Raw genomic sequence first — 57030 nt, forward strand, 5'->3', positions numbered from 1 at the left:
AGAATCGGCGGCGCCACTTGCCGACGGTGTGTTCATGGATGCCAAGTTCGGCAGCCACAGACTTGCTTGGCAGACCATCTGCACACCGCAGGATCGCGCGGCATCGCTCAGATAGCGATCGGGCTACACGATGACGACGAACTTGCCTCTCCAAGTACGCCCGCTCCTGCGAACTCAGCACCAACGGCGCGATCGGCCGGCCTTTCACACCTGCATTCGCCACGAGCGCTCTCCTCTCTAGAGATCCGAGCGATCAACTAATGTCACGAACTTCCGTTCCAGATGACTAGTTCGTGAAATATCTCGTCGGTGGCCATCTCAACGAGAGGCTTCACGTTCCCAAGAGCGACAAACATCCTCAGGAGAAGAAAAACTCTTTGACGGTCGTGATCGTTGGGTAGTGCCTTTATAAGGAGGTCGCGAATGGCCTCGCGTGCATTTTGCAGATGCTCACCCCCGGCGTCACTCAGGTAGGTGCGGCCGAGCGGTCTCATCGCATCGTGAATCTTGAAACGATCGACACCGAAAATCTGGATTGTACCGCTTGTTCGCAATCGCCTGAATGCCGTGGCCGCGATCTCCGGCTCGAGGTCGAAGGCGCGCTTCAATACGACACTGGCTTCGGATTGAGTCAGTGGGACGTCGCTGAGACTGAGCGCCGCGACAGCGCGGCGCTCAGGGTCGTTAAATCTGTCGAAGACATCTGACAGAATAAGTTCTTGCGCAGTCTCGACAATATGGGTGCGGTCCTCAAGCGCCGCGCAGACTCGGGTGACCACCCCCTCGTAGCTTTCAGCCGCAATTTTCAGCGCATTCTGGACGTAGAGCGGCAGCCCACCAGTGATTTTCAACAAGCGCTCATAGTCTGAGAAATCCCCACGGCATCCGAGCGACGCTCCCTCGGCCGCGGCCGTCTCATTGGACCAGCCGAGAAGCAACTCCGCCTTCACGCCAAGCGTTGCCTCGATTCGGGCGATCGTTGCGCTGGGCTGGGCGAGAAGCACAAACTGCAGCTGATCGGAGGCCCCGACCAGCGAAACCAAATCCGCGGCTGCAATGCGATGCGCGTTATCCAACACCACAGTCGCGGTGAGTTTGTCCTCGGCTAGGTGGCGACCGATCGCAAACAGGATTTCGGTGCCGCTTGCGCCCGGTAACAAGATCTCGCCTAGCTTGCCGCCACGCGATCCGAAGATGCGAGCTGCAAGTTCGCGTGCGACGGCATTGGCCAGCGCAGGGCCGGATATCTCGGCAATATCGTAATATGCCAGACGGTCAGAAGTATGCAGAGCTGTCTGAGAAACCCAGGACGTCTTTCCTGCACCGGAGAGGCCGACGACGAGCCGCACGCGTTGGCCATTTGCCAGATTTGGTTCATGTTCCTGCGGACGATATCGAAGCGGCGGAGCAGGAAAATCTTGGAGTTGGACAACAAGCTGCTCGAAGAGTGCCGGTAATTCCTCAACCGTGAACGTGTGATTGGAGCTTGGCTCAATCCCACCCGCTGCTGCCATCATCCGGCCAGCGATTTTCCAGACGAGGGTTTCTGGAGCCAATACGGAAAAAGGAAGCGTTTCGGCAGCCGCTCGGCACGCCTCGAAACCATCCGCGATGGTCCTCCACGGCAAGGGAAGGGCTTCGTCTACCGCCGGTGATTGCGGCCAATGGAGCCTGGTGTCGGACGGCCATTCTTTACCTGTGATAAGCTTGGCAAATTCCGGCCCAGGCGCACTATTCGATACTATGACGAACTGGCATGAACCGCTCCGTCGACCTTCCTCGTGCTCCTGTCTAATAGCCGCGAACCTTGAGAGTGCGCCATCAATGTCGCTTAGAATAAGGTTAGATGCCCGAGTTTTGACTTGTAGGTAGATTCGTCTGTCAGGCTGGACGAGTTCGACGTCTTCATCATTCTCGACGATGACATGGGTCACACCGGCCCGGGCAGCATCAAACAGACACGCGGCGGCATAGAGGTGCTGATAGAGGAACCCGCGATGAACGGCTTCGATCCGGGCAAGTTGACGGGGATCAAGGTTGAACGTTTCCATATCTGGCGGTCTCGTTATGGCTCAATAAAAGCGTGCGATGGCCGCTCGCGTTCGGCGATGGGTATCCGCTCTGTCGCACCTGTCGTTGAACTGCATCATGCCTTCAATTTCTCCTGGATTAGGCGCGTCGCAGCATTCGCGGGATGTGGACACGGTGAAAACCGTGGGTCTGCACTTGTCGGCGAAGTTTGGGGGTGTCATTGACGCCGAACGCAACCGCCGCCTTCAAGGGGCTGGCAAAGGTTGCGTAGAAGGTCCAGCGAGCGTCTTTCGGCAGAGGCGCGTTCTGCCGACGGTCGGTGATGACGACGTCGCGCGGGTCTTTGGTATTGCGGAAGGCATGGAAGGTGATCCAATCGGGCCGCCTGTAACGTGCCGCCTTGCTGAAGGGCACCGACTGAACCTTCACGTCGCTTTGGTCGAGAACCCAATCGCGCTGTTCCAATATCTGCCTGACCATGTGGCCGACCATCTGCTTGACGCGGTCAACCAGAACATCTTCGCGAAACTCCTCCAGAAGCTGCTCCTCGATGCCCTCGACGGCAGGCTTTCCGAGCTCCGAGGCCGTCTCCAAGCGAGCGATAGTGGCGGGCTTCGTAAGAAACGACCAAATCCGCTGACCGATGTCGGACTCCGAGAGCGAGGCGAATTTCTCCGGATTGTAACGAAGCATGATAAAGGTCTCCTTGACCGGTCATAAATGGCCGGTCATAAATGCCTAGTCAAGGGTACTGCACGTTGAATTGCCCAGTTTGCTGGTTTGCCGCCAGTGTGCCGCTCCGATTCCGGTCGGCTGCCTCACGCTGCCAGGCTCCCTCATGTAAATTTTGAGTCATCGAATACACGGGATGAGGTTGAGATGAGGAAGGTCGTGCCGAACGGGAAGGCGGTGAAAGCCCTGAGGGAGCAGCTTGAAAGGCTGTCGACCCAAAAGGAAATGGCGAGTGAAATCGGTGTCAGCATTCGCATGCTTCGTATGATCGAGAATGAGAATGCGCCAATTGCAGTGACAACGGCTGAACGGTTGGCAAAAGCGCTGCAAGTTCATCGTGAACGCATTATCCTTGGCTCCGAGCTTTCGGAAATGACGCCGACCGTAAGTGCGCCGGAAGTCCTTTCCGCGCTGATGGAAGATGAGGACCGGCTCATCCCCCGCAACGACTATGACATCGCCAGTGCGACAGCGGACGAGGGCGCGCTCTATACGGAGGCGGCCCGCTCGCACGACGTGGCCTGCATTATCGAGACAACGCTCGATGAGGAAACTGGAGCCTATGCGCAGGAGCTTTTCGATATCCTCGTTGGCTTGTCCTGGTCGCAGCGAGATATTCTCGTCGACATTCCCCCCGCGACGGAGATCGCGGTTCGCCGGCGCCTGCGACAGCTCATCGTCCTTCTCAAGGGCAACGACATCTGGATTTATCGAACCTCGGTTCTGAGGCGATTGCCGGAGCGCTACACGGTCGCACCGCCGGACGAGCCGTTCTCCTATCAAAGCCGTCAGGTCGTAGCACTAGGGCCGCCGGGTGAATATGGCGAGACCACCATGCGCGTGCCGATCGATCATGGGCAGCCGTTCATCCTTCCGGCATGGCGGAAGCTTCGCAAGAGCGACAACGAAACAGAGACAGCCTGATGATGAGACGCAATCGCTTGATCGTCGCAGAATTGCACGCGCGCACTGAAATCAAATAGAAGTGCATTGGGCGGAAGTCGGGGGAGCGTATGAAGTTTAAGCTGGAAAATACTTTCGAGGACAATCTCGCTTTGTTTAGGGCCGAGGCTGTACAGATCGATCCCGAATGCGCGAAGATCCTCTTCGACAATTTGCATCTGCTGGATTCGGGAGGTGACACCGCGCCAAGCCGGGCAACAATCGGCGAGTTTCATAAGGCGGTACTGGATGCGCTTGATGGCATGTCCATCCCTCTGGGCGAGGACAAGGCATGACGCGGTATTTCCTGGGCAGCCTGTCCATCGAGGGTTTTCGTGGGATCAATAATGACGGTGACCCGCTCGTCCTCAAGTTCAAATCTGACGCCGTCAACTCGGTGCATGCGCCGAACGGCGTCGGTAAAAGCTCCATATTCGAAGCCGTTTGCTTCGCGATCCACGGCATTGTCCCGCGCCTGAAGGCGCTCCAGGAAGCCGAGCAGGGCGACAGCTATATCGTGAATCGCTTCCATCCCGGGCAGCAAGCGACGGTTGATCTGATATTCGCCAGCGATGACGCCTCGCCAGATGTGGCGATCAAGGTGGTGCGGGCTGCCAACGGTGCGCGCCTAGTGACTTCGCCGAGCGGTCATGCCGACCCGCAGCAGTTCCTCGCGAGCCTGCAGGAGGATTTCGTCCTCGTCGACTATAATCGGTTCGCAAAGCTCATCGATATCTCCGCCTTGGAGCGGGGACGTTCTTTCGCATCGCTCGTGGGACTGAGCCGATACTCCCGGCTACGTCAGGCTCTGGACGGCGCCAAGCGAACGCAGAACGTCAACAGTGATCTGGGCCTCTCCGCGCTTGATGCCGAGGTGACCACAGGCGCGCGCGCGTTGAGTGCGATCGAGCGGCGTGTCATTGCGGCGCATGACGAGGTCGCCGGAGCGGGAAGCGCCGCCGTCGATAAACTCTCCGATCTGAAGGCGGCGGTAACCGCCGCCTTATCCGCCATCGCCTTGCTCAAGCCATTGATCGGCGAGGCCTCGGTAATGGATCTCGATTTCGAAGCGGCAGAGTTGGCGATCGAGAAACAGGAAGGCGGCGAAGCGCGAAAGACGCTGGACACGCTAACGACCTCCGCCACGTCGCTGGCGGGGCTTGAGGTCACGGTAGAGGAATTGGCCGACGTTGATCGGCTGCTCGAGTTGGCCGGAAGAAGAGACGAGGCCGTGCGCAGCGTCGGCGCGGAAGCATTGCACGCCCTTTTGCGCGATGCGCTGGCTGTGGTGTCCGGCTCCGATTGGCACGACCCGAATCAATGCCCAGTTTGCGAGGCGAAAGGTAGTGATGCTCTAAAGCCGCGGCTGGAAGGCAAGATCGCTAAATACGATGTAGCCGCTCAGCTCGGGGCCGAACTCATCAACGATGTCGCCACAGCGCCTGGGATCGCGAAGCTACGCAAGCTTGAAGAGGCGCCGGCCATGGCGATCGCGACGGGTGATCGCTTGCACGTAGCGTTCGATTTGGCCGCCAAGAAGGGGGATTTGGCGACCTCCGACCTGGAGATCATCAAGGCGCGCCTCGGGGTTCTTGAAACGCAGCGTGGCGAAACTCTTGCTCGGGTGCGAGGTGAGGCCGACGCGTTGCAGGCGCGCTTGCCTCCCTCATTGGTGCAGGTAACCCGCATCCTCAGCTTCGCAAAGCAGTTCCGCGATGCCGTGCTGGAATACGAGAGCGGCGAGCCGGTGCTCAAGGTGAAACAGGACAAGCTCAAGGTTCTGAATCGCTGGAAGACATTCATCACGCGCGCCGGCCAAAGCTTTGCTGATGCCGAAGCCGAACTGGCCAACGAGCGGATTGGCGAGATTCAGACCGCTTGTCAGGATCTGTTCGGCCGGTTCGTGCGAGGCGGTCCCGATGTGAAGCCGACCCTGAGCCGCGCGCAGAACAGCGAAAACGTTGATCTAAAGCTCGCGGACTTCTTCGGCCTACAGGACCTCAGTGCCCGGGCTCTACTCTCGGAAAGCTATCGGAACGCTGTGGCGGCTGCGATTTTCTTCGCGGCCGCGACCAAGCACAGCGGTGTTCCGCGCTTCATGGTGCTCGACGACGTGACATCGAGCTTTGACGCTGGTCACCAGTTCGCGTTGATGGACGCCGTGCGGACGTTGCTACGCTATGGCGCTGTGCCGGACGGGCTGCAGTTCATTTTCCTGAGCCATGACACCAGCCTGGAGAAGTACTTCGACAAGCTCAATGGCACTGCGGATTGGCATCACCAGAAGCTCCAAGGCATGCCTCCAAAGGGGCGGCTCATGGTATCGGCCCAGGAGGCGGATCGTCTCAAGGCGCAGGCGTTGCAGCACCTGAATGCTGGCCAGATCGATATTGGTGCGCCGATCCTGCGGCAATATCTCGAATACAAGCTGGGACAGATTATCGCCAAGTTGGAGATCCCTGTTCCACCGGACTATGCCACCCGTGGTGACAAGCGGACGCTTTCGACCTACATCGACGCAATCGGCGAGGCCGTGAAGCTTTATCATGCGGCCAATCGGTGTGTGCTGACGCCTCAGCAGATCGCCGATCTCCAAAACCATCATGTGCCATCGATCGTTGGGAATTTCGTCAGCCACTACGAGACCGGCGCGGGGACGCCTTTCAACGCCTACGCCTTGCTGGGGGTGTTGCAGAGCATTGATAGTCTCGCGGACTGCTTTACCTACGTTGATCCGAGTAACGGACAGAAGCGATACTATCGCCGGTTAGATCGCCGTTAAGCGACTCACGGAGGCTACGCGACAATCTCGCGATCAAGCAACAACAGGGCCGAAGGCCCTGGCGTTGCGCGTGCAGGGAGTTGCCGCAAGCTAGTCGAAGTGTGGGTCGGGATAGCGCTCTTCGATGACGTAGCGCATGACATTCCACCAGACGTTCTCGATCGTGTAGTCCATCGGTTTGATTTTGCGTGGGACCCACTCGCCGAGCGAGCTTGCCATGCGGACATGCCCGGGGGTCTTGATTTCCGGTTCCCTCTCGGCGGCCGTGCCCGATTTGACCGACAGCTCAATGACGTTGAGCGTATCCCGATCATATTCAATGATCGCCTGGAGGAAGCTGCCCTTATCGGTTAGCGGATGAGCGGCTGTATGGGATACAAGAGCCACTTGCAGTTTATCGCCCATTGCGATGTAAGGCTCTAGCAGTCCGTCTGTCTGGAGGCCTTGGCGCCAGCGGTCGTGGGTGTCGAGGGCGTCTGGAAAATCGCCCCAGTTGAAGTCTCCCCGGCCGCCGAAGGTGATCTTGCCGTAACCATCGACATGGTAACGCAGCGCGTCCATCAGCTCGAGCGCTCGACGCGGGTCTTTTTCTGTAAGGACCGCGTCGATGGCTCCCAACACCTCCTCCATGTCGAAAACGATCTTTCTGAGCTCCTCTTTTTGCTCAACAAACATCTTCGGGATTTCACCGACGGGGTTCGGAAGCGGAAGTGTCCAAGGAAAGTCGATGTCGTCTTCGCTGAAGCGCCGATAGGGAATGTTGAGCTTGTCCAGGAAGGCGGCCGACTGGTAGTAGGTCTGGCTCTTCAAGCTATGCTCGATCTGATCGAGTGCGAGCTTACGGGCATTAATTCTAAAAGTGCCTTGGAGCGCAGTCGTGCCGACGACGTAGCTTTCCGGTGAATGGGTGCTGCTGATGGATAGCGTGTTGACGATTTGCCGGGCCGACAGCAGGTACATCTCGCCGTCGTCCTCCCGGCCGACGTGAAGAAGCGCGAAGAAGCCTTCGAGCGGCATTCCTTTGTCGTCAACCACGTAGCTTTTGGGAATGTAGTGCGTTGTGCGGCGATCCTGAAAATATTTTGCCTGTATCACTCCGACGCGCGGCGGGACTCTATCGGTAAATCGCTGCGTGGTGGTGCGTCGCTGTATGAGAAAATCGGCCCCGTCGGTATCTACGCTCCGCTCGAGAACCCAGAACCGGTCGATGAGAAAAGAACGCGTACGCGCTTCTCCGACGGCGCCGTTCTCCATAATTTTGAGCCACGTCGGCCAGCTGTCTTCCACGAGATTGTCCTGTGCTTTCTGGGGTTTTGTCGGTGTCGGATTTGCCGCGAAAAGCACCTTACTCGTCTGTATTCAGTTTCTGGAGTTCCCCAAGGAAGATCGTGCCGATTTCGACGGCGCGTTCAGCGGTCTCCGGGTCCACATCCATGCCATGCGTAGCTTCGTTCATGGTGTGGAGGGCGTCGAGCATCTGCTCTGTGCTACTTGGCACCGATCCATTTCGATGCAGATCACGGAGCATTTTCATGATGCCGGTCGGCCGGTCGAAAGCGACGCCTCGCTTGTCCGCGAGATCGCGTACCGCGCGCTCGATTTCGATGCGTAGCTTGACCACGGACATCAGTGGAAATTCTCGCGCGAACTCCGCGGCCGTCGGGAGGGCATCCTCGAGTTGTGGCGGCAACGCAGCCGAGAGCTGATACTGGGCGACCCCCATCGGTTTGCTGGAGTCTCGCAACGCGTATTCCACGATCACCTCGTTGCGCCCTTTGCACAAGATGATGCCGATGGTCGGTTTGTCGTCGGGATGGCGCAATTGCTCGTCCACGGCCGAGAGGTAAAAGTTCATCTTTCCCGCAAATTCGGGTTTGAAGTCTTCGATCTTCAGCTCGATCACCACGAAGCAGCGAAGACGCAGATGATAGAAAAGAAGGTCCAAGTAGTAATCCTGCCCGCCGACTTCGAGGTGATATTGGCTGCCGACGAATGCGAAGCCCTTGCCGAGCTCGAGGATGAGTGAACGCAGATGCTCGACCAAACCACGCTCGAGGTCGCGCTCCAGCATGTCTGGGCCAAGCGAGAGGAAGTCGAACGTGTAGGGGTCTTTGAGGATTTGTTGGGCAAGCTCGGACTGCTCTGCGGGCAGGGTTCGCGAGAAATTGGTGAGGGCGCTTCCTTGCCGGGCAAAAAGCTTGCTTTCGATCTGATGGACAAGAACGTTACGACTCCAGCCGTGTTCAATTGCCTGCCGCGCGTACCAGGTGCGCTCTTCCTGCGTTTTGACGGCGTCGAGCAAACGGACGTTATGCCCCCATGGCAATAGTGCAACAACCTGTTGCACAAATTCGCCGTTGGGCCAGGCCTCGGCGAACGAGCGCATGTATTTCAGATTCCGGGGCGATAAACCGGTCATTTCCGGGAAAGCCAGGCGAAGATCGCCAGCCAGACGGTCGACCACCCGGGCACCCCAACCTTCGCGCTCCTGCCGTTCCAGGATGTCGCGCCCGATCGTCCAGTAGAGCGTCACTAGCTCGCGGTTGATCGACAAGCTGGCTCGGTGGCGTGCCGCCGCGATCTTCTGCTTCAGATCCCCGACGAACGCCGTGTAGCTTTGCGCGTCCACTTCGCCAGCGGAACCGAGCGCATCGCTGCGGCGAGGGGGCTTTCGCGGCCGCGAGCTCATGCGGCCTCTTTCAGTCGCTTCTTCGCCAGCATGGCGCGCACGAATTTGTCCCATTTCGCCATGCCAGCGCGTTTCTCGATCATATAGTGCCAGCGGTCGTAGTGCTTGGAGCTGACATCCTGTAGCGCGTGGTTCTGGAGGCGATCGCGGATTTCCTTCGACACGCCTGCCTTGCCGGCGAGCGTCTTGAACGTGCGCCGGAGATCGCGGTTTGTCGCATATGGAATCACGCCGCGATCTCGCTGCCGCCAAACAAAGCTATAAAGAGTGCCGTGGCTGACAGGCTTCGAGGGGTCCTTGGCGGAGGGGAAGAACCAGCCATACTCGTTCGGCTTGATCTTTTCGATCAGCTCGGCGGCAAGCAATGGCACTGGGACAGCGTGCGGCTGGAGGTTCTTGGTCTTCGACCAGTCGATGATTCGCTCACTGGCGTCCCATTGATTGACATGAAACCGCGCGATCTCCTCGACGCGCTGCCCTGTCAGCATGATGAGTTGCACCGCGCGGGGATAGGAGGGGTGGACCGGCGTGTCGGGGCTCTCCAGCCAGCGATAGAGTTGCACAAACTCGTCTTCGTCAAGCCAGCGCGTGCCCTGGATCTTAGGCTCGGTAGGAATGCCGGTTGCCGGATTGAAAGGGAGTCGAAAGCGTCTGGAAGACTGCTGCCGATAGTCGTTGTCAGACTTCATGCCCCAGCTAAAGGCGGCATGGAGATAGGAGCGCACATGGTCGGCCATTGATTTGGCACCGCGCTCGTAGATCGGGCGGATCAGCTCGATGATTTCCTCGGCCTCGATCTCGCGAGCGAGGCGGTTGCGTCCGAGCGTGTCGGCGATCTTGTTAAGGCCTTTTTCCGTTTCCTTCCAGGACGGCTTGCTCGCATCCTTGAGCGCGGCGACATAGCCTTCGAACAGATCAGCGACGGTGCCGGGGCGCGTGTCGGTAGCGATCTTGATGCTGCGACCCTTCTGGATGACGTCGGCGAAGTCGCGTTTGAATATTTCGCGTGCCTGGGCGAGCGATATGGAGGGATAAGCCCCGAGCTTCTTCTTGGTCCGCTTCCCATCGCGCCATTGCTGCGCCATCCAGTCGGCGGTGACGCGCTTCGGCATGGGCTTGAGGACAAGCACGAGGCGGCCGGTGCCGCGCCCTTCACCGTCGGCGAGATTTTCCTGTTTCTGACTTAGCTCCACCCGCTTCAACGCATGTCGGATCGCGGTGTCGGTCAGGCTTGGCATGGCGTTTCCTCCTGTGCCGCAACTGGGATCGGTCGAGGAGAAACGGGGATCGTTTGCTGGGATCGGAAAGCCGCTTTCAACCCCTCTTACCGCTCCCAATTTGCCATAGCCGCCCCCTGTGTGCAATGAAGAAAAAATCGGATATATCGTTGATGATTCATCGGTATTGAACGTGATCCAACGTGATCATAGGGTGGGTAGTGGGGTGGTTGTGCACCAGGATCAGCGCGGTGGCGGACAATTCCAGCGCGCGCTTGATCACCTCGCGCGGATAGACCGGGGTGTGATCGACGGTGCCGGTCTGCTGCACCTCGTCGGCGATCAGCTGGTTGCGCTTGTCGAGGAACAGGAGGCGGAACTGCTCCTTGTCGGCGAACGCCATGCCGGTGCGGCAATAGTCGACGACGTCGTTCCAGGACGACAGCGCGATGTTGCGCCTGATCTCGCCCTTGGCGATCCGGCCGGCGGCGGCGGCGAGCAGCTTGAGCTGGTTGATCGAGGCATCCCTGACGCCCTCGACCTCGCGCAGCCGCGCCACCGGCGCGTGCACCACCTCGGCGAACGAGCCGAACTTCTTCAAGAGCGCCTTGGCCAACGGCTTGGTGTCGCGGCGCGGGATGGCGGCGAACAGCGCCATTTCGAGCAGCTCATAGTCGGTCAGCGCGTCGGGCCCGGCCGCATAGAAGCGCTCGCGCAGCCGCTCGCGATGGCCGTGATAATGTGGCGTCTCGTCGGGCTGATCGGGGCTGTCACTGGCTTTGGCGGGCATCGGCCACAACCATGCCGTGCTCGCGGCGATTTGCAAGAGCCGATGCAGCTACCCAGTTTGCCACGACGCGACCGGCGAATTACCGTTGGCGACAACGGTTCGAGAGCAAAAAGGGGGAGGGCGGCGTGACATCATTCAAGGTGATCCGCTCGCGCGCCGAGAAGCGCAAGGGCGGGCCGAAGGCGCTGGAGAAGCTGCTGCGGCCGCCGGCGGGCGCCAAGGCGCTGGCCAAGCTCGGCGACGACCGCGTGCTGGCCGAGATGACCAGGCGCGTGTTCTGCGCGGGATTTGCCTGGAGCGTGATCGATGCCAAATGGCCGGGCTTCGAGGAGGCCTTCCTCGGCTTTCAGCCCGCCAAGCTCGCCTTCAAGCCCGACGAATTCTGGGAGAAGCTCGTCAGCGACGCCAGGATCGTGCGCAACGGCGCCAAGATCATGTCGGTGCGCGACAACGGCCGCTTCGTGCAGGAGATCGCGCGCGAGCACGGCAGCTTCGGCAAATTCCTTAGCGCCTGGCCGTCATCGGATGAGGTCGGACTGCTGGAGCTGTTGACGAAGCGCGGCAGCCGGCTCGGCGGCAACACCGGACAGATGCTGCTGCGCTTCCTCGGTTGGGACGGCTTCGTCACCTCGCGCGACGTCGTCGCCTGCCTGCGCGATGCCGGCCTCGATATCGCCGAGGAGGTCAAGTCGAAGCGCGATCTCGCCAGGGTGCAGGCGCAGTTCAACGCCTGGGCGGAGGAGACCGGGCTGTCCTATCTGCATCTGTCGCGGATCTGCGCGATGTCGATCGGAGAGAACCACACGCCCGAGGAGATCGTCGAGCGCACGCGGAGCGACTATTGATCGCGCCAAAGTTCGATGAGGTTGGCTTGTGTAACGTCCGCGTCGGGACTGCGCTCCCTCTCCCGCTTGCGGGGGAGGGCCGGGGTGGGGGTGTCGCCACAAGCGAGATTCTTCTTAGGGGGAAAGCCCCCACCCGGATCGCATCTATCGATGCGATCCGACCTAAGAGCGAGCTTCGCTCGTCTCGCCCCCGCAAGCGGGAGAGGTAACAAGGACTACACTTGAACCCACGGCTTCTCGCCATGGCGTTCGGACAGTGTGAAGATCTCGACGCCGTCGGCGGTGACGCCGACCGAGTGCTCGAACTGTGCCGACAGCGAACGGTCGCGGGTCACCGCGGTCCAGCCGTCGGACAGGATCTTCACATGCGGCTTGCCGAGATTGATCATCGGCTCGATGGTGAAGAACATGCCGGGCTTCAGCGGCGCGCCTTCGCCGGGGCGGCCGATATGGATGATGTTCGGCTCGTCGTGGAACAGGCGGCCGAGGCCGTGGCCGCAGAAGTCGCGCACCACGCTCATGCCCTGCGGTTCGACAAAGCTCTGGATGGCATGGCCGATATCGCCGGTGGTGGCGCCGGGCTTGACCGCGGCGATGCCGCGCATCATCGCCTCATAGGTCACCTCGATCAGCCGCTCGGCCTTCCGCGCGATGGCGCCGATCGCATACATGCGGCTGGAGTCGCCGTACCAGCCGTCGACGATGAAGGTGACGTCGACATTGACGATGTCGCCTTCCTTCAGCGGCCGGTCGCCCGGCATGCCGTGGCAGACCACATGATTGATCGAGGTGCAGGTCGAGTAGCGATAGCCGCGATACATCAGCGTCGCCGGATAGGCGCCGTGATCGAAGGCGAACTTGCGGACGAACTCGTCGATGACCGAAGTCGGGATGCCCGGCTTGACGATGTCGGTGAGCGCGTCGAGGCATTTCGACACCAGGGCGCCCGCCTTGCGCATGCCGGCAAAGCCGCTCGGTCCGTGCAGCTTGATCTGGCCGGTCTTGCGAAGCGAGGTGTCGGTGGCGTCGATATAGCTCATGGGCGGGCTGTTTCTGCGGGCAAGGGGCTGATTTCAGGCCCTAATTTAATGATCGGCGCGCCCGGCGCAAGCCAAGCTTGGGCATGGGGACATGTCCAAACGGCTTGATTTCCGGGCACAATTCGGAACAGCGGCCACGGGTCCTGCAAAAAGATTGTGCTCGAGGGTCAGTTGGAGACCTCGACCACGCTCTCGACCGGCAGCGCGCCGCCGCGGATGCGGAGTTCCCGCACCGGGTAGGGCACCCGGATGCCCTGCTGCTTGAAGGCGTCCCACAGCGCCAGCATGACGTCGCTCTTCACATTGTCCATGCCGTCAGGGTCGGCAATCCAGAAGGTCAGCGAGAACTTCATGCCGAGCTCGGCGAATTCGGTGAGGATGCAGTTCGGCGGCTTGCCCTTGAGCGCGCGGGCGTGGGCCGCGGCGGTATCGATCGCGAGCTTGCAGACCAGCCTTGGATCGGCGTCGTAGTTGACGGCGAAAGCGATCTTCACCAGCGTATTCTTGTCGGTGTAGGTCCAGTTGGTGACCTTCTGCGTCACCAGGTCCTCGTTCGGGATCAGGAACTCGCGGCCGTCGCCGGCGGCGACCGAGATGTAGCGGGTCTTCATCGCGCTGATGCGGCCCTGGCTGTCGCCGATGGTGACGAGGTCGCCCGGCTTCACCGACTTGTCGACCAGCAGGATGATACCCGAGATGAAGTTGGCGACGATCTTCTGCAGGCCGAAACCGATGCCGACGCCGACGGCGCCGGACAGCACCGCCAGCGCCGACAGATTGATCCCGACCGCGCTCAAGGCAATGGCGACCGCGACCACCATCAGGCCGATGCGAATGATCTTGACCAACAACACCTGGATCGACGGGGTCAGGTCGGTCGAGCGGGTGATCTGGCCGTCGATGAAATTGCTGGCGATATTGCTCAGCCACAGCGCCACGATCAGCAGCGCGCCGGCCTTGATCAGCAGCAGCGGCGTCAGCCGCAGACCGCCCACCACGACGGCGAACGAATCCAGCGTCTCGGCGGCCCAGTCAAGCTGGCCGATGATGCTGAGGGCGGCGACCACCCAGGCCGCGATCGAGACCAGTTTGACGATGAAGGCGTTGTCGATCACCGAGGTGACGAGGCGGATCACCAGCCAGGCCAGCGCCAGCTTGGCGGAGACCGCGATCAGATAGCTGCGGCTCGGCCAGGTCGCGTGCCACATCACGATGCGCGAGATGATCATCAGGACCGCGAACACGGCGGTGGAGGCGCTCTTCACCATCACGCGGGCGAAGTGCCGGAGCGGCAGCGGCCAGCGCATCGCCAGCGACGCCATGTCGACCCGCGCATGAATGGCGGTATCGGCGGCGTAGGCGAGGCCTGCGGCGGCGAGGATGATGCCGAACTGCAGATAGAACCAGGGCGAGGCGACCTCGGCGCCGACCGAGCGCGCCGCCATTTGGATCGATTCCAGGACGTCCTTCAGGCTCATGTCCATCGGCAAATTCTCAACTTGCAGTGCGGGTCAGCCAAATGTGATTCGAATGCCCAGCGAGAATCCCACAAAGGCGCTCACGCGACCATCGATACAACACAGTGTGGAGGCGACCTAGGGCTGATGAGACCGGGCACATTGCCGCTCATGTCAGAAATCGGTTGGCGTCCCAGTGTGGCGACGATAAGGATGCAATTGCAAGTATTTGAGACCTCCCAAGTCCTTGAGACCTCCGAAGGCGCATGGCATCCCTCGACTCCGTCAGTATAGCGATCCTGCTCGGTGCGGTGCTGGTGATGGCCGGCATCCTGTCGAGCCTGCTGGCCTTGCGGTTCGGCGCCCCCTTGCTGCTGGTGTTCTTGCTGGTCGGCATGCTGGCGGGCGATTCCGGTCCAGGCCGGCTGCAGTTCGACGACGTCCGCACCACCTATCTGGTCGGCTCGGTGGCGCTGGCGCTGATCCTGTTCGACGGCGGATTGAAGACGCGGTTTGCCAGCATCCGCACCGTGCTGGTGCCCTCGATGGTGCTGGCGACCGCCGGCGTGCTGCTGACTGCGCTGATCACGGCGCCGGTCGCCCGTTTTGTGCTCGACCTCAACTGGACCGAGTCATTGCTGGTCGGCGCCGTCGTGGCCTCGACCGACGCGGCTGCCGTGTTCCTGCTGGTGCACACCCAGGGCCTGCGCCTGCGCCCGCGCGTCGGCGCGACGCTGGAAGCGGAATCCGGCACCAACGATCCGTTCGCGATCTTCCTCACTTTGATGCTGGTCGAGTTCATCTCGATCGGCCAGAGCTCGGCCTCGCACATCGCGCTGGAGTTCATCCAGGAGGCCGTGTTCGGCGCCATCATCGGGGTGATCGGCGGCCGGCTGGTGGTGATCGCGCTGAACTATGTGGCGCTGCCGCAGGGCCTGCATGCGCCGTTCGTCACCACCGCGGCATTGGTGATCTTCGGCGGCTCGCAGATCGTGCATGCCTCGGGATTCCTCGCGGTCTATCTCGCCGGTATCATCATCGGCAACCGGCCGACCCGCGCGCATAATTCGGTGGTGACGTTCCTCGACGCCGCGACCTGGCTGGCGCAGATCGTGATGTTCGTGCTGCTCGGCCTCTTGGTCTCGCCGCATCGCCTGCTCTCCAGCGCCGGCGGCGCCGTGCTGGTGGCGTTCGCGCTGATGCTGGTGGCGCGGCCGCTGGCGGTCCTGATCTGCCTCGCACCGTTCAAGTTCAACTGGCGCGAGAAGGTCTTCATCGCCTGGACCGGGCTGCGCGGCGCGGTCGCGATCTTCCTCGCCTCGATCCCGATGCTGGTCGGGCTGTCGAAGGCCTATCTCTATTTTGACGTCGCCTTCGTCGTCGTCATCATCTCGCTGCTGTTGCAGGGCTGGACGCTGGCGCCGGCGGCGCGGCGGCTGCATGTCGCGCTGCCGCGCGCCGAACGCGGCCCGCGCCGTGTCGAGCTCGATCTGCCGGGCCAGCTCGAGCAGCAGCTGGTCGGTTATCCGGTGCGGCCGAAGAGCCTGTACTTCCGCCGCGGGCTGATCCCCTCCTGGTCGAAGCCGACGCTGGTGATCCGCGACGAGCGGATCCTGACGCCGACCGAGGCCGATCCGGTCGCGCCCGGCGACTACATCTACCTGCTGGCGCCGCCGAAGCGCGCCGAGGCGCTCGATCGCTTCTTCGTCGACATGGCGCCGTCGAGCGCGCCCGATCCGCATCTGCTCGGCGACTTCATGGTGTCGGCGGAGCATACGCTCGGCGAGCTCGCCGAGATCTACGGCGTCAAGGTCGACGAGCACCAGGCCAAGCTGACGCTCGCCGACTATTTCGACGTCAATCTCGACCGCGCGCCGAAGGAAGGGGCCGAACTGGCGCTCGACGAGATCGTGCTGGTGGCGCGCAGCATCAGCGGCGGCCGCGTCAACGTGGTCGGCCTGCGCCTGCCGGAGGAAGAGGAAAAGGTCGCGCCGCAAACGCGGATGCAGATCGTCAAGCGCAAGCTCGCCGATATCTGGGCGTCGGTGGCGGGGGTCTGAGCCGCGCCGTTACGTCTTGCGCAGGAAGTTCGAATCCGGGGCGAACTTCTTGATCATGTCGGACAGCCCGTCGTCCGGCGGACCGGATGGGCCCTTGGACGCTGAGTCCGGCTTGGGCTCGCCTTTGATTTTCTGACCGGAAATCTCGGCCAGCGCCGCGAGCAGCGTCTCGTCGAGATTGTCGGCAGGTGTCTTCGCAGGTGGTGTCTTCGCAGGTGGTGCCGGTGGAGAGGCAGGCGCGACGCTACCAATCTCGGGCTCGCGTTTCGCCGGCGACGGCGCGGGCTCCAGCGCCGGTTTGGGGGTGTCCTTGGCGTCCGCCCGCCGGACGGCGGCCTCGCTGACGGCGGCGATCAGCGATGCTTCGAGATCGGCGGGCGTGTCGGCCGGCATCGGCGGCGGTGCCGCTGGCATTGGCGGCGGCGAGGCTGGCACTGGCGGCGGCTCGGCGGGTTTGGCGTCCCGGGGGGCGCGACCGAATAGCGGTTGCCGCTGGCCCGCCGCCTGCGGCCGGCTGTCGGTTGCCTCGCCGGGCTCCTTGTTAAGCTCCTTGTTAATCTCCTTGGCAGGCTTGAAGAGACCCGCACGTTCGGCGGCGATCCTGGCGGAAGCCTCCTCGACCGTGGCGAGCAGGGACGCTTCCAGCGCATCGGCGGAATTGCTCGGCGAAGTCGCCGGCTTGGCGGCAGGGGCGGTCACCGGCTTCGGCGCTGGCCGGGGCGGCAACGGCGGTGGCCGCGATGCTTCGGCTGGCACGGGCGGCAGCGGGACCGCCTGACCGTCGCGGGCGCGCGCGACGATGCCGTCGACGATCGCCGCCAAACGGCCCTTGTCGGGGGCGGCCAGATAGCTCGCCGCCAGCTCATCGACATATTGCGGGCCGTAATCGGCGAGCACATTGGCGATTTGGGCGAGGTCGGGATCGCTCTCGACCAGCCGCCGCCACGCCTCGCGATCGTAGGGCGCGTCGTTGTTCTTGTCGGGCCAGGCCACCCGGCGCGGCTGACGCTGCCCGGTATCCTGGCCTGCGACCGGGTCGAGGGTCGGCGGCTGCAGCCCGTCGCTGAGGTGAGGCGGGGTAAATCCCGAGACGCCGGCCGGCACGGCAGCATCGGCCGGACGCCGGCCCCGCTCGGCGACCTGCAGCGCGATCAGGCCGACGCCCATCAGCAGGAAGCCGAGCGCGGCCCACGAAATCGTGGCGCACAGCAGCCCGCCGATCAGCAGCAACACCCAGCCAGTCAGTCGCACAATTCACCCTTCCCCATGCCCGATCGGACGTCCCGATGCGGGCCTAGCAGACAAGATAGGCTATCTTATGCCGACTTTCGGAAAAACGGCCAGCTACGCGCCCGCCGTCAGCACCTTGACACCGCCGAACGCGGTCACCTGGCCGCGGCGCAGCATCACGATCTGGGTGGCGAGCTGGCGCAGCTCGGCCGCGTCGTGGCTGACATAGACCATCGGGACGCCGGCTTCGTCGCGCAGCCGGACCAGATAGGGCAGGATCTCGAGCTTGCGGCTTTCGTCGAGCGCGCCCAGCGGCTCGTCGAGCAGCAGCAGCCGCGGCTTGGACAGCAGCGCCCGGCCGAGCGCGACGCGCTGGCGCTCGCCGCCGGAGAGCTTTCCGGGACGGCGGTCGAGCAGGGCGCCGATGTCGAGCAGGTCGACGACGCGCCGGTGTTGCGCGGGATCCTCGGTGAGGCCGTTCATGCGGCGGCCGTAGTCGAGGTTCTGCCCGACGTCGAGATGCGGAAACAGCCGCGCGTCCTGGAACACGTAACCGATGCGGCGGCGCCAGGTCGGGACGTGGATGCCGGTCGCGGTATCGTCGACAGTCTCGCCGTCGATCACGATGGTGCCGCGGTCAGGACGCAACAGCCCCGCGATGGTGTTGATCAGCGAGGTCTTGCCGGAGCCGGACGCGCCGAACAGGCCGGTGACGCGGCCCTCGCTGGTGAACGAGGCCGCAAGCGAGAACTCGCCGAGCTGCTTGGTGATGTCGACGCGCAGCATGGCTATTGCCCATGCAGGCGCGCGGTGGCGCGGCGCGCGAACACTTCAGCCGCGACCAGTGCGCCGACCGCGAGCACGATCGAGATGATCACGAGCCGCGCGGCGGCGGTGTCGCCATCCGGCGTCTGGATCAGCGAATAGATCGCCGACGAAATGGTCTGGGTCTCGCCGGGAATGTTGGAGACGAAGGTGATGGTCGCGCCGAACTCGCCGATCGCCTTGGCAAAACCGAGCACCATGCCGGCCAGCACGCCGGGCAGCGCCAGCGGCAGCGTCACGGTTGCGAACACCCGCCAGGGCGCGGCGCCGAGTGTCTCGGCCGCCTGCTCAAGGCGGCGGTCGACCGCCTCGATCGAGAGACGGATCGGCCGCACCAGAAGCGGAAACGACATCACGCCGCAGGCGAGCGCAGCGCCGGTCCAGCGGAACGCGAACACGATGCCGAGATGGTCGGCCAGCCAGCCGCCGACCAGGCCGCGCCTGCCGAAGGTCAGCAGCAGCAGATAGCCGGTAACGACGGGCGGCAGCACCAGCGGCAGATGCACGGCGGCATCGAGCAGCGACTTGCCCCAGAAATCGCGCCGCGCCAGCAGCCAGGCGAGCGCGATGCCGAACGGGGTCGCCACCAGTGTTGCGATGACGGCGACCCGCAGCGACAGCAGGATCGCCGTCCATTCGGCCGGCGAGATCTCAAACACGCGCTTAGGTCGTCGGGCTGATCAGGAACTTGAAGCCGTACTTCTCGAGGATCGTCTTCGCCGTCGAGGAGCGCAGGAAGGCGAGATACTCGGCGGTCTCGCCCTTCGCGGTCGTGGTCGCCGCGACCGGATAGATGATGGCCGGATGGGTGTCGGCCGGGAAGGTGCCGACGATCTTGACGCCCGGCTCGACCTTGGCGTCGGTCGAGTAGACGATGCCGAGCACGGCTTCGCCGCGCGCCACCAGCGTCAATGCGGCGCGGACGCTCTCGGCCATCGCGAATTTTGGCTCGGCCGCCTGCCAGGCGCCGAGCTTCTCCAGCGCGGCCTTGGCGTATTTGCCGACCGGCACCGCCTTGACGTCGCCGGTTGCGATCCTGCCGTCGCCGGCGAGCTTGGCGAGATCGAAGCCGGGTCCGATGTTGACGTTGTCGATCTTGGAATCCTTCGGCGCGATCAGCACGATCGAGTTGCCGAGCAGGTTCACCCGCGTCTGCTCATTGATGTTCTTCTGCTTGATCGCATAGTCCATCCAGTCGGTGTCGGCGGAGACGAACACGTCGGCCGGCGCGCCCTGCTCGATCTGTTTTGCCAGTGCCGAACTCGCGGCATAGCTGGCGGTGACCTTGACGCCGGTCTTGGCGGTGTAGGCTGCATCGATGTCGTCGAGCGCATTCTTCATCGAGGCGGCGGCAAAGACGGTGAGCGTCTTGTCCTCGGCGCTCGCGGGCGAATGCATCGCGCCGAGCAGGATGACGAAGGCAGTGAAAAGTCCGGCAAGCCTTGAAATTGAAAGTCGTGACATGGAAAGCGCTCCGTGCGAGTTCACGCGCGAACCGGCGCGCAAATCAGGCGTTGGGTGAGGTCTGGCCTGCGACGGACGGAAGCGCTGTTCCGCTGGTCCCCGACGGACTTACGGTCCTCAGGGATATCGCACTGCAAACATAGCAGGCTGAGGCTTACGGTAAAGGCGACCCTTTGTCTAACGCGTCCTATTCGTCCGACGGCTGGATCGCGATCGACAGCGAATTCTCTTTTGAGCCGCTGACCTGCAGCACGAAGGGGCTGGCGGCGAGGTCATATTTCACGGTCTTGCGGATACCGTCGCAATCGGTCGCGCCGCTGAACGCCTTGGGCTTCAGGAAATGCCCGTCCTGCACCAGGTCGACCCAGGCCCCGGCCGACAGGCTGACGGTATAGATCCCGGCCTTCGGCGCGGCCTTGAAGCTGGTGAAGCCGGCGAAGGTGCCTTCCTTCGGCGCGCGCTCCGGCGGGATCGGCAATTTGGCGTCGCCGGGGGCCACCAGCGCCAGCGTGATCGCGGTCGCCGGCAGCGCGGTCTGCTCGCTTCCCGATACGACCTTGGCATGATCGGGCGCGGTCAGCGCGGCGCGTGCGCGCTCGATCGACCATTTGAACTTGTCGCAGCCGCTCGGCTCCTCCGCCGCGAAAGCGGGAGCCGAGACGAGCAGCAGCGATGCCGCGAGGAGCGATTTGCGCATGTCTGGTCCATTCATGATGACGGATAAATAGATCAGCCGCCCCGATCCATCGCCCGAACGCGCTTACGGCGCAACGGCACGAGATCATATCGCAGTTCGAAGCGGCCGGCATAGCCGCCTGACGAAGATGTTATTGCCCTGGCAGCTGCTGTTTGGCGTCGGGGGCGTTCAGCACCGTCCTGCAGTCAGCCGGCATCTGCGCCAGCGTCATCGGCGGGCGGGGTTTCGGCGGCTTCGGCGGAGGCTTCGGGTGCAGCACCGAATCCTTGAACCAGAAGGCGAGATCGGACGGCTTGCAGCCTTCGCCCTCCGCTTGCGGCTTCTGTCCCTCGCAGCCAGGGCTGCCGGGCGGACATCGCATGCGAATGTGGAAGTGGTAGTCGTGGCCCCACCACGGCCGGATCTTCGACAGCCAGCCGCGATCGCCCTTGGCCTCGCGGCACAGCGCCTTCTTGATCGCGGGATTGACGAAGATGCGCTGCACCGCCGGCTCCCGCGCCGCGTCGCGGATGACCAGCACATGGCCCGGCGTGAAGACGCGCGGATCGATGTCGAGCCGGTCGTCGCGCACCATCATCACCGCCGACATCTCCTCGCGGTCCTCGCGCGACAATTTGCGATCGGGCATCGGCGTCAGCCAGATATCGGCGTCGAGTCCGATCTGGTGGCTGGCATGACCGGAGAGCGCGGGGCCGCCGCGCGGCTGGCCGATATCGCCGACCAGGATACCCGGCCAGCCGGCGTCCTTGTGCGCGTTGGCCGCCAGCCGCTTGAGCAGCGCGATCATGTTGGGGTGACCCCAGTAGCGGTTGCGCGACAAGCGCATCACCTGCCAGGTCTCGCCGTTGAGCGGCATCTGCGCGGCGCCGGCGAGACAACCCTTGGTGTAGCCGCCGATCGACCGGGTCGGCAGCGCCGCCGGCAAAACCTTGCGCGCGAACAGCTGCTTCGCCCCGATCTTTGGATCGTCAGGGTTGGCGAGCGGCGGCAGCGGCTGTGGATTGAGCGAGCCCCTGTCCTGCGCCCGCGCGGAGATGGTGCAGGCGACGAGGGCTAAGATCAGGAGTGGGAACAGACGCAGGCGGGGTGTCATGCGGATCACTCTGTCGGCGCAAGGCTAGCATGGATTCGGAGCAGGCGGACCGCGCTTTCATCCCATTCGCTTGATCGCCCACAGGGTGGATTAAGATTACCCGCGGCTTCCAGGCTCCGACGTGAGCCACGCCACTTTACAAGCGCACGTTGTGGGCGACATCATGTCCGCAATAATTTCAGGGTAGGCGTAATTGTGACAAGCGTATCGTGCGTACGGCCGGCATTTGCCGCCGCGATAGCTGCGTCGATATTGGCGCTCTCCCCGGCGCGGGCCGACGTCGTCGTTCACATCGATAAATCATCGCAGCGCATGGCGGTCAGCGTCGACGGCGCGAGACGCTACAACTGGCCGGTGTCGACCGGCCGCCGCGGCTATGGCACGCCGAGCGGAGTGTTCCGCCCGCAGATGCTGGCGCGCCGCTGGTACTCGAAGAAGTACTATAACTCGCCGATGCCGCATTCGATCTTCTTCCATGGCGGTTTTGCCATTCACGGAACATACGAACTCACGCGCCTTGGCGGGCCGGCCTCGCATGGCTGCGTGCGCCTGCATCCCTCGCACGCCGCAATGCTCTATGGGCTGGTCGAGCGCAACGGCCGCGGCGGCACGCGGATCGAGATCACCAACTAAGGTATGATCCGGCAAAATGCGATGGCCGAGGCGCACCGCGGCTTAACCGCGCGATAACCCTGCCGCACGCTGACAAACATTGGTGCGCTTGAAGCGCCTTCGGCGCATTCATTGTGCAATCGCGCGCCGGTTTACGCTTCCTTCACCAAGCGCAGGCGCTTCCATGCTGTGAATCTGTGCCGTGCGCCGCTGGCGCACCGGAAGCTAACTCGCGCCCGGCGTGAATTCGCCTGCAAAGCAGGCATGCAAGGGCTTCTCGGGCAGCGCAGCTACTCGCCAAGAGATACCAATTTTTCAGAGACTTATCGCAGATATATCGCCGAACTGGAATGCGCGTGGGGCGTGCGACACCGATGATGCGGCCGAAGAAAAACACCAAGAAACCGAACCAGGCCAAACTGTCCCGTCCTCGGGGCCGTCGTCCCACACCGATGCCGAAAGTGTCGGGCAGATCGCGCCGCCCCGCGGTCGAGATCGGCGAACTGGTGCGCCAGCGCGCGCAGGCCGAGGCGGCGATCGCCGAGGCGCGCAAGTCCAACGCGCGGCTGCGTGAGGCGATCGACATCCTGCCGCAGGGCATCGTGTTCCTCGACCCCGAAGGCCGCTACACGCTCTGGAACAAGAAATACTCGGAAATCTACAAGCGCAGCTCCGATCTGTTCGAGCACGGCGCGCGCCTCGAAGACACCATCCGCGTCGGCGTCGCGCGCGGCGACTACCCCGAGGCTGCCGGCCGCGAGGAGGCGTGGATCGCCGAGCGGCTCAGGAAGATGTACCAGCCGGGCGAGCGGCACGAGCAGGTGCTGGCCGACGGCCGTGTGGTGCTGATCGAGGAGCGGCTGACCTCGGATGGCGGCATCGTCGGCCTGCGCGTCGACATCACCGAACTGAAGCAGCGCGAGGCGTCGTTCCGCCTGCTGTTCGACGGCAATCCGGTGCCGATGATCCTGTGCGCGCTCGACGGCGAGCGGATCCTCGCGGTCAACGACGCCGCGATCGCGCATTACGGCTACGTCCGCGCCGAATTCGAGCGGATGACGATCAGGAGCCTGCAGGCGTTCGATGCCGAGCTGCCCTGGGCGGCGGGCCGCAGCAGCGACGAGCAGGCGGCGCGGACCTGGAAGCATGTGCGCGCCGACGGCACGCTGATCGACCTTGCGATCTATTCGCGCCAGCTGATGCATGGTGACCAGCCCGCGATGCTGCTCGCGCTGATGGACATCACCGAACGCAAGCGCGCCGAGGCGCGGCTCGCCTTCATGGCCCAGCACGACAGCCTGACCGGCTTGCCCAACCGCAATCTGCTGCGCCAGCAGATGGACGAGATGCTGCAGCACACCCGCCGCTCGACCGACAAGGTCGCGGTGCTGATGCTGGGTCTCGACAATTTCAAGGCGGTCAACGAGACCCTCGGTCATGGCATCGGCGACAAGCTGCTGCGCGCGGTCGCAAAGCGCCTGCGCTCGACGCTGCGCGAGGAAGACGCGCTGGCCCGTCTCAACTCCGATGAGTTCACCATCGTGCAGGGCGGCGTGATGCGGCCCGAGGACGCGGTGCTGCTGGCGCGGCGGATTTTGGACGCGATCGGCGAGCCCTATCTGCTCGAGGGGCATTCGGTGGTGATCGGCGCCAGCATCGGGATCGCGATGTCGCCCGGCGACGGCGAGGATTCCGAAAAGCTCCTGAAGAGCGCCGACATGGCCTTGTCGCGCGCCAAGAGCGAATTCCGCGGCACCTTCTCCTTCTTCGAGGCGGAGATGGACGCGCGCGCCCAAAGCCGCCGCAAGATCGAGATCGACCTGCGCGATGCGATACAGAACGAAGGCCTACGGCCCTATTACCAGCCGCTGGTCGATCTTGCGACCGGACGCATCACCGGCTTCGAGGCGCTGGTGCGCTGGCCGCATCCGGAGCGCGGCATGATCTCGCCGGGTGAGTTCATCCCGGTGGCCGAGGAGACCGGGTTGATCAATCCGCTGGGCGCGCTGATGCTGCATCGCGCCTGCATGGACGCGGCGCAATGGCCTGACGACGTGCGCGTCGCGGTCAATCTGTCGCCGCTGCAGTTCCGTACCGGCAATCTGCTGGCGCTGGTCACCGACGCGCTGCGGCAATCCGGCCTGCCGGCGCGGCGGCTCGAGCTCGAGATCACCGAGACGCTGCTGCTTGAGAAGAGCAGCCAGGTGCTGGCGACGCTCCATGCGCTGCGTGCGCTTGGGGTGCGGATGTCGATGGACGATTTCGGCACCGGCTATTCGAGTCTCAGCTATCTGCGCAGCTTTCCGTTCGACAAGATCAAGATCGACCAGTCGTTCGTGCGCGACCTCGGCGCGAACCCGGACGCGCAGGCGATCGTGCGTTCGATCGTCAGTCTCGGCATCGGGCTCGGCGTCACCATCACCGCGGAGGGCGTCGAGACCGAGGCGGAGTTGAGCTGCCTGCGCGCCGAAGGGTGCCACGAGGGCCAGGGCTTTCTGTTCAGCCGCGCCCGGCCGAACGCCGAGGTTATCAGCCTGCTCAAGGCGCAGCGCGTCGCGACGGCGCTGGTGGCGTAGGCTGGACCGTTGCCACAGCGTCATTGCGAGGAGCGAAGCGACGAAGCAATCCATCGTCCCGCATACGCTGAAGCATGGATTGCTTCGCTTCGCTCGCAACGACGATGAGCAGGTATCAGCGGTCGGTTTTCCGCCTTAGATGATAAGTCAGCGCCAGCGCCACGCAGTGGCGCAGCGCGGGCTCCGGCAGCTTGCCGGCGACATCGAGCAGGATGGCGCGGTTGCCGCTGTAGCTGAGCTCGGGATAGAGCTCGCGGAAGGTCTCGACCAGATTGGTCTGGCAGTGGAAGTAGACCGCGACCTGGTCGGCGGCCGGCTTCACCTGATCGATCCGGACCGTGCTGCCGCTGCCGGTTTCAGGCGTGAGGTAGCTCGGCTGGCCCCATTTCAAGGTCTCTTCCAGCGCGCCGACGCCTTTGGTCGCCTTCGCGGTCTCGAAGATCAGGCGCCGCAGCGCCAGCAGCCTGGCCTTGACCGGGGCAGGGTAGGCGTCGAACAGCGCAGCTGCCGGTTTCGGGTGCGACCGTGATGCCGCCTTGCTGGTCGATATTGCCGGCTTGCGCATGGTGGGCTCCGCGAGGAGGACGTGCCACGTCTGTCTACCACAGCGCCTTGAAGGTCATATAGACCGCCATCAGCGAGACGAAGACGATCATCGCGCTGCGCAACCGCGCGCGGTCGATGCGGTTGGCGGCGCGGGCGCCGAGATCGGTGCCGGCGAGCAGGCCGACGATCACGCCTGCCAGCACCGGCCATGACGCCAGCGAGCCCTCGCTCCAATAGATCAAGGCCGAGGGGATCGTGGTCGGGATCAGCGACATCACGAGGCTCGCCATCTGCGCCTGATGCTGCGGCATGCCGAGCACGGCGCTCAGTCCGACTACGGTCGCCAGTCCGCCGCCGATGCCGAGAAAGCCCGACGACAGGCCCGCCAGCAGCCCGACAATGAGCAACGCCGGCCAGTATATGTCGCGCGCTGTGCCTTTGTCGTCATGCTTCGCCTCGTCGCCTCCGCCGCGCAGGATCAGCATCGCGTCGAGCACGACGAGATAGGCCACATAGGTCCAGCGCAGTGCGGGCTCGGCGACATGGTTCGCGGCGAGCGCGCCGGCCGCGCCGCCGGCGACGAAGCCGATTGTCAGCAGCGCGATCCAGCGCAATGGCGTGCGGTTGCCGCTTTGCCAATAGCGCCTGATCCCGGTGAGGCTGGTCGGCGGCACTTGCGCGACCAGCGAGATGCCCTGCGCGACGTGCTGCCCGGCGCCGAGCAGCAGCACCGAGAACACGACCAGTCCGCCGCCGGGGCTGACGCCGAGCAGCCCGGCGGTCAGGCCGCCGGCAAGGCCCGTGCCGATGCCGGCGAGAAGGTCGTGGACGATCACCGCATCCCCCGTCAGCGCCTGGCGGCAAGGCCGGCGAGGAAGATGTCGAAGGCGTGCATCGCCTCCGCGGTCGAGACGGTCTCGCCCCACAGCCGTTGCAGCACGATGCCCTGGAACATCGCGACCATCGCTCGCGCCGCACCGCGCGGCTGCACGTGAGGATCGATCGCGCCGCTCTTCTGGCCGCGCCGCAGCAGGTCCACGATCAGGGCGATCGGCTGGCGGATTCCGCTCACCACCTGGTCGCGGACCACGTCGTCGCGCAGCGCCTCCGCCCAGAGTTGCAGCGCGACGCGGCGGGCGCGCAGGCCTTCTTCCTTCTGCAGGTCGCCGAGGAAGGCGCGGGCGATCGACCGCAGGCTCTGCAACACATCGTCCGACGGATTCTTGAGCGCCAGCAGCGCGCTGTCGCGGCCATGGCGGCTTTCTCCGATCGCCTGGATCAGCTCCTCCTTGCCGGTGAAATGCCCATAGATGCAGCCGGCGCTGAGCCCGGACTGCTTGATCACGTCCTGGATCGTGGTCTGGTGAAATCCCTGGCGCGCAAAGCAGATTTCTGCCGCCTGCAGGATCTCCTCGCGGCGGATCGCCAGCGTCTCGGGTTTCACCTTCGGCATTGTCGGGTCCTTGTCAGGTCGCAGCCGGCCGACGCGGCGGGCTTGACGATCATTCGCCGTCATTATAAAGAACGAATATTCGTTTTGTAAAGAGGGAGGCTATCGGCATGATCGGCTTTGCAAAGCTTCTGTGGCATCCGGGCGCGGCTGAGATGGCTCACGTCGAGCTGCCGTCGACCGGCGCGCGGATCGCGTTCCTGCTCGCGTCGTTCGCCATCGTGCTGCTGTTCGAGGCCGCGTTTCCGCTGTTCAGCTATGCGCGCGGTGACCGGCTGCGCAATATCGGCCGCAACGCCGCCGTCACCGTGATCTTTGTCGGTGTGAACCTGCTGCTCAGCCCGCTGTCGCCGCTGGCCGCGCAATGGACGCTGGATGCGAAATTCGGCCTGTCCTGGTGGCTCGGCCTGTCACCCCCGAGCCAGCTGCTGCTCGGAATCGTGGGGCTCGACCTGTTCGCCTATTTCGCCCACGTCTCGATGCACAAGCTCGGCTGGATGTGGCGCTTCCATCGCATGCACCACGCCGACCGCTTCGTCGACGTCACGACGGCGTTCCGCGAGCATCCCGGCGAGACGCTGTGGCGGATCGGCTGGCACATCGCCGGCGTGGTCGTGTTCGGAACGCCGGCCTGGGTGCTGGTCAGCTATCTGACGCTGTCGGCGCTGAACGCCCAGTTCGAGCACGCCAATATCCGCCTGCCCGAGCGGCTCGACCGCTGGCTGCGGCTCGTCTTCGTGACGCCGAACATGCACAAGATGCATCATTCGCGTCATCAGCCGGAGACCGACAGCAATTATTCGAACCTGCTCTCGATCTGGGACCGCCTCGGCGGCACCTATAATCGCGGTCCGCGCTTCGCGGAGCTGCGCTATGGCCTCGACGGCTTTGATGATCCCGAGAAGCAGTCGCTGCGCGGACTGCTGAAGATGCCGTTCATGCGCGATTGGGGGCGGGCTGGGGCAGGGCCGGACAAGGCGGATCGATCCGTTCCGCCGCCCATGTTGCCGTGGCCATGATCGCGGCCTGGTCCTGCCGCGTCATAGCTCCGAGGCGTATGCTTTCTGTCCCGTCATCCTGAGGAGCCGCGTAGCGGCGTCTCGAAGGATGGATCGGCCCCGCTGGTGGCCGTCGACCCTTCGAGGGCCGCTGAAGAAGCGGCCACCTCCAGCGACAAAGGCGAAGCCTTTGCGCGGGGGTGACGGATGACGGGTATTGTGCCTATGACAAGGCAAGATCAGGCCGCGTTGCGCAGTCCGGCGAGGAAGGTGTCGACGCTGTGCGACAGCGCGGCGGCGTGATCGCCGAGCTGGCCGGACGTATCCAGCACATTGCCGGTGAGGGCCCGCGACTGGCCGGCGGCCTCGCTCGCGCCCGCGATATTGGCGGAGACCTCGACGGTCCCGGTGGACGCCTGCTGCACGCTGCGGGCAATCTCGCGCGTCGCCGAGTCCTGCTGCTCGACGGCGGCCGCGATCGCGGTGGCGATACCCGAGATCTCGCGGATGGTGCCGCTGATGTCGCCGATCGCGCCGACGCAGTTGCCGGTGGCGGACTGGATCGCGCCGACCTGGCCGGCGATCTCCTCGGTCGCCTTCGCGGTCTGACTCGCGAGGTCCTTCACCTCGGCGGCGACCACGGCAAAGCCGCGGCCGGCCTCGCCGGCGCGCGCCGCCTCGATGGTGGCGTTGAGCGCCAGCAGGTTGGTCTGGCTCGCGATCGCGCTGATCAGGCGCAGCACGTCGCCGATCTTCTCCGCCGATGCGGCGAGGCTCGTCACCATCTCGGTGGTCTCCATGGCCTTGGTCACGGCGCTGTCGGCGACGCGGCTGGAATGGGTGACCTGGCGGCCGATCTCGGTGATCGAGGACGCCAGCTCCTCGGTTGCGGCTGCGACCGCATTGACGCTGGCGGATGCTTCCTCGGACGCAGCGGCTGCCGCCGAGGTCCGTTCGGAGGCACCGTTGACGCTGGCCGTGATCTCGTTGGCGACGCGCTGCATGTCGCCCGAGGACCGTGCGACGGCGGCGACCATGCCCTTGACGTCGGCTTCGAAACGGTCGGCCATCTGCCGCTGCAATGCCTGCTTGTCGGCCTCCGCCTTCACCTTGTCGGCCTCCTGCGCCTCGCGCAGCGAGGAGGTTTCGACCATGCTGCGGCGGAACACGTCGACCGCCTTTGCCATCGTGCCGAGCTCGTCGCGGCGCTCGCTGCCGGGTATCGTGACGCTGGTGTCGCCGCTGGACAGGCGGTTCATGACCGCGGTGATCGCGGTGAGCGGCCGCGACAGGCCGCGGCCGAGCAGGAACGCGAGCAGCACGGCCGCGGCCAGGATTGCGACCGTGCCGAGGATCAGATTGCGCTGCGCGCTCGCCGCGGCGGCTTCATAGTCGCTGGTGTCCTTGACGATCTCGAGCACGGCGACCGGCTCGCCGGCATAGTTCTTGATCTGGCCGAGATAGAGCTCCACCGCATGGCCGTCGAGAACAGCATCGCGCAGCAGGGCCGAACCGTTCATGACCCGCTTGAGCTCGTCCTGGGTCGCGACCGCGGTGTCGCCGAAGGTCGAGGACAGCCGCTTGAAGCTCTGGCCGTCGAAGGAATGCACCGCGAGGTCGATGCCGAAGCGCTTCTTGGCGCGGTCGACGAATTCCCTGCCGAAGGCGGCGCCGACGTCGACATTGGCCAGCGTCTTGCCCTCGTGCATGATCGGGGTCATGCCGAAGATCGACAGCGCTTCGCGGCCGGGCTCGACGCCGACGATCGGCTTGCCGGTCTTGTTCGATTCCACCACCGTCGTGCGCCGCGTCGAGGCGTCGTCGCCGAAAGTCTTCGGCGCATGGACCCGGTAGAAGCTGGTCGCCGGGGGCTGCCAGAACGAGATCAGCGGGATGCCCTGCGCCTTCATCGACGCCCAGGGGGCGCCGAGCAGCTTTCCGAGGCCGTCGCGGTCACCCTTGGCGATGGCGTCCTCGACCGGCGGCAAGGCGGCGATGACCGCCGAGACCGCAAGCGCGGCGCGCCCCTCGTAGTCGATCGCTGCAATCACGCTGTCATATTGCAGCTTGAGCTGCTGATCGAGCGCGAGCCGGGTCAGCGCCCGCTGCTGGCTGATGGAGAAGCCGCCGAGGATGGCGCAGGCGACTGCGACAGTCAGCGAAATCGCCAGAATCAGGCGGGCGGCAATCGATCGAAGCGTGAACATGGGACCAGCGGAACTCCAGGCATTAGCGCCGTCCGCAAACTCCCAGAAAAAGCTTAACAACCGGATGTTGCGCCGCCGGTATTCGTGCCGCGATTATTGCCGCCGATGCCTACTTTCGTACTGTGCGACGTCTGGCCTGACAGGGCCGACCAGCTGCGCGCATCAATAGTCATGTGTCGCTCAGGGGCGAACGCGGATGATCGTACTCCCTTTGCGTCGCCCGGTCGGATTTAGGGCAGCGACGGCCTCGTCGAGAGTCGAGACGTTGCCGATGTTCGTCCGCAGACGTCCGTCCCGCACCCGCTGGACGATCTCACTCAGTTGGGAACGATCGGACTCGACGACGAAGTCGACCGCCAGGCCGTTGGAGGGTCGCGCCTCGGCCGGCCCAACGATCGTCACCAGTGTTCCTCCGCCTTGAATCAGCTTTACCGACCGCTTCTGGATTTCACCGCCAATGACGTCGAACACCAGATCGACTTTACCGACGTCCTCAAGGACGTCGTTGTCGAGATCGACGAACTCGTTCGCGCCGAAGTCGAGCACAGTCTGACGGTCGGCGGACCGCCCGGAGCCGATGACATACGCGCCGGCCTCTCGCGCGAGCTGCGTCACCATCGACCCGACTGCGCCGGCCGCGCCGTGTACGAGGACGCTCTGCCCCGCCTGGAGGCGGCCGTGCTGGAATAGCCCTTGCCATGCTGTCAGGCCCGAGACCGGAAGGCTTGCGCCCATTGTGAAGTCGACGTCGCCCGGAAGCGGCGCCAGGTTGCGTGCCTCGATCGCCACATACTCGGCCAGCGTGCCGTCGCGATACCAGTCCGCCAGACCGAACACCCGCTGTCCCACCGATAGCCCTGTAGTGCCATATCCGAGAGCGGTGACCACTCCGGCCAGCTCGTGCCCCGGGATCGACGGTGTTCGGTCACGATCGAGGCGATCGGTCCAGGTCGAGGGCCACGCCAGCTCAGTCGGGACGAATCTCGACGCATAAACCTGAACGACGACATCATTTATCGCTGCCTGCGGCTCGGGCCGGTCCACCAGCTTCATCCCGGCCGTTCCCGCGGCTTGGTCCGTTACAACGATCGCCTTCATGGGAATACTCCTTGTCTCTTGGTGGAACTGCTGCAGAGCGCGCGGACGCGCCGACTAACCAAGAACTGCCAAGGCAGTTCGGTTGCTTAGTACGAACGAATAGATGCGCTGCGCCTGCTCATAAAACAGCACCAAGATTGCGAATTTTGGCTGTACCAAGCGCGACCGCTGCCCCCTGCGAGCTCAATGCGATATCGCACCGCTGAAAAATTCGGGCAGTCGACAGAATCCTTTTTGCACAGTCGGGGACAGAAATTCAGATTGCGAGGACCGCCAGGCGTCATGCCCACTGTTGGCCCAAAGCCGACGTGCCGTGGTCAACCGGCGATGTCCGGTTCTAGGGGTAGAGCCGACATCGCGGATTTATGAGTACGCGCCCTGGTTCAATCCGACTTCATCGCGTCGTCGGCGGCGCCGAGAGATTGCCCGCCAGGATAGCCTTGCCGGCGTCCTCATACTGGGTGTCGCGGGCCTGGATCTGCTGGGCGATCGCATGCATGTCGCGAAAGCGCCGCTCGAACGGGTTCTTGGCGAACACCGCCGTTGCGCCCGACATGTGATAGGCGATGTCGACCACCGCGGCGGACTGGTGGATGGTCCAGGTCGAGGCGATGCGGATTGCGACGCGATGCGCCTCGGTGATGGGATCGCCGCGGGCGAGATCGCTCCAGACATCGTGGGCCGTCGCATACAGATAGGCGCGCGCGGCGCGCAGGCTCGCCTCGGTGCGGCCGATCTGGCCCTGCACGGCGTTGTTGTCGCGCATCGCCTTGAGGCCTTGCGGGGTCTTGCCGCGGGCGAGCTCGGTCGCCGCATCCAGCATGGCGCGCGCGACGCCGAGCGAGGTGGCGGCAAAGCCCATGCTGAACACCATGTTGGTGGAGAGCTTGTAGAGCGGACCCGGCTCGCGGCACGCACTGGGATCGTCGCGCAGCGCGGCGAATTTTTCCGGGATGAAGAGATTGTCGACCGAATAGGAATCGGTGCCGGTGCCTTTCAGGCCGATCACGTCCCAGACGTCGTACATCACGGCCTGCGACATCGGAAACAGGATGGTGCGGATCTCCGGCGAACCGTCGGGCTTCCTGCGCGGTGAGCCATCGGCCTCGACGATTCGGACATGGGCGCCGAGCCAGCTCGCCTGCCGCGAGCCCGAGGCAAAGTCCCAGCGCGCGCTGGCGCGATAGCCGCCGGGCTCGGCGCGGACCTCGTGGGCGATCGCGCCCCAGGCGAGGATGCCGGGCGCGGTGTTGAAGATCTCGTTCGCAGCGTCGGGTCCGAGATAGGCCGCGGTCATGGCGCAGACGCTGCACTGGCCGAGGCACCAGGCCGTGGATGCATCGGCCTTGGCGATCTCCTCCTGCATCTGCATGAACGCGTCCAGCGTCGCCTCGGCTCCGCCGAAGCGCTTCGGCAGCAGCGCGCGATACAGCCCGTTCTCGACCAGGGCCGCGGTGACGGATGGCGTCAGCCGCCGCGTCCGTTCGATCTCGTCGGCTTCGCTCGTGATCAGCGGCGCCAGCGCGCGCGCCCGCTCGACAAGGTCGAATCCCTGCGGCTTGTTCATGCGTGTCCTCGGCGCCTTCTGTCATTCTTGTTGGGCAGGCCGGGCGATGGTGGCTCATCCGGCAGGAGAGGGCAAGGCGGGACGGCGCCGATGCAGATCAGCTATCCATCCGTTGTGCCGGTGCGCGCGAGCGTGACGAATGCATCCGCGCTCAGGCGGTGGCGCGGCCGAGATCGAGCGACGGCTGGCGCTTGGTCGAAAAACTCAACGCCACCGCGACCGCGGCAAGGCCGATCGCGAAGGAACCGGCGTGCAGCCATGTATAGCCGTGGAACGTGTCGAACACGTAACCGCCGGCCCACGGCCCGAGCGCCATGCCGAGGCTCGCGAAGGCCGACACCGCGCCGAACACCGTGCCCATGATGCGCGCGCCGAAGAACTCGCGCACCAGCACGGCATAGAGCGGCATCACGCCGCCATAGGCGAGGCCGAACACCACGGACAGCGCGTAGAATTCGCCGAGCTGCGCGATCGCGAGATAGGTCGCGATCGACAGCGCCTGCACCAGCAGGCCGCCGACCAGGACCGGCTTGGCGCCGAGCCGGTCGGCGAGCACGCCGAGCAGCAGCCGGCCGCCGAGCCCGGAGAAGCCGGCGAGGCTGTAGACCGTGACCGCGGTGAGCGGCGCGATGCCGCACACCATGGCGTAGGACACCATGTGGAAGATCGGTCCCGAATGCGCCGCGCAGCAGGCGAAGTGCGCCAGCGCCAGCGTGATGAATTGCGGCGTGCGCAGCGCCTGCGCCGCGGTCCATTCGGTTTGCGGCGCGTTCGCGGCGGTCGGGATTGCGACATCCGTTCCCTGCGGCGCCGGGCGCACCAGGAACGACGCGGGGATCAGGAGCGCCCACGCGGCGATGCCGATGACGAGCATCGCGAAGCGCCAGTCATAGGCCGTGATCAGCCAGCTCGCGGATGGCGCCACCGTCAGCGGCGATACGCCCATGCCGGCCGACACCAGCGCGACGGCGAGGCTGCGATGCTTGTCGATCCAGGCGCTGGCGAGCGCCATCATCGGCGCATAGAAGCTGCCGGCGGCGATTCCGATCAGCACGCCGAAGCAGAGCTGGAATTGCCACAGGCTCTGCGCCTGGCTTGCCGTCACGAGGCCAAGCCCGAGCAGCAGGCTGCCCGCCAGCACCACGACGCGGGTGCCGAAGCGGTCGGACAGCGCGCCCCAGGCGAACGCCGCAAAACCCATGCAGAGGAAATCCAGCGTCGCCGCCGCCGAGATGCCGGCCCGCGACCAACCCATTGCATCCGAGATCGGTTGCAGGAACACCGCGAGCGACAGCATGGTGCCGAAGCCGACGCAGGTCATCAGCGCGCCCGCGCCGACGACGACCCAGCCATAATCGAACCGAGCGGCCTTGCTCATGCGTTTCCCCGGCGCTGTTGTTTGTTGTGGTGCGCGCAGGGAGGATGCTGGCCTATCTGAGGTCCAGGGGCAATATGACGGGCAACATGCCTCGCATTCCGGGATCAGCGGATTGTGAGTTGCGTGCGCAGGATGTCGCAGCGAGGCGCGGCCAGAGCCCTTTCCGTTCCGATAGAATCGGAACGGGGCTCTAGATCCTTGCTTTGACGCGTTTTCTTCACGCGAACCGGGAGCCACTTCGCTCGAAAACGCTCTACCCGCACTGCCAGGCCCGCCCGATCGGCGTCCAGGTCCAGCACGGACCAAAGCTGCCGCCATTGTAGCGGCCGCGGTAGAATCCGGGGCGGCCGAAATAGTACCAATCGCCGCCATACCAATATTGCGGAGAATAGTCCGGGTAGCCGCGGGCGGCGCCGCGCGGGCCGAACACCGGAATCGTTTGGTTCGGCGGCTGCCGGTAGCCGGGCAGGAAGCCATAGCCGTGCCAACGAGTGCTGCCGTGCCGCTTCTTCGAGGAGGCGGCCGCGCTCAGGTCCGGCTGCAGCAGTGCGAGGATGACGACAAGGAGGAACAGGATGCGCAACATGATCGCAGTCTAGTCGGAGCGCGATGCAGTGGCGATTCAAATCATGGTGCGTTTTGTTGCTGGGACAAGAATGCGCAACAGTCGCGCCGGCGGCTCCGCCTCAGCTATCCACCTTGAGTGCGGCGATGAAGGCTTCCTGCGGGATGTCGACCTTGCCGAACTGCCGCATCTTCTTCTTGCCTTCCTTCTGCTTCTCCAGAAGTTTGCGTTTGCGCGTGATGTCGCCGCCGTAGCACTTTGCGGTGACGTCCTTGCGCAGCGCGCGGACGGTTTCGCGCGCGATCACCTTGCCGCCGATCGCCGCCTGGATCGGGATCTGGAACATGTGCGGCGGGATCAGCTCCTTCATCTTCTCGACCATGGCGCGGCCGCGGCCCTCGGCGCGGGTGCGATGCACCAGCATCGACAGCGCGTCGACCGGTTCGGCGTTGACCAGAATCTGCATCTTGACCAGGTCGGCCGGCTTGTAGTCGGTCAGATGATAATCGAACGAGGCGTAGCCCTTGGAGACCGACTTCAGGCGATCGTAGAAGTCGAACACCACCTCGTTGAGCGGCAGGTCGTATTTCACCATCGCGCGGGAGCCGACATAAGTGAGCTCCTTCTGCGAGCCGCGGCGGTCCTGACACAGCTTCAAGACGCTGCCGAGATACTCGTCGGGGGTGAGGATCGTGGCCTCGATCCACGGCTCCTCGATCTCGGCGATCTTGACCACGTCGGGCATGTCGACCGGGTTGTGGATCTCGAGCTCGGTGCCGTCGGTCAGCTTCATCTTGTAGATCACGCTCGGCGCGGTCGCGATCAGATTGAGGTCGAATTCGCGCGACAGCCGCTCCTGGATGATTTCCAGATGCAGCAGGCCGAGGAAGCCGCAGCGGAAGCCGAAGCCGAGCGCGGCGGAGGTTTCCATCTCGTAGGAGAAGCTCGCGTCGTTGAGCCGCAGCTTGCCCATCGCCGCGCGGAGCGTTTCGAAGTCGTTGGCATCGACCGGGAACAGGCCGCAGAACACGACGGGAATCGCCGGCTTGAAGCCCGGCAGCATCTCGCTGATCGGCTTCCTGTCATCGGTGATGGTGTCGCCGACGCGGGTGTCGGCGACTTCCTTGATCGCCGCGGTGATGAAGCCGATCTCGCCGGGGCCGAGCTCCTCGACCTGCTCCATCTTCGGCGTGAAGAAGCCGACGCGCTCGATGTCATAGGCGGCGCCGGTGCCCATCATGCGGATGCGGCTCCCCTTCTTCATCACGCCGTCGACGACGCGGATCAGCACGACCACGCCGAGATAGACGTCGTACCAGCTGTCGACCAGCAGCGCCTTCAGGGTCGCGTCGCGGTCGCCCTTCGGCGGCGGCAGGCGGGTGACGATCGCTTCCAGCACGTCGGGTACGCCGACGCCGGTCTTGGCCGAGATCATCACGGCGTCGGACGCATCGATGCCGATCACGTCCTCGATCTGCTGCTTGACCTTCTCGGGCTCGGCGGCGGGCAGATCGACCTTGTTCAGGACCGGCACGATCTCGTGATTGTTGTCGAGCGCCTGATAGACATTGGCGAGCGTCTGCGCCTCGACGCCCTGGCTGGCGTCGACCACGAGCAGGGAACCCTCGCAGGCCGCCAGCGACCGCGAGACCTCGTAGGCGAAGTCGACATGGCCGGGCGTATCCATCAGGTTGAAGATGTAATCCTTGCCGTCCTTGGCGCGGTAGTTCAGGCGGACGGTCTGCGCCTTGATGGTGATGCCGCGCTCGCGCTCGATATCCATCGAATCGAGCACCTGCTCCTTGCCCGCCATTTCGCGATCCGACAGGCCGCCCGTCATCTGGATCAGGCGGTCGGCAAGGGTCGATTTGCCATGGTCGATATGGGCGACGATGGAGAAGTTGCGGATGTTCGAAATCGGGGCAGTTGTCATGGGCGCGGGATAGCATCCGCACCCCCGCGCGGGCAACCAAATTGCGGTATTTCGCAGGGGTGTGACGGCGAATCACCGCGCCGTTTCCGGCAGGGTTGCCGTAACCGATTTCCGGGCATGTTCCTGCCAGTCTTTCGGCCCGAAAATCGTCTTTCGCGTTGCCGGCACCGGGCGGATGAGCATGCATGGCCACGCCGCCGCCATCGACCTCAACCTGAAAGTTTCGGATGACCGGCTGTGGGCCGCCAAGGGCAAGACATCCCCTTCAACAACCTGATGCCGCGCGAGATCGTCGACATCTTCGCGCGCCACGGCTTCATCTGGGGCGGCAAGCGGCGTCACTACGATACCATGCATTTCGAGTCCCGGCCGGACTTCCCGGAAAGTGAATCCGCTTGCTAGAGGCGTTCTCACGCCAAGCTGATTTCACTGGCCACAAAAACGCGCTAAAGCGCGCTGAAATGCAGATCAGCACCCATCTGCGTTTCCGCTTCCATTCGGGCATGATCCTTCCGGGAAACCGCTTCCCACTTTTCCGGGGCATGCCTCAGGCACAGGCCATGTCGACCGCCTCCACGCTCCCCGCCGCCCGGCGCACCAACCGCAAGCTGACGATCCGGCGGGTCGCCGCCTGGATCGCCTCGCGCGCCACCGATCCCAGGACCAGCCTGTGGTTCGTGATCGGCTTCGCACTGGTTCATGCGGTGCTGTGGACGCTGATCCTGGTCAAGCTCAAGGCCGCGCAGGACATCCATATGGATGTTGCGGAAGCCTATGCCTGGGGCCAGCGCTTCCTGCTCGGCTATGGCAAGCACCCGCCGCTGTCGGGCTGGATCGCCGGGGTCTGGTTCAGGATTTTTCCCGTCACCAACTGGTCGACCTATGCGCTTGCGATGACGACGGTCAGCTTCGCGCTGGTGGTGTGCTGGCTGATCGCGCTGCGCGTCGTCGATCGCCGCCGCGCGTTCTTCATGGTGGTGATGCTCGCGCTCTACCCGATCTTCAATTTCAAGGGCTTCAAATACAACGCCGATCTCGCCCAGCTGGTGCCGCTGCCGCTGCTGGTGCTGGCCTATCTGAACGCGTTCGAGAAGCGCAGCTTCAAATCGGGTCTCTGGCTCGGCTTTGCCGGCATGCTGGCGCTGATGACCAAGTACTGGGTGGTGACGATGATCGGCGCCGTCGGGCTGGCCGCGCTGATCCATCCGCAACGGACGCAATTCCTGCGCTCGCCGGCGCCATGGGTTGCGATCGGCACGATGATCGTGGCGATGATTCCGCATCTGGTGTGGCTGGAGGAGGTGGACTTCGTGCCGTTCACCTATGCCGGTGACGTCTACGCGCTGTCGAGCCGCGCACTCAATGTGCAGCTCGTGATCGGCTATGTCGTGCACAATGTCGGGCTGCTCGCGATTCCCGTCGTGCTGGGCCTTGTGGCGCTGCTGCTGGGCTCGGTGCCGTGGCGGCCGTCGGACGTGCTGGCGCGGATCTGGTCGCGCGGACCCAATCCGGCCGTCAACCTTCCGCAGGCGCTCAACGTCTGGATCATCCAGCTGATCGTCGCGATCGGGCCGCCGCTCGGCGCGCTGGCGTTCACCGTCTATATCAAGACCGATTGGGGCATCCCGCTGTTCTTCCTGGTGCCGCTTGCGCTGGTCGCGATCCCCTCGCTTCGCTTCCCGCGCATGGCGCTGTTTTCGATCACCGCGATCTGGTTCGTGGCCACGGTCGTCACGCTGATCGCCGCGCCCAGCATCGCGACGCAGGAGATCGCGTCCAACCATATCGGCGGCTCGACCTACGCCGCGCGCTCCGAGCTCGCGCGCGAGCTGACCCAGACCTGGCAGGACAGATTCCATTCGCGCTGGGCCGTGGTCGTCGCGCGGTCCGATATCGGCGAGCCGATGACGTTCTACAGTCCGGATCATCCGGCTTCGCTGGTGCCGGGCGAAGCCTGGTCATCGGGGCTGACGTCGCTCGACGAAGCCAAGCGTCTCGGCTTCATCGGCGTCTGCGACACCACCGATCCGGTGTTCCTCAAGCCCTGCGAGGCGTGGATGGCGGAGCACGCCAAGGATGCCGAGCCGCTGGTGATGACCACCATGCGCTTCTTCAACGGCCATCCCGGTCCGTCGACGGTCTGGAAGGTCTATCTGGTGCCGCCGGCGAAGTAGCGCTGCGGCATTGTTGCCGCCAACTGTCTCGAGCGATCTCAGTGCCGCTCCGTCATCCTGAGGTGCGAGCTCTTGCGAGCCTCGAAGGATGAATCGGCCACAGTCGGGCCGTCGACCCTTCGAGACGCGCGCGATGCGCGCTCCTCAGGGTGACGGTGATAGCTTGGCGTAGCGGCGGACGAGCGCGCCCTACGTGCCTTCCTCGTTGAACTTGCTGGCGACGAGTTCGGCGATGGCGTCGAGCGCCTGCTGCGCTTGCTCGCCCTTTGCGGAGACCACGACCGTAGTGCCGGGCCCGGCGGCGAGCATCATCAGGCCCATGATCGAGGTGCCGCCGACGGTCTCGGTGCCGCGGGTGACCCAGATCTCGGCGTTGAAGCGCTCGACCAGCTGGACGAACTTGGCCGATGCCCGCGCATGCAGGCCGCGCTTGTTGACGATCAGCAGCTCACGGGAAATAGCGCCCGCTGGCACGCCCGGGCCGATTTGATTTCCGCCCGGAGCCTCGTCGCTCATTTGCCTGCGAGAACGCGGCTGGCGATGGTGACGTATTTGCGGCCGGCTTCCTGGGCCATCGCGATCGCGTCGGGCAGCGAACGCTCCTCGCGAACCTTGGCAAGCTTGACCAGCATGGGAAGGTTAATGCCTGCGAGCACTTCCACTTTCGGGCGGCTCATGCAGGAGATCGCAAGGTTGGACGGCGTGCCGCCAAACATGTCGGTGAGAATCGCAACGCCGTCGCCGCTATCGACGCGGTTCACCGCCTCGATGATGTCGCTTCGACAGAGATCGGAATCGTCCTCGGCCCCGATCGTAATCGCTTCAATTTGTTTCTGCGGACCCATGACGTGTTCGAGCGCCGCTCGGAACTCGTCGGCAAGGCGCCCATGGGTCACCAGCACTAGACCAATCATCGGAAACTCCTCGCGGGCGCCCTTTGGTGCACCGCACGAACGCGCCACTTTGACCATCCAGAGGCCCTGCGCAAGAGGGCATCTTGGCTAGTCTCCCGGTTCCTGGCGGTAGAGAGGGGAGGCTGCGCCGGCAAAATCCGACGCGATAGTGGATGTGATATGGTTACCAATTCCCTTCCCACAATTGGCCGCAAGATTACGGGAACATGAACTTTCAGGTTGTCGTCAGCGCAGCGACAACCAGCGGCAGGGGTTGGAAGCCGATGCCGACGGGAATTCGCGGTATTGAAACACCATTAAGGCGAATCGTGAGCGCCTCGGGCGACGGCAGCCGCTCGGCGTCGTCAGCGGCGAGGTCGACGATCAGCCCCACCACGGCCTCGCCTGCGAACGGACAATGGCGGATTCCGAGGCCTCGGATCTCGATCAGACCGGCCAATTGCTGAACCGGGCGAACCCACAATTGTTCGCCGGCTGTGTCGAGATGGACACGGTCATCCCCCACCAAAATGGCCGGCGGAAGCGCTCCGGTGCGCCCGGCGAGAATCAGGTCGAAGGCAAGACGCGACTTGCCGGCGCCCGACGGGCCGCGGATCAGCACCGCACGCTCGCCGACCAGAACGGCGGATGCGTGCACGCTCGAATTGTCGCTCATAGTGTTGGCAGCCTAACCACGAAACGCGCGCCGGCGACGGTGGGCTTGCCGTCTGCGTCCGCGGGGCCAAAGCGGTTCTCGGCCCAGATGCGTCCGCCATGCGCTTCGATGATCTGCTTGGAGATCGAAAGCCCAAGGCCGGAGTTCTGGCCAAAACCCTGGTGCGGCCGGTCGGTGTAGAAGCGCTCGAAAATCCGCTCCAGCGCGTCCTCGCCGATGCCGGGCCCGTCATCGTCGACCACGATCTCGACCTCGCCGCGGGTGCGGCGGCAGACGATGCGCACCTTGTCGCCCGGCTTGGAGAACGATTGCGCGTTCGACAGCAGGTTCGAGATCACCTGGCCGAGCCGTGAATCATGGCCGGGCACCGACAGCGTATCGGTCGGTCCGCGGCCCTCGAAGCGGGCTTCGACGGCGACGTCGTGGCCGAGCCTTGTCTCGTTGGCGACGCCGGTCAGCGTCGTCAGCAGCCGCCGCAGATCGACCGGCGCCATGTCCTGGCGCTGCAATTCGGCATCGAGCCGGCTGGCGTCGGAGATGTCGGAGATCAGGCGGTCGAGCCGCCTGACGTCATGCTCGATCACGGCGAGCAGCCGCGCGCGGCTGTTCTCGTTGCGCGCCAAAGGCAGCGTCTCGACCGCGGAGCGCAGCGAGGTCAGCGGGTTCTTCAGTTCATGGGCGACATCGGCGGCGAACATCTCGATCGCCTCGATGCGGCTGTAGAGCGCGTTGGTCATGTCGCGCAGCGCGCCGGAGAGATGGCCGATCTCGTCGCGGCGCCCCGTGAAGTCGGGAATCTCGACGCGGGTCTGGATGCGGTGGCGGACGCGCTCGGCGCCGTCGGCAAGCCGCCGCACCGGGCCTGCGATCGTGCTCGCCAGCAGCAGCGACAGCATGATCATGACGGCGGAGGCGACCCCGCCGATCTTGAGGATGGCGAGGCGCTCGGACATCACCAGCTGGTCGATGTCGTCGCCTTGCGTCGTCAGCATCAAGGCGCCGCGCACGGCGCGGAAATGCTGCACCGGGACGGCAACCGACACGATGATTGCGCCGCGCTCGGTGACGCGCACCGCGCTGCCCTTCATGCCTTCGAGCGATTGCGCGACTTCGGAATAGCCCTTGCCGCCTTCGGGACCGAGCTCGCGGTAGATCGGCAGGTCGCCGCGGTTGAGCCAGGTCTTGATCGTGGCCTTGGTTTTCTCATAGAGCGACGGCTTCTCCGACGGCGGCGGCAGCTCCATGCGCAGCACGTCGCCGCGCGCGAACAGATTGCGGCTGTCGAGGATCAGGCCGCCGTCGCGGTCGAAGATGCGGGCCCGCGTCTTGGTCGGCGCGATCAGGCGGCGCAGGACCGGCGCGACCCGCTCGGGATTGATCGGAAAATCCGCCGATTCGTCCGGCTGGCCATAACTCTCGCCGGGCTTGAGGTCGAGCAGGCGATCGGGATCGATGGTGACGGTATTGCCTTCGACGGTCGCGGACGCCGCGATCGCCTCCGAGATGATCTCGGCATAGACCAGAAGGCTCTGCGTGCGCGCCTCGATCAGGCCGGCGCGGAACTGCGAGAGATAGAGGATGCTGGCGACCAGCGCGACGAGGCCGGCAAGGTTGAGCGAGACGATGCGGCGCGTCAGGCTCGAGAACGACAGCGCGAAGAAGAACTGCCCGGCGCGGCGCAGCCAGCCGAGCGGACGACGCCAGCCCTTGTCCTGCGCCAAATCTTCGGCAACGGCGTCCTGATCGAGGAGCTGCGAGGCGTCCTCGGTGTTCAGGCCTTGCTCGAGCTGCGTTCGATCAAGCACTGGCAAAGCTGCCGGTTGGTATGGATGTCGTCCCGCGAAGCAATCGTTCGCCCGAGCTTACCCCAGCCGTGCGGAGCCTGTCAGTTAACAAGCCGCCCGGGAAGCGCAGATCAGGCTTCCTTGAAGCGATAGCCGACGCCGTACAGCGTCTCGATCATCTCGAAGTCGTCGTCGACCACCTTGAACTTCTTGCGCAGCCGCTTGATGTGGCTGTCGATGGTGCGGTCGTCGACATAGACCTGGTCGTCATAGGCCGCGTCCATCAGCGCGTTGCGGCTCTTCACGACGCCGGGGCGGGTGGCGAGCGCCTGCAGGATCAGGAATTCGGTCACGGTGAGGGTCACCGGCTCGTTCTTCCAGGTGCAGGTGTGGCGCTCCGGATCCATCCGCAGCAGGCCGCGGTCGAGTGCGCGGGCGTCCGGCTCCTTCGGTGCGGCGGTCGGATCCTTCGGCTGGCCGCGGCGGAGCACGGCCTTGACCCGCTCGACCAACAGGCGCTGCGAGAACGGCTTGCGGATGAAATCGTCGGCGCCCATTTTCAGGCCGAACAATTCGTCGATCTCCTCATCCTTCGAGGTGAGGAAGATCACCGGCAGGTCGGACTTCTGGCGCAGCCGGCGCAGCGTTTCCATGCCGTCCATGCGCGGCATCTTGATATCGAGGATCGCAAGATCGGGCGGCGACGTGCGAAACCCATCCAGCGCCGACGCACCGTCCGTGTAGGTCATGATGCGATAGCCTTCGGCTTCGAGCGCGATCGAAACCGAAGTGAGAATGTTGCGGTCGTCGTCGACCAGGGCGATTGTGGGCATGTGCTGCTTTCACAATGAGAGTGGCTTAGACGGCGGGCACTCTGGCGACGCGCCGTAGAATTGGGCTTCGAACGCGGTCAACGAGCAATGCAAGCTGGGCTGAAGTGTGACCGAGTTCCGCAAAAATCCGCTTCTGCGACCCACGCGATGGGTCCCCATATAGCACCCTTGGACCATGAGAAAAGGCCCTTTTTTCATAGGGAACCCGCCCGATTCGCCCCCAAAATGACCCGATAGGCCCATGCAACCGACCGCCGACTTCGATCCTGCCCACCTTGCCCGCTCGCTGCTCCGCCGCAGCCGCCAGGGCGCCCTCGCCACGTTGATGGCCGGCACCGGCGATCCCTATTGCTCGCTGGTCAATCTGGCCAGCCATCCCGACGGCTCGCCGATCCTGCTGATTTCCCGCCTGGCGCTGCATACCAAGAACATCCTGGCCGATCCCAGGGTGTCGCTGATGCTGGACGAGCGCGCCGAGGGCGATCCGCTGGAGGGTGCCCGGATCATGCTGGCCGGTCAGGCGGAAGAGGTCGCGGAGGCCGCGCGGGAGCTCGTCCGCCGGCGCTATCTCGGTGCCCATCCGTCAGCGGAAGCCTTTGTGGAATTTAAGGATTTTTCGCTTTTCCGGATCAGGCCGAGCGGCGCCCATCTGGTCGCCGGGTTTGGCCGCATCGTGGACCTCAAACCCGCGCAATTCCTGACCGATCTCGGGGGCGCCGAGGAACTGCTCGAAGCCGAGCCCGGCGCGGTGGCGCATATGAACGAGGATCACCGCGAGGCCATGAACCTCTACGCCACGCGGCTGCTTGGCGCGGAAAGTGCCGACTGGCTCTGCACCGGCTGCGACCCCGACGGCATGGACATGCAGGCCGGCCGCGACACGCTGCGGCTGGATTTCCCCGAGCGCGTCACCACCGGCACCGGGCTGCGCAAGATGCTGGTGCGGCTCGCCGGCGAGGCGCGCGCCAAGGAACGCGCCAAGGAATAGGAAGCGATCAAAGAAAACCACCTGTCCGCACGGCGGCGCTGCGGCCGTGGCGAGGCATGGTGTCGCATGGGTGCGGCGGCGCGATTGCACGGTCGCCGAGGCGAGGTGTCCTCCAACCGCGCGTCGCTTCCAGTCTGCGCGGATTTGACAGCGCGATCATTTCGCACGGGCGTGTCATGTCATCGCCCGTCGGCTCGATGTGCATGCAAGAATGTCTGGCGCTGCTGCATCGGAAAATCAGCCGGATCGCGATGTCGACCGCGATGACGCGCGCGTGCGACCGCGCTGATTGCGTTATCATCGATCGCCGGGGTCAGCGATCGTCTCGCCGCCGAACGCCACGCGTTGCGGAACATTCATCGCAGTTGAGCATTGATACAATCGGGCTTCGACGAAGGCGTGTTGAGCGCAATCGAAACTGCTCGTCAGCAGCTCTGATCTGCAGCTCCGATCTGCAGCTCAATGCCGATCAGGTGGTGCCGCGTGCAACACGATGGTGGTCATGCTCGGCTCTGCAGCGCTGCGTCAATGCGCGGCGGCTCATCTCAACGATACATCCTCAGCGCGAAATGCATACCCGGCATTCTCCGCGCCGTTCGCCTCGATCCGCGAAGGCGCTGCCCGCAGGCTGGCACTTTTTGTGCATCGCAAAGCTCCGTGCGCGGCGGGAAGGGCGACGAAACGTCGCTCGACTGTCGGGAAAACAACGAGAAAACGAAAGCAAGACGAAAGGGTTTCGCGCTGCGGTATTTGCGCCAGATGATGGGCCTGCCTTGGAATCAGCCAAAAGCCGTTCGATTGGCTTGGCAAGCCCGGCGATCCCCACTATTAGGTCGCCGGACCGAAGCCGAGAGGCTATATTCTGATCACGGTCACCGCGGCGGGGCGCGACTAGCGACATTCGCGCGAACAAGGATACGCGGGTTCGAGGAGGTTCTTCGTGCAAGAGACGGGCGTGCATAACGGTGCCTTCGGCGCCGATAAATTCGGCTTAAAAAATCTCAAGGGCGTGCATTGGAATTATGGCGCGCCTCAGCTTTACGAGCATTCGCTGCGTAATGGCGAAGCGGTGCTGTCGGCCGATGGCGCGCTCTGCGCTGATACCGGTGAGTTCACCGGCCGCAGTCCGAAGGACAAGTTCACGGTCCGCGACGGCCTGACCGACAAGAGCATGTGGTGGGCCGGCAACCAGTCGATCACCTCGGAGCAGTTCGCTGCGCTCCATGCCGACTTCCTCAAGCATGCCGAAGGCATGACGCTGTTCGCGCAGGACCTTTACGGCGGCGCCGATCCGAAGCATCGCATCAAGACCCGCGTCTTCACCGAGCTGGCCTGGCACTCGCTGTTCATCCGCACGCTGCTGATCCGCCCCGAGGCGTCGGAGCTCGCGAGCTTCGTGCCCGAACTCACGATCATCGACCTGCCGAGCTTCCGTGCCGATCCGAAGCGCCACGGCTGCAAGTCGGAGAACGTCGTCGCGATCGATTTCGCCCGCAAGATCGTCCTGATCGGCGGCTCGCAATATGCAGGCGAGATGAAGAAGAGCGTGTTCACCACGCTGAACTTCTATCTGCCCGAGAAGGGCGTGATGCCGATGCACTGCTCGGCCAATGTCGGCTCCGACGGCGACACCGCGATCTTCTTCGGCCTGTCCGGCACCGGCAAGACCACGCTCTCGGCCGATCCCAAGCGCACGCTGATCGGCGATGACGAGCATGGCTGGAGCGAGGACGGCGTCTTCAATTTCGAAGGCGGCTGCTACGCCAAATGCATCAAGCTGTCCGGCGAAGCCGAGCCGGAAATCTACGCCGCCAGCAAGCGCTTCGGCGCGGTGCTGGAAAACGTCGTGCTCGGCGCCAATGATCGCGTGCCCGATTTCGACGACGGCTCGAAGACCGAGAACACCCGCTCGGCCTATCCGCTCGATTTCATCCCGAACGCCTCGCGCACCGGCTGCGCGCCGCATCCGAAGAACGTCGTGATGCTCGCCGCCGACGCCTTCGGCGTGATGCCGCCGATCGCCAAGCTGACGCCGGCGCAGGCGATGTATCACTTCCTGTCCGGCTACACCGCGAAGGTCGCCGGCACCGAGCGCGGCCTCGGCAACGAGCCACAGCCGGAATTCTCCACCTGCTTCGGTTCGCCGTTCTTGCCGCGCGATCCGTCGGTCTACGGCAACATGCTGCGCGAGCTGATCGCCAAGCACAATGTCGATTGCTGGCTGGTCAACACCGGCTGGACCGGCGGCAAGTACGGCACCGGCCGTCGCATGCCGATCAAGGTGACCCGCGCGCTGCTCACCGCGGCGCTGAACGGCTCGCTGCGCAACGCCGACTTCCGCACCGACAAGTATTTCGGCTTCGCGGTGCCGACCTCGCTGCCGGGCGTCGAGCCGCACATCCTCGATCCGATCAAGACCTGGGCCGACAAGGTCGAGTTCGACAAGACCGCGCGTGCGCTGGTCGGCATGTTCCAGAAGAACTTCGCCAAGTTCGAAGCGCAGGTCGACGCCGAAGTCCGCGCCGCCGCGCCGGAAGTGAAGCTGGCGGCGGAGTAAGCTGCGCAAGCAGTACGCGATTGGAAAAGGCGGCCCTCGTGGCCGCCTTTTTGTTTGTTGCCTTGTTATGCAGCGCGCAACGCTATCTCCCCCGTCATCCTGAGGTGCGAGCTCTTGCGAGCCTCGAAGGATGCACGGCCACAGTCGGGCCGTCGACCCTTCGAGACGCGCGTAAGTGCGCGCTCCTCAGGGTGACGGGCAGGAGCTGGAGTGCGTTTCGCTATGCCTTACTCCCCCATCTCCGGCAGCACCGCGTTGCTCGGGGTCTGGCGGTCGGTGATCTGCAGGCCGAACAGGCTGCCGATCAATTCGACCGCGACGCGCGCGGTGCGGCCGCGCTCGTCGAGGAAGGGATTGAGCTCGACGATGTCGAGCGAGCGCACCAGCCCGGAATCGTGCAGCAGCTCCATGATGAGATGGGCTTCCCGATAGGTCGCGCCGCCCGGCACCGTGGTGCCGACGCCGGGCGCCACCGCCGGATCGAGGAAGTCGACATCGAACGAGACGTGCAGCACGCCGTTCTTCGCCCTGACGCGTTCGATGACGCGGCGCGTGAGCACGGCGACGCCGAACTCGTCGATCTGGCGCATGTCCGCGATCGACACGTTGCGCTGCCGCAGCAGCTTGCGCTCCAGCGGATCGACCGAACGCGTGCCGATCAGGTCGAGCTGATCGGGCGGGATCGAGGCGCGCGGCAGCCCGCCGAGCAAATCGTCGAGACCGGGCTCGCCGCACAGGAACGCGGCCGACATGCCGTGCATGTTGCCGGTGATGGTGGTGGCCGGCGTGTTGTAGTCGGCATGCGCGTCGACCCACAGCGCAAACAGCGGCCGGCCCTTTTCCTGCCAGTAGCGCGCGACGCCGTTGATCGACCCCATCGACAGTGAGTGATCGCCGCCCATGAAGATCGGGATCGCGCCGGAATGCGCCAGCCAATAGGCGCGCTCGGAGAGCGCACGGGTCCAGGTCTTCACTTCATCGTAGAACCTGGTGTTGGCCGGCACCGGGCCGTCGGCGACGACCTGGGGGATCGCAAGGTTGCCGTGGTCGTCGACCTGGAAGTCGAGCTGCTCGAGCAGGCGCGCGATGCCCGCGGTGCGTAGCGCGTCCGGTCCCATCAGCGGGCCGGCCTGCGACGCGCCGATCTCGATGGGAACGCCAAGCAGGGCGATGCGCGAGGGTCTTGAAGTGTCGGCTTCGGACATGCAGCAGTGCTCCCAAAGGTGTGGAACAGAAGCGACGTGCCAATGTTCCCTCAACCCTTGAAATAGGCAATGCGGTCCTGACAGACCAATGTGGATATTTGGCTACGCCTTGAAGTACGCGATCTGCGTCGTGGTCGCGAGCAGCCGGCCGGCAGGCGACCACAATTCGCCGTGCTGGTCGCCGTAGCTCTTGTGGAAGGTCTTGGCGTCGGCTGTGGCGAGCACGCGGGTGGTATCCTCCGCATCCAGGTCGGCCGCGTCGGCGTGGAAATAGGTCGTCAGCGATACGGTGCCGAACGGCACCAGCTCGTGCCTTGCGTGGAAGACGCGGCCGAAGAACGCGTCCGACATCGACATCAGCGACAGCGCATCGAGCTTGCGCGGCACACGGTCGGCGATCCAGAGCTTTGAGTAAGGGCTCGACGGCTGCTTCGCGCCGCCGCCGGCGAACTTCGGCTCGCCCTCGGCGAAGCGGAAATCGTACTGGTTGGCCCAGGTCATCTTGAGCTTCGGAAAGGAGCGCAGCTCGTCGAACGGCACCGAAGTCGGATCGTAGCCATGTCGTTCTGTGAGCCAAGGAGTTGCCAGACATATTTGTCTTCCTAAGACCGCTTGGCCTCCGACTTCTCGCCGCCGCCCTGCGTCATCTCGACCGACCAGTGCTGGCTCGAGCGGTTGGCCTTGACCAGGCGGACATCGAGATCGAACGCGCCCTCGGCGACCGGCGCGCAGTAGTTGACCGTCAGCGCCAGCGGATCGCCCGCGCGCTGCGGATGCTGCATCAGCGCGCGCAGGATGGTCGCGGCCGTGCAGCCGCCGAACGGGCCGACGAACGCCCAGTAATCGGGACTGGTCCGTCCCTGCCAGCGGCTGTCGCCGGCGGTCACGGCAGTGGCTTCATCGAAAAGGTGCGGGGTCTTGGTGAGCATGCAGATCTTTCAATATCGACAGGCGCTTCCGTATCGCCATACGCAATGACGAGCAATGACGTTCGTCATGCAATATCGCGAGCAATTGCGCTGATTTCAATGACGTCGGGCGTAATCGATTTCCGCGTCCCGGGATTATCCCTTCGCCTCGCGCTGGGCGCCGAGCTGCGGCGAGGCGCCCGGATGCACCGGCACGTGCCAGATGTCCTCGGCATATTCGCGGATGGTGCGGTCGGAGGAGAACCAGGCCATGCGCGCGACGTTGAGGATCGAGGCGCGGGTCCAGGCGGAAGGCACGCGCCAGCGCGCGTCGATGCCGCGCTGCGCGTCGTAGTAGGAATCGAAATCGGCGGAGACCATGTAGTGGTCGAGGTAGCGCAGCGCGTGCCCGATCGAGGCGAAGCGTGCGGGATCGCCGGGCGAGAACTCGCCGCTCTCGATGGCGCGGATCGCGCGCTCGAGCCGCGGCGATTTGCGGATCGCGTCGCTGGCGTCCAATCCCTGCTTGCGGCGGACCATGACGTCGCCGGCCTCGAGGCCGAAGATCGCGATGTTCTCCTCGCCGACATTGTCGCGGATCTCGATATTGGCGCCGTCGAGCGTGCCGATCGTCAGTGCGCCGTTCAGCGCGAGCTTCATGTTGCCGGTGCCGGACGCCTCCATGCCGGCGGTCGAGATCTGCTCGGAGAGATCGGCGGCCGGAATGATCACCTCGGCGAGGCTGACATTGTAGTCGGCGAGAAAGGCGACCTTCAGCCTGCCGCCGAGCGAAGCGTCGTTGTTGACGACCTCGGCGACGTCGTTGATCAGCTTGATGATCAGCTTGGCGTAGCGGTAGCTCGCCGCCGCCTTGCCGGCGAAGATTTTCACGCGCGGCACCCAGTCGCGCCGCGGATCGTCCTTCATCGCGTGATACAGCGCGATCGTCTCCAGGATGTTGAGCAGCTGCCGCTTGTATTCGTGGATGCGCTTGATCTGCACGTCGAACAGCGCCGAGGGATCGACCTGGATGCCGTTGCGCTCGCGGATCAGCCGCGCCAGCGCCAGCTTGTTGTGATGCTTGACGTCGCGGAAGCGCTTCTGGAATTCCAGGTCGCTCGAATGGGTCTCGAGCCGCTCGAGCAGCGAGAAGTCGTCGAGCACGGCCTCGCCGCAGGTTTCGCGCAGCAGCGCGGTCAGCCGCGGGTTGGCCAGCATCAGCCAGCGGCGGAAGGTGATGCCGTTGGTCTTGTTGGTGATGCGCGACGGATAGAGATGGTGGAGGTCGTGGAACACGGTCTCCTTCATCAGGTCGGAATGCATCGCGGAGACGCCGTTGATGCGGTGCGAGCCGACGAAGGCGAGCTGGCCCATCCGCACGCGGCGGCCGCTGCGCTCGTCGATCAGCGAGACCGAGGCGCGATATTCGATGTCGCCGGGGAAGCGTTCCTCGGCGAGCGCGAGATGGGCCACATTGATGCGGTAGATGATCTCGAGATGCCGCGGCAGCAGCCGCTCGAACAATTCGACCGGCCAGGTCTCGAGCGCCTCCGGCAGCAGCGTGTGGTTGGTGTAGGACAGCGTCGCGACCGTGATCTTCCAGGCCTCGTCCCAGCGGAAATTGTGCAGGTCGACCAGGATGCGCATCAGCTCGGTGACCGCAAGGCTCGGATGGGTGTCGTTGAGCTGCACCGCCGCCTTCTGCGCGAGGTTGCGCAGGCCGCCGTCGGAGGCGAGATGCCGCTTCACGAGATCCTGCAACGAGGCCGAGACGAAGAAATATTCCTGGCGCAGCCGGAGCTCGCGGCCCGCCGCGCTCTCGTCGTTCGGATACAGGAATTTGCAGATCGCTTCCGCGCGGGCCTGCTCGGCGCTGGCCGAGACGTAGTCGCCGGTGTTGAAGACGTCGAGCTCGAGCGGGTCGGGCGCATGCGCCGACCACAGGCGGAGCGCGTTGACGTGCTGGCCGCGCCAGCCGACGATCGGCGTGTCGTAGGCCATGGCCTCGACGGTTTCCGCCGGGTGCCAGGTGGCGCGGTCGCGGCCGCGATCGTCGACATGCTCGACATGGCCGCCGAAGTGAACGTTGTACACCACCTCCGGCCGCTGGAATTCCCAAGGATTGCCGAAGGCGAGCCACTCGTCGGGATATTCCTGCTGCCAGCCATGGTTCATGATCTGGCGGAACAGCCCGAAATCGTAGCGGATGCCGTAGCCGGTCGCGGGGATCGCCAGCGTCGCCATGCTCTCCATGAAGCAGGCCGCAAGCCGGCCGAGGCCGCCATTGCCGAGCGCCGCATCCGGCTCGCATTTGCGCAGGTCCGAGAGATCGACGCCGAGGTCGCCGAGCGCCGCCTCGAACAGCGGCAGTAGTCCCATATTGTTGAGTGCGTCGGTGAACAGGCGCCCGATCAGGAACTCGAGCGAGAGATAATAGACGCGCTTGGCGCCGGCGTCGTAGCTCTGCTTCTCGGCCGTCAGCCAGTGGTGCACGATGCGGTCGCGCAACGTCAGCGCCGCGGCCTTGTACCAGTCGCGTCTGGTCGCAACGGTGGCGTCCTTGCCGATCGCAAGCCGGAGCTTGGCCAGGATCGCGCTCTTGATCTCGGTCAGCGCCAGCTCGTCGATCGGCTGGTTCAATGCCGGGTAGTTTGTCTGTTCCTGCAACGCGCCCAATCCCTGCCGTTCAAACCGGAACATGATGCGATGATGCGCATCATGTCCTCATCTCATTGGTGGAGCATGGTTCCCCCGGAAATCCCGGTTCCGCGGCCTTCCGATCACGCTCCGGCGCAATGATACCCGCGTTGCTTGGCAATCGAAACCGTCAGGGACGATGCCATACACAGCGCTGCCGTGATTTTATGCAAGGACCGGGCCGCTTCGGGAACCTTCCGGAGCAGCCGTCATGGGTGCTACGATGGCGTTGCAGAAGCCGGCATTTCGCGACAATTGACCGGAGGATGCGTGATGAGACTCTTGATCGAGATCGCGGCCGCGGCGTTGCTCGTGGTGTGCATCACGGCGACCAGCGCAGCCGATGCAGCGGGCAGACCGGGCCGCAGAGCCGACGGCCTAAGTTGCGGCTTCAGCGTGGCGCAGAACGCATCGCCCGCCGCGCGCTGCGCCGCCATCAAGCGGCAATGCGGCGGCAAGTTCTACGCAAACGCCTGCGGCGACAAGCTGCTTTCGGCGGCGAACTAAGCGGCCGCGCAACGCGCTTTCACGCGCAATCCGAAACACCGTGGTGATACGGATTTTCAAGGCTTAACGGAGCCTTTACAAACACAGCTGTCGCTCGTGGGGCGGGCACATTTTTCAGCTCCGACGCATTTCATTCCGAAGCCATTTTCAACGGGCCGCTGACCTGGTCAGCGGCCCGAATTGCTTTTGGGGGCGCTGTGTCAGCTTTTTCATGAGGCGAGGGCAGTCACCGCAATTCGTCGCCCCGGCGAAGGCCGGGGCCCATAACCACAGCCGTCAGAGAAGATGGGACAGGTCGCCCCACTCCGGATTGTCTTTCTCGATCAGGCGAATCTTCCAGTCGCGGCGCCATTCCTTCAGCGCTTTTTCCCGTGCGATCGCTTCCTGCGGTGTGGCGTAGACCTCCACGTAAACCAGTCGCGTGACGCCGTATTTCTTGACGAACTGTGAGCCGTGTCCAGAGCGGTGAAGCGTAAGCCGATTGCAAAGATCGTTGCTGACGCCGACGTAGAGTGTCCCATGGCGGCGGCTCGCGAGAATGTAGACGTAATAGACTGCGGCATTCATTTCGGGGCACCGATCACGTGAGATGTCCGATAGCGGTGGTATGGGCCCCGGCCTTCGCCGGGGCGACGTCTACTGATAGCATCAGAACGAATTAAGAACACTTTAGCAAGTCTTTGATATATCATTGTGATTCGGCACCTGTGCCGACACAATATCTATGGTCTTTCAGTCTCTGCGAGGACTACATGTCCACCATCGCCTTCGATCAATTCGCTCTGACCCGGATTGCCGATTTCGCGCGGTCGCTATCGCGGCTGCACCAGGCCTCGCGGCGCCAGCCGATCGATGACGACCAGCTCGATCGCGAGTTCAACGCGGTCTGCATGTCGATCTGGGGCTACACCACGGATGATTTCAGCGACGGGCTGTTCTCGGACGAGGACCACGCCTGGCTCGATTCGCTCGATGAAGCGCATGCGCGGATTTTCGCCGGCGAGCAGGGTTACGATCTCGTCGACGATCACGGCATGCTGACGGACTGGTGGGGCTATTGCTGGATGATCCTCGCCGAGAAGCGCGGCATCCTCAATCCGGAGAACCGCGCGGCCGCGCGGGCCGCGATCGAGGAGAAATACATGGCCGCGCCGAACGTGATCGGCGTGATCGTGGCGCGGTAGCAATTTGTAACAGCGTCATTCCGGGGCGCCTCGAAGAGGCGAACCCGGAATCTCGAGATTCCCCGATGCGCAATTGCGCATCTGAGGTCTGGTGCTTACGCACCATCCCGGAATGACGGCCTTACGCCCGTCAGTTCGCTTCGGCCCGCTTGGCGGGCTTTGCGGCGTTGCCCTTCGGCGCACCAGACGACGGCGCAGGTGGCGCGACATCGCGGCCGGTTTCAGGCAGCGGCGCGTCGCCCGCGATCTCGGCGCTGACGGGGGCAACCTTCATTTCGCCGAGCCGCGCGCGGACCGCCGTGGTCAATCCGGGATAGGAGGCGACCGGCGTGAAGTCGAAGGACTGCTCGTTGCCGACGCGGATGCCGGTGTAGGCGACGAGGCCGTCGGTGGTCGCGATCACGTCGCCGGCACGCAGCGAGGCATCGAGCGCGAGGTCGACCGGCGCAAGCCCCGCCGGGTCACGGCCGTTGCAGGTGCAGTCGGCGCGCAGCGCCTTGCGATAGGCGAAGGCGTTCTCGCTGTCGGCGTAGCGTTCGCCGGCGGTCGATGCGGCGCTGTCGATATGGCTGCCGTAATAGACCTTGGTCGCGCTCGCCGGACAGAACGCCTGGCAAAGCTGCGCCGGCGTGGCGTTGCCGCGCATCGTCAGCGGAAAATATTTGCCGTCGCAGCTGCGCACGCAATATGCCGGTCCGGAACCGGCCACGCGCGGCGCCGAGATGGGGGCGGACGGTTGCCGCTCAGCCTGCTGGTTGAGGCCGAACGGGTCGGCGAAGAAACTGGCTTGCGGCGGTGCCTGCCGGCTCTGCTGCTTCTGGGAACCGCCGAAGAAGAAGTCGAGCAGCCCTTCGGCTGACACAGGCGCGGGCACCACCAGGATGGAACCCGCAACGGCTGCGGCGGCAAGCATCACGCGGCGCCGCATGCGCCGATCACTCAACTCTGTACGCAACGCCAACTCCACCCGACGCGCCACGCCGCGGCGACAAGCTGCCCCGGCGGAATCACCTTAAGGCGGGATGGTAAACGAGCGATTGATTGAGGGTGACGGCGTCACATGAAACGCGCACCGCGCGGACTGCCTTTCACCTCGCCCCGCTTGCGGCGGGCTATCGCATATGGGGTTTGAGGTGCAACGGCATCGGTACTGCGCTCCCTCCCCCGCAAGCGAGAGGCGAAGCGAGCTCGCGGATCGATCCAGTACAGGTCTCTCAACAGATGTAAGCGGGGAGAGAGCCCCAACCCTCTAAGAGCGAGCTTCGCTCGTCTCGCCCCCGCAAGAGCGAGGCGAGGGAGAAGAGAGACCGTCAGTCCTTCAGGAACTCGCCCGCCTTGTACAGCGCGCGGAACGCCAAGCCGGCTTCGGCAAACGTCTCGGTCGCGCCTTCCTCGCGATCGACCATGGTGAAGACAAGCGCGATCTCACCGCCGGCCTCGCGCACGGCTTCCACCGCCTTCAGCGCCGAGCCGCCTGTCGTGGTGACGTCCTCGACGATGACGATGCGCTTGCCCGCAAGGCTCTCGCCCTTCGCAAGCCCTTCGACGGAAAGCTTCGCGCCATGCTCCTTCGGCTTCTTGCGCACGAAGAACGCCGCGATCGGGTGTCCCTTCAGCCAGGACAGCTGCGCGATCGCACCGGCGAGCGGCACCGCGCCCATCTCGAGCCCGCCGACGAAGTCGAGCTTGTCGTCCTTCAGCGCTTCGTAGGTGAGCTCGGCGAGCAGCGCCGCGCCCTCGGGATCGAGCATCGTCGGCTTCAGGTTGAAATAGAAGTCGCTCTTGCGGCCCGACGCCAGCGTGATCTCGCCGCGGCCGAACGAACGCTTGCGGATGATCTCGGCGAGGCGGGCGCGGGAGGCTGATTTGGACAAAGACTTTTTCCCTTGAGGGTTTGAGGCGGGCGGCAATCTATCCACGCTTACCGGCACATTCCAGCGTGGAAATTCCGCCGTCAACAGTGCCCAAGCCGCGATTTCCGCGGGCGTGCTTTCCGGAAAGCGCGGTTGTGCGGCCGTTCCGTTCCCCGTAAGCAGGCGCCAAACACTCGGCCAAACACTTGCCCAAACACTTGCACGGGAAGCGGAAATGACCATCGAGCTGCACACCTGGAACACCCCCAACGGCCGCAAGATCTCGGTCGCGCTGGAGGAAATGGGCCTGCCCTACAAGGTGATCCCGGTGAACATCGGCAAGGGCGAGCAGATGGCGCCCGCCTTCCTTGCGATCAGCCCGAACAACAAGATCCCGGCGATCGTCGATCCGGATGGGCCCGGCGGCAAGCCGGTCAGCATTTTCGAGTCCGGCGCGATCCTGCTCTATCTCGGCGAGAAGACCGGCAAGTTCCTGCCGAAGCCGCTGGCGGAACGGATTCCGGTCTATGAGTGGCTGATGTGGCAGATGGGCGGCTTCGGCCCGATGCCGGGCCAGGTGCACCATTTCATCGCGCTGGAGAACGAGCAGGACCGCGCCTACGGCCTGGAGCGCTACATGGCCGAGACGCGGCGACTCTACGGTGTGCTGGATCGCCGGCTTGATGGGCGCGAATTCGTCGCCGGCGATCTCTCGGTCGCCGATTTCGCCATCCTCGGCTGGGCCTGGCGCCATCCGCGCCACAAGGTCGACCTGGCCGACTTCCCCAACGTCAAGCGCTGGTACGAGACGCTGATGGCCCGCCCGGCGACGAAGCGGGGGATGGAGGCGAAGCTGGATTGAGGGTTGCTGAACCGTAGGATGGGTAGAGCGCAGCGAAACCCATCACTTCGAATCCGCGGTGGTCAGGATGGGTTTCGCTGCGCTCTACCCATCCTACGCGCTTACTTCCCTTCTCCCCTTGTGGGAGAAGGTGGCGCGAAGCGCCGGATGAGGGGTTGTCCCCGCAGACGAACTCGTGGAAACAACCCCTCACCCGGCTTCGATGCGAAGCATCGAAGCCACCCTCTCCCACAAGGGGAGAGGGTACTCGCTAGGCCCGCCGCGCCTCGAGCGCCATCTTCATCGCCAGCCCTGCGAGCACGGTGCCCATCAGCCAGCGCTGCACCAAAAGCCAGGTCGGGCGGGTGCCGAGGAACACCGCGATCGAACCGGCGGCGAGGGCGATCATCGCGTTGACGCTGACGCTGATCACGATCTGGATCGAGCCGAGCGCGAGCGACTGCGTCAGCACGCTGCCGCCGGCGGGGTCGATGAACTGCGGCAGCAGCGCCAGATAAAGCATCGCGATCTTCGGGTTCAGCAGATTGGTGACGAAGCCCATCGCGAACAATTTGCGCGGGCCGTCGACCTTCAGCGCCTTGACCTGGAACGGCGAGCGGCCGCCGGGCCTCACGGCCTGCCATGCCAGCCAGAGCAGATAGCCCGCGCCGGCAAAGCGCAGCGCGTCATAGGCGTAGGGAATCGCAAACAGCAATGCGGTGATGCCGAACGCCGCGCACAGCATGTAGAACACGAAGCCGAGCGCCACGCCGCCGAGCGAGACGATGCCGGCCGCCGGCCCTTGCGTGATCGAGCGCGAGATCAGATAGATCATGTTCGGCCCCGGCGTCAGCACCATGCCGAGGCAGATGAGCGCAAAGCCGAGCAAAGCGGATGTGTGGGGCATGACGGGTCTCGCGAGGGATGCGCACACTTCTAGCGTGTCGTCCGCGGCGCGGCCATGCTGGAATTGCTCTCGGAGCAATGTGGCGGCGAAGGCGGTGCGAGAGTTTGGGCCGGAACGGTTGATCGCACATGGCGAGTAAGGTGAGCACATCGGTCAGGCTCCCTCTCCCCTTGCGGGAGAGGGTGGGGAGAGGGGTAGT

At 64.3% G+C, this 57030-nt stretch carries 50 protein-coding genes and 1 pseudogene; 15 read left to right on the forward strand and 36 right to left on the reverse strand.

All coding sequences use genetic code 11. The features are described 5' to 3' along the window. The 3 genes from QJT82_RS25590 to QJT82_RS25600 all read right to left on the reverse strand — a co-directional run. On the reverse strand, positions 1-223 hold a 223-nt coding region (locus QJT82_RS25590; protein ID WP_281446662.1), incomplete at its 3' end, for a helix-turn-helix domain-containing protein. 40 nt (positions 224-263) lie between these two features. Next, a complete protein-coding gene (locus QJT82_RS25595; protein WP_014498597.1) occupies positions 264-2051 on the reverse strand; it encodes an ATP-binding protein in 1788 nt (595 codons plus the stop codon). Between the two features lie 118 nt (positions 2052-2169). Next, complete coding sequence (locus QJT82_RS25600; RefSeq protein ID WP_014498596.1) at positions 2170-2724, reverse strand: hypothetical protein; 555 nt, start codon at positions 2722-2724, stop codon at positions 2170-2172. A gap of 186 nt (positions 2725-2910) precedes the next feature. Between QJT82_RS25600 and QJT82_RS25605 the strand changes: the two genes are divergently transcribed. From QJT82_RS25605 to QJT82_RS25615, 3 genes are all read left to right on the forward strand, one after another. Further along, positions 2911-3687: a helix-turn-helix transcriptional regulator gene (locus tag QJT82_RS25605; protein WP_014498595.1), complete on the forward strand. Its 777-nt coding sequence runs from the start codon at positions 2911-2913 to the stop codon at positions 3685-3687. An 89-nt stretch (positions 3688-3776) separates the two neighbouring features. Then, a complete protein-coding gene (locus QJT82_RS25610) occupies positions 3777-4001 on the forward strand; it encodes a hypothetical protein (protein ID WP_014498594.1) in 225 nt (74 codons plus the stop codon). Continuing rightward, positions 3998-6487, forward strand: coding sequence for an AAA family ATPase (locus tag QJT82_RS25615; protein WP_011090898.1), 2490 nt, complete (start codon positions 3998-4000; stop codon positions 6485-6487). The genes QJT82_RS25610 and QJT82_RS25615 overlap by 4 nt, the downstream gene beginning before the upstream one ends. Positions 6488-6577: 90 nt before the next feature. Here the strand turns inward: QJT82_RS25615 and QJT82_RS25620 are convergent, their stop codons facing one another. The 4 genes from QJT82_RS25620 to radC all read right to left on the reverse strand — a co-directional run bounded on the left by QJT82_RS25620 (position 6578) and on the right by radC (position 11183). After that, complete coding sequence (locus tag QJT82_RS25620; protein ID WP_225163673.1) at positions 6578-7774, reverse strand: hypothetical protein; 1197 nt, start codon at positions 7772-7774, stop codon at positions 6578-6580. A 58-nt stretch (positions 7775-7832) separates the two neighbouring features. Continuing rightward, positions 7833-9176, reverse strand: coding sequence for a PDDEXK nuclease domain-containing protein (locus QJT82_RS25625; RefSeq protein WP_014498593.1), 1344 nt, complete (start codon positions 9174-9176; stop codon positions 7833-7835). Then, positions 9173-10414 (reverse strand): site-specific integrase, encoded by a 1242-nt coding sequence (locus QJT82_RS25630; RefSeq protein WP_011090895.1) that lies wholly within the window; start codon positions 10412-10414, stop codon positions 9173-9175. The genes QJT82_RS25625 and QJT82_RS25630 overlap by 4 nt, the downstream gene beginning before the upstream one ends. Positions 10415-10571: 157 nt before the next feature. Beyond that, complete coding sequence (gene radC / locus QJT82_RS25635; protein ID WP_264641756.1) at positions 10572-11183, reverse strand: DNA repair protein RadC; 612 nt, start codon at positions 11181-11183, stop codon at positions 10572-10574. A 125-nt stretch (positions 11184-11308) separates the two neighbouring features. Here radC and QJT82_RS25640 point away from each other — a divergent pair, with 125 nt between their 5' ends. After that, on the forward strand, positions 11309-12028 hold the full coding sequence (locus tag QJT82_RS25640; RefSeq protein WP_028340440.1) for a DNA-3-methyladenine glycosylase I: 720 nt from the start codon (positions 11309-11311) through the stop codon (positions 12026-12028). A 215-nt stretch (positions 12029-12243) separates the two neighbouring features. Here the strand turns inward: QJT82_RS25640 and map are convergent, their stop codons facing one another. Beyond that, the gene (gene map / locus QJT82_RS25645) at positions 12244-13068 is read right to left on the reverse strand and encodes a type I methionyl aminopeptidase (protein WP_028340441.1); all 825 of its coding nucleotides are present in this window, start codon (positions 13066-13068) and stop codon (positions 12244-12246) included. Between the two features lie 167 nt (positions 13069-13235). Then, on the reverse strand, positions 13236-14552 hold the full coding sequence (locus QJT82_RS25650) for a mechanosensitive ion channel domain-containing protein (RefSeq protein ID WP_028340442.1): 1317 nt from the start codon (positions 14550-14552) through the stop codon (positions 13236-13238). 239 nt (positions 14553-14791) lie between these two features. On the opposite strand from QJT82_RS25650, the gene QJT82_RS25655 reads away from it, so the two are divergent. Beyond that, positions 14792-16585: a potassium/proton antiporter gene (locus QJT82_RS25655; protein WP_028340443.1), complete on the forward strand. Its 1794-nt coding sequence runs from the start codon at positions 14792-14794 to the stop codon at positions 16583-16585. Between the two features lie 9 nt (positions 16586-16594). Here the strand turns inward: QJT82_RS25655 and QJT82_RS25660 are convergent, their stop codons facing one another. The 6 genes from QJT82_RS25660 to mepA form a co-directional block, all read right to left on the reverse strand. Further along, positions 16595-17836 (reverse strand): hypothetical protein, encoded by a 1242-nt coding sequence (locus tag QJT82_RS25660; RefSeq protein WP_155258467.1) that lies wholly within the window; start codon positions 17834-17836, stop codon positions 16595-16597. Between the two features lie 93 nt (positions 17837-17929). Further along, positions 17930-18601, reverse strand: coding sequence for a molybdenum ABC transporter ATP-binding protein (gene modC, locus QJT82_RS25665; protein WP_028340444.1), 672 nt, complete (start codon positions 18599-18601; stop codon positions 17930-17932). A 2-nt stretch (positions 18602-18603) separates the two neighbouring features. Continuing rightward, on the reverse strand, positions 18604-19299 hold the full coding sequence (modB, locus tag QJT82_RS25670; RefSeq protein ID WP_028340445.1) for a molybdate ABC transporter permease subunit: 696 nt from the start codon (positions 19297-19299) through the stop codon (positions 18604-18606). A gap of 4 nt (positions 19300-19303) precedes the next feature. Then, positions 19304-20089, reverse strand: coding sequence for a molybdate ABC transporter substrate-binding protein (gene modA, locus QJT82_RS25675; RefSeq protein ID WP_028340446.1), 786 nt, complete (start codon positions 20087-20089; stop codon positions 19304-19306). Positions 20090-20291: 202 nt separating this feature from the next. Beyond that, entirely contained in the window at positions 20292-20801 is a 510-nt protein-coding gene (locus QJT82_RS25680) for a hypothetical protein (RefSeq protein ID WP_028340447.1), read from the reverse strand. Positions 20802-20931: 130 nt separating this feature from the next. Further along, positions 20932-21894 (reverse strand): penicillin-insensitive murein endopeptidase, encoded by a 963-nt coding sequence (mepA, locus tag QJT82_RS25685; protein WP_028340448.1) that lies wholly within the window; start codon positions 21892-21894, stop codon positions 20932-20934. Positions 21895-22146: 252 nt separating this feature from the next. Between mepA and QJT82_RS25690 the strand changes: the two genes are divergently transcribed. Both QJT82_RS25690 and QJT82_RS25695 read left to right on the forward strand, forming a co-directional pair. Then, the gene (locus QJT82_RS25690; RefSeq protein WP_016843321.1) at positions 22147-22527 is read left to right on the forward strand and encodes a L,D-transpeptidase; all 381 of its coding nucleotides are present in this window, start codon (positions 22147-22149) and stop codon (positions 22525-22527) included. Between the two features lie 431 nt (positions 22528-22958). Then, positions 22959-25082 carry an EAL domain-containing protein gene (locus tag QJT82_RS25695; protein ID WP_035631491.1) on the forward strand — a complete coding sequence of 708 codons (2124 nt, stop codon included), beginning with the start codon at positions 22959-22961 and terminating at the stop codon, positions 25080-25082. A 115-nt stretch (positions 25083-25197) separates the two neighbouring features. Here QJT82_RS25695 and QJT82_RS25700 read toward each other — a convergent pair whose 3' ends face one another. The 3 genes from QJT82_RS25700 to QJT82_RS25710 are packed head-to-tail and all read right to left on the reverse strand — an operon-like array spanning position 25198 to position 27081. Then, positions 25198-25647: a DUF1801 domain-containing protein gene (locus tag QJT82_RS25700; RefSeq protein WP_051447847.1), complete on the reverse strand. Its 450-nt coding sequence runs from the start codon at positions 25645-25647 to the stop codon at positions 25198-25200. Between the two features lie 34 nt (positions 25648-25681). Next, positions 25682-26464: a sulfite exporter TauE/SafE family protein gene (locus tag QJT82_RS25705; RefSeq protein WP_028340451.1), complete on the reverse strand. Its 783-nt coding sequence runs from the start codon at positions 26462-26464 to the stop codon at positions 25682-25684. An 11-nt stretch (positions 26465-26475) separates the two neighbouring features. Continuing rightward, positions 26476-27081: a TetR/AcrR family transcriptional regulator gene (locus QJT82_RS25710; RefSeq protein WP_028340452.1), complete on the reverse strand. Its 606-nt coding sequence runs from the start codon at positions 27079-27081 to the stop codon at positions 26476-26478. Positions 27082-27188: 107 nt separating this feature from the next. On the opposite strand from QJT82_RS25710, the gene QJT82_RS25715 reads away from it, so the two are divergent. Beyond that, positions 27189-28097 carry a sterol desaturase family protein gene (locus QJT82_RS25715; RefSeq protein ID WP_028340453.1) on the forward strand — a complete coding sequence of 303 codons (909 nt, stop codon included), beginning with the start codon at positions 27189-27191 and terminating at the stop codon, positions 28095-28097. A gap of 218 nt (positions 28098-28315) precedes the next feature. Here QJT82_RS25715 and QJT82_RS25720 read toward each other — a convergent pair whose 3' ends face one another. The 6 genes from QJT82_RS25720 to lepA form a co-directional block, all read right to left on the reverse strand. Then, positions 28316-30283 (reverse strand): methyl-accepting chemotaxis protein, encoded by a 1968-nt coding sequence (locus QJT82_RS25720; RefSeq protein ID WP_028340454.1) that lies wholly within the window; start codon positions 30281-30283, stop codon positions 28316-28318. 180 nt (positions 30284-30463) lie between these two features. Beyond that, a complete protein-coding gene (locus QJT82_RS25725; protein WP_028340455.1) occupies positions 30464-31381 on the reverse strand; it encodes an NADP-dependent oxidoreductase in 918 nt (305 codons plus the stop codon). Positions 31382-31775: 394 nt separating this feature from the next. Then, positions 31776-32948 (reverse strand): acyl-CoA dehydrogenase family protein, encoded by a 1173-nt coding sequence (locus QJT82_RS25730; RefSeq protein WP_028340456.1) that lies wholly within the window; start codon positions 32946-32948, stop codon positions 31776-31778. A 151-nt stretch (positions 32949-33099) separates the two neighbouring features. Then, positions 33100-34326, reverse strand: a complete 1227-nt coding sequence (locus QJT82_RS25735; RefSeq protein ID WP_028340457.1) for an MFS transporter — start codon at positions 34324-34326, stop codon at positions 33100-33102. Positions 34327-34579: 253 nt separating this feature from the next. Then, positions 34580-34912: a hypothetical protein gene (locus QJT82_RS25740; RefSeq protein WP_028340458.1), complete on the reverse strand. Its 333-nt coding sequence runs from the start codon at positions 34910-34912 to the stop codon at positions 34580-34582. A 100-nt stretch (positions 34913-35012) separates the two neighbouring features. After that, positions 35013-36824, reverse strand: coding sequence for a translation elongation factor 4 (gene lepA / locus QJT82_RS25745; protein WP_018269553.1), 1812 nt, complete (start codon positions 36822-36824; stop codon positions 35013-35015). Between the two features lie 237 nt (positions 36825-37061). On the opposite strand from lepA, the gene QJT82_RS25750 reads away from it, so the two are divergent. Both QJT82_RS25750 and QJT82_RS25755 read left to right on the forward strand, forming a co-directional pair. Next, on the forward strand, positions 37062-37226 hold the full coding sequence (locus QJT82_RS25750; protein ID WP_245288702.1) for a M15 family metallopeptidase: 165 nt from the start codon (positions 37062-37064) through the stop codon (positions 37224-37226). A gap of 158 nt (positions 37227-37384) precedes the next feature. Continuing rightward, positions 37385-38998: a glycosyltransferase family 39 protein gene (locus tag QJT82_RS25755; RefSeq protein ID WP_028340459.1), complete on the forward strand. Its 1614-nt coding sequence runs from the start codon at positions 37385-37387 to the stop codon at positions 38996-38998. Between the two features lie 189 nt (positions 38999-39187). Here QJT82_RS25755 and QJT82_RS25760 read toward each other — a convergent pair whose 3' ends face one another. From QJT82_RS25760 to QJT82_RS25780, 5 genes are all read right to left on the reverse strand, one after another. Further along, entirely contained in the window at positions 39188-39514 is a 327-nt protein-coding gene (locus QJT82_RS25760) for an HPr family phosphocarrier protein (RefSeq protein ID WP_028340460.1), read from the reverse strand. Further along, on the reverse strand, positions 39511-39912 hold the full coding sequence (locus tag QJT82_RS25765) for a PTS sugar transporter subunit IIA (RefSeq protein ID WP_021076632.1): 402 nt from the start codon (positions 39910-39912) through the stop codon (positions 39511-39513). Before QJT82_RS25765 ends, QJT82_RS25760 begins: the two co-directional genes overlap by 4 nt. 214 nt (positions 39913-40126) lie before the next feature. Beyond that, on the reverse strand, positions 40127-40567 hold the full coding sequence (locus tag QJT82_RS25770; protein ID WP_028340461.1) for an HPr kinase/phosphatase C-terminal domain-containing protein: 441 nt from the start codon (positions 40565-40567) through the stop codon (positions 40127-40129). Next, entirely contained in the window at positions 40564-42372 is a 1809-nt protein-coding gene (locus QJT82_RS25775) for a sensor histidine kinase (protein ID WP_028340462.1), read from the reverse strand. The genes QJT82_RS25770 and QJT82_RS25775 overlap by 4 nt, the downstream gene beginning before the upstream one ends. A gap of 110 nt (positions 42373-42482) precedes the next feature. After that, a complete protein-coding gene (locus tag QJT82_RS25780; protein WP_016843287.1) occupies positions 42483-43184 on the reverse strand; it encodes a response regulator transcription factor in 702 nt (233 codons plus the stop codon). Between the two features lie 241 nt (positions 43185-43425). Here QJT82_RS25780 and QJT82_RS25785 point away from each other — a divergent pair, with 241 nt between their 5' ends. Together QJT82_RS25785 and QJT82_RS25790 are read left to right on the forward strand one after the other, a co-directional pair. Beyond that, positions 43426-44172: a DUF2470 domain-containing protein gene (locus tag QJT82_RS25785; protein WP_028340463.1), complete on the forward strand. Its 747-nt coding sequence runs from the start codon at positions 43426-43428 to the stop codon at positions 44170-44172. 940 nt (positions 44173-45112) lie between these two features. Then, on the forward strand, positions 45113-46729 hold the full coding sequence (locus QJT82_RS25790; RefSeq protein ID WP_028340464.1) for a phosphoenolpyruvate carboxykinase: 1617 nt from the start codon (positions 45113-45115) through the stop codon (positions 46727-46729). Positions 46730-46956: 227 nt separating this feature from the next. On the opposite strand, the gene rocF is transcribed toward QJT82_RS25790, so the two are convergent. The 3 genes and pseudogenes from rocF to QJT82_RS25805 all read right to left on the reverse strand — a co-directional run bounded on the left by rocF (position 46957) and on the right by QJT82_RS25805 (position 51509). Further along, positions 46957-47934, reverse strand: coding sequence for an arginase (gene rocF / locus QJT82_RS25795; protein ID WP_028340465.1), 978 nt, complete (start codon positions 47932-47934; stop codon positions 46957-46959). A gap of 102 nt (positions 47935-48036) precedes the next feature. After that, a pseudogene (locus QJT82_RS25800) lies at positions 48037-48863 on the reverse strand (thioesterase family protein). Between the two features lie 135 nt (positions 48864-48998). Further along, positions 48999-51509, reverse strand: coding sequence for a glycogen/starch/alpha-glucan phosphorylase (locus tag QJT82_RS25805; RefSeq protein WP_028340467.1), 2511 nt, complete (start codon positions 51507-51509; stop codon positions 48999-49001). 303 nt (positions 51510-51812) lie between these two features. Here QJT82_RS25805 and QJT82_RS25810 point away from each other — a divergent pair, with 303 nt between their 5' ends. Further along, positions 51813-52046, forward strand: a complete 234-nt coding sequence (locus QJT82_RS25810; protein WP_028340468.1) for a hypothetical protein — start codon at positions 51813-51815, stop codon at positions 52044-52046. A gap of 276 nt (positions 52047-52322) precedes the next feature. Here the strand turns inward: QJT82_RS25810 and QJT82_RS25815 are convergent, their stop codons facing one another. Continuing rightward, positions 52323-52613 carry a GIY-YIG nuclease family protein gene (locus QJT82_RS25815; RefSeq protein ID WP_028340469.1) on the reverse strand — a complete coding sequence of 97 codons (291 nt, stop codon included), beginning with the start codon at positions 52611-52613 and terminating at the stop codon, positions 52323-52325. A 185-nt stretch (positions 52614-52798) separates the two neighbouring features. Between QJT82_RS25815 and QJT82_RS25820 the strand changes: the two genes are divergently transcribed. Further along, entirely contained in the window at positions 52799-53230 is a 432-nt protein-coding gene (locus tag QJT82_RS25820) for a hypothetical protein (RefSeq protein ID WP_028340470.1), read from the forward strand. Positions 53231-53360: 130 nt separating this feature from the next. Here the strand turns inward: QJT82_RS25820 and QJT82_RS25825 are convergent, their stop codons facing one another. Together QJT82_RS25825 and pyrE are read right to left on the reverse strand one after the other, a co-directional pair. Then, positions 53361-54158 carry a DUF2865 domain-containing protein gene (locus QJT82_RS25825; RefSeq protein ID WP_028340471.1) on the reverse strand — a complete coding sequence of 266 codons (798 nt, stop codon included), beginning with the start codon at positions 54156-54158 and terminating at the stop codon, positions 53361-53363. Between the two features lie 382 nt (positions 54159-54540). Beyond that, positions 54541-55104, reverse strand: coding sequence for an orotate phosphoribosyltransferase (pyrE, locus tag QJT82_RS25830; protein WP_028340472.1), 564 nt, complete (start codon positions 55102-55104; stop codon positions 54541-54543). A 214-nt stretch (positions 55105-55318) separates the two neighbouring features. On the opposite strand from pyrE, the gene QJT82_RS25835 reads away from it, so the two are divergent. Further along, a complete protein-coding gene (locus QJT82_RS25835) occupies positions 55319-55945 on the forward strand; it encodes a glutathione S-transferase N-terminal domain-containing protein (RefSeq protein WP_028340473.1) in 627 nt (208 codons plus the stop codon). A gap of 250 nt (positions 55946-56195) precedes the next feature. On the opposite strand, the gene QJT82_RS25840 is transcribed toward QJT82_RS25835, so the two are convergent. Then, the gene (locus QJT82_RS25840; protein WP_028333807.1) at positions 56196-56831 is read right to left on the reverse strand and encodes a LysE family translocator; all 636 of its coding nucleotides are present in this window, start codon (positions 56829-56831) and stop codon (positions 56196-56198) included. Between the last annotated feature and the right edge of the window lie 199 nt (positions 56832-57030).

The organism is Bradyrhizobium sp. Mp19 (genome assembly GCF_029952935.1).
GTDB classification, from domain to species: Bacteria; Pseudomonadota; Alphaproteobacteria; order Rhizobiales; family Xanthobacteraceae; genus Bradyrhizobium; species Bradyrhizobium elkanii.

Excerpts from the sequence above, each read along its gene's own strand:
- QJT82_RS25625 (WP_014498593.1), bottom strand. The coding sequence starts at position 9,176 with ATGAGCTCGCGGCCGCGAAAGCCCCCTCGCCGCAGCGATGCGCTCGGT.
- QJT82_RS25780 (WP_016843287.1), bottom strand. The coding sequence starts at position 43,184 with ATGCCCACAATCGCCCTGGTCGACGACGACCGCAACATTCTCACTTCG.
- QJT82_RS25600 (WP_014498596.1), bottom strand. The coding sequence starts at position 2,724 with ATGCTTCGTTACAATCCGGAGAAATTCGCCTCGCTCTCGGAGTCCGAC.
- QJT82_RS25680 (WP_028340447.1), bottom strand. The coding sequence starts at position 20,801 with ATGCGCAAATCGCTCCTCGCGGCATCGCTGCTGCTCGTCTCGGCTCCC.
- QJT82_RS25650 (WP_028340442.1), bottom strand. The coding sequence starts at position 14,552 with ATGGACATGAGCCTGAAGGACGTCCTGGAATCGATCCAAATGGCGGCG.
- QJT82_RS25730 (WP_028340456.1), bottom strand. The coding sequence starts at position 32,948 with ATGAACAAGCCGCAGGGATTCGACCTTGTCGAGCGGGCGCGCGCGCTG.
- lepA (WP_018269553.1), bottom strand. The coding sequence starts at position 36,824 with ATGACAACTGCCCCGATTTCGAACATCCGCAACTTCTCCATCGTCGCC.
- QJT82_RS25735 (WP_028340457.1), bottom strand. The coding sequence starts at position 34,326 with ATGAGCAAGGCCGCTCGGTTCGATTATGGCTGGGTCGTCGTCGGCGCG.
- QJT82_RS25655 (WP_028340443.1), top strand. The coding sequence starts at position 14,792 with ATGGCATCCCTCGACTCCGTCAGTATAGCGATCCTGCTCGGTGCGGTG.
- mepA (WP_028340448.1), bottom strand. The coding sequence starts at position 21,894 with ATGACACCCCGCCTGCGTCTGTTCCCACTCCTGATCTTAGCCCTCGTC.
- QJT82_RS25630 (WP_011090895.1), bottom strand. The coding sequence starts at position 10,414 with ATGCCAAGCCTGACCGACACCGCGATCCGACATGCGTTGAAGCGGGTG.
- QJT82_RS25695 (WP_035631491.1), top strand. The coding sequence starts at position 22,959 with ATGCCGAAAGTGTCGGGCAGATCGCGCCGCCCCGCGGTCGAGATCGGC.
- QJT82_RS25740 (WP_028340458.1), bottom strand. The coding sequence starts at position 34,912 with ATGTTGCGCATCCTGTTCCTCCTTGTCGTCATCCTCGCACTGCTGCAG.
- QJT82_RS25820 (WP_028340470.1), top strand. The coding sequence starts at position 52,799 with ATGTCCACCATCGCCTTCGATCAATTCGCTCTGACCCGGATTGCCGAT.
- QJT82_RS25700 (WP_051447847.1), bottom strand. The coding sequence starts at position 25,647 with ATGCGCAAGCCGGCAATATCGACCAGCAAGGCGGCATCACGGTCGCAC.
- QJT82_RS25760 (WP_028340460.1), bottom strand. The coding sequence starts at position 39,514 with ATGAGCGACGAGGCTCCGGGCGGAAATCAAATCGGCCCGGGCGTGCCA.
- QJT82_RS25825 (WP_028340471.1), bottom strand. The coding sequence starts at position 54,158 with ATGCGGCGCCGCGTGATGCTTGCCGCCGCAGCCGTTGCGGGTTCCATC.
- QJT82_RS25840 (WP_028333807.1), bottom strand. The coding sequence starts at position 56,831 with ATGCCCCACACATCCGCTTTGCTCGGCTTTGCGCTCATCTGCCTCGGC.
- QJT82_RS25710 (WP_028340452.1), bottom strand. The coding sequence starts at position 27,081 with ATGCCGAAGGTGAAACCCGAGACGCTGGCGATCCGCCGCGAGGAGATC.
- QJT82_RS25810 (WP_028340468.1), top strand. The coding sequence starts at position 51,813 with ATGAGACTCTTGATCGAGATCGCGGCCGCGGCGTTGCTCGTGGTGTGC.
- QJT82_RS25785 (WP_028340463.1), top strand. The coding sequence starts at position 43,426 with ATGCAACCGACCGCCGACTTCGATCCTGCCCACCTTGCCCGCTCGCTG.
- QJT82_RS25610 (WP_014498594.1), top strand. The coding sequence starts at position 3,777 with ATGAAGTTTAAGCTGGAAAATACTTTCGAGGACAATCTCGCTTTGTTT.
- rocF (WP_028340465.1), bottom strand. The coding sequence starts at position 47,934 with ATGTCCGAAGCCGACACTTCAAGACCCTCGCGCATCGCCCTGCTTGGC.
- QJT82_RS25835 (WP_028340473.1), top strand. The coding sequence starts at position 55,319 with ATGACCATCGAGCTGCACACCTGGAACACCCCCAACGGCCGCAAGATC.
- QJT82_RS25720 (WP_028340454.1), bottom strand. The coding sequence starts at position 30,283 with ATGTTCACGCTTCGATCGATTGCCGCCCGCCTGATTCTGGCGATTTCG.
- QJT82_RS25725 (WP_028340455.1), bottom strand. The coding sequence starts at position 31,381 with ATGAAGGCGATCGTTGTAACGGACCAAGCCGCGGGAACGGCCGGGATG.
- map (WP_028340441.1), bottom strand. The coding sequence starts at position 13,068 with ATGAGCTATATCGACGCCACCGACACCTCGCTTCGCAAGACCGGCCAG.
- QJT82_RS25605 (WP_014498595.1), top strand. The coding sequence starts at position 2,911 with ATGAGGAAGGTCGTGCCGAACGGGAAGGCGGTGAAAGCCCTGAGGGAG.
- QJT82_RS25715 (WP_028340453.1), top strand. The coding sequence starts at position 27,189 with ATGATCGGCTTTGCAAAGCTTCTGTGGCATCCGGGCGCGGCTGAGATG.
- QJT82_RS25815 (WP_028340469.1), bottom strand. The coding sequence starts at position 52,613 with ATGAATGCCGCAGTCTATTACGTCTACATTCTCGCGAGCCGCCGCCAT.
- QJT82_RS25755 (WP_028340459.1), top strand. The coding sequence starts at position 37,385 with ATGTCGACCGCCTCCACGCTCCCCGCCGCCCGGCGCACCAACCGCAAG.
- QJT82_RS25595 (WP_014498597.1), bottom strand. The coding sequence starts at position 2,051 with ATGGAAACGTTCAACCTTGATCCCCGTCAACTTGCCCGGATCGAAGCC.
- radC (WP_264641756.1), bottom strand. The coding sequence starts at position 11,183 with ATGCCCGCCAAAGCCAGTGACAGCCCCGATCAGCCCGACGAGACGCCA.
- modC (WP_028340444.1), bottom strand. The coding sequence starts at position 18,601 with ATGCTGCGCGTCGACATCACCAAGCAGCTCGGCGAGTTCTCGCTTGCG.
- QJT82_RS25615 (WP_011090898.1), top strand. The coding sequence starts at position 3,998 with ATGACGCGGTATTTCCTGGGCAGCCTGTCCATCGAGGGTTTTCGTGGG.
- QJT82_RS25765 (WP_021076632.1), bottom strand. The coding sequence starts at position 39,912 with ATGATTGGTCTAGTGCTGGTGACCCATGGGCGCCTTGCCGACGAGTTC.
- QJT82_RS25770 (WP_028340461.1), bottom strand. The coding sequence starts at position 40,567 with ATGAGCGACAATTCGAGCGTGCACGCATCCGCCGTTCTGGTCGGCGAG.